Source organism: Bradyrhizobium sp. USDA 241 (assembly GCF_049739505.1).
GTDB classification, from domain to species: domain Bacteria; phylum Pseudomonadota; class Alphaproteobacteria; order Rhizobiales; family Xanthobacteraceae; genus Bradyrhizobium; species Bradyrhizobium liaoningense.
In genome coordinates, this window is record NZ_JBMGPZ010000004.1 from 453,644 (window position 1) to 502,500 (window position 48,857).

Here is a 48,857-nt window from a genome sequence, read left to right on the forward strand (position 1 = left end):
GCATGCAGACGGGATAGCGGGGATCGAAGGTTTGCCCGTGCGACGGCGCGACAGAGAGCACGACACCGACGGCCATGGTCAGGCCGAGCCAACCACGCGAGGCGAATATCCGAGGAGACCGCATCGCAGACCGCTAATGCTGTTTCTTGTGGCGCCGGCGCGGCGGCGGGGGTTCGTCGAAGGCGTAATACGGGTTGAGATCGCAGCTCGCCGAGCGGCCCGACGCGGTCGCGCGGCACTGCGGCAGCGAAGTGAAGGAGCAGTCGAAGTAATCGCCGCCGCCACCGCCGAAGCCGCCGCCAGGCGTATAGACGTGCATGCACACCGGATAGCGCGGATCATAGGTCTGGGCGCTGGCATCTGCCGCGACGAACAGCGTGGCAATCGCGGTGAGGGTCAAGATCGGCAAGCGCATGGACACATCCTCGAGTCAGTGGCCGCCGGCGGATCGGGGGCCGGCGGCTCCATATGGCACAACATCACGACGGACGCGACTGTTCCTGCAGATGGATGACGGCAAGGTGAGTAGGGTGGGGCTGCGGCGCTAGGCGCCGAGCCCCTGCAGCACGAGCCGATTCAGCCTTGCCGCGAACGCCGCCGGGTCGTCCGGCAATTCGCCGTCCAGGATCTGCGCCTGTTCGAGCAGCAGCAGGCTGAGATCGTCGACGACCTTCGAGCCGGCTTGCGCCTTGGTGACCGCGGTGACCAGCGGATGGCGCAAATTGATCTCGAGGATCGGCTTGGTCTTCATGCCGCGGTTTTGCTGCGACAGGATACGCTCCAGTTCGCGGCTTGGCCCCTGGCTGTCGGCGACGAGGCAGGAGGCCGAGCTGGTGAGCCGGGTCGAGGCCTTGACGTCGCTGACGCGCTCTCCGAGCGCGGCCTTGATCACGGCGATGGTGGCCGCTTCGTCCGCGGCCGGCTCGTCCTTCTTCGCCCCGTCCGCCTCGTCGACGCGCGGAATCAGGTCGAGATTGAGATCGCCCTGGCTCAGCGACTTCAGCGGCTTGCCGTCGAACTCCGACGGCATCGAGGTCCAGAAGGCATCGACCGGATCGGACAGCAGCAGCACCTCGATGCCGCGCGCGGTCGCAGCTTCCAGCCGCGGGTTGGATTTCAGCCGCTCGATGCTGTCGCCGACGAGATAATAGATCTCGGTCTGGTTCGGCTTGAAATCGGCGATGACCTGCTTCAGCGAACGCTTCTCGCCCGACGTGGTGGTGAAGCGCGACAGCGAAAGCAGCTTTTCGCGCCGCTCGAAATCCTCGTAGATGCCTTCCTTCAGCACCGCGCCGAAGGCGTCCCAGATCTTGGCAAAATTCTCCGGGTCCTTGTCGGCAAGACTTTCGAGCTCGGATACAACCCGGGTCGCCACGGCTTTGCGGATCTGCGCGAGCTGCGGATTGTTCTGAAGCATCTCGCGCGAAATGTTGAGCGGGAGATCCTCGCTGTCGACGACGCCGCGGATGAAGCGCAGATAGCCCGGCAACAGATCGGCATCGTCGGTGATGAAGACGCGCCGGACATAGAGCTTCACACGCCCCTTGCGGTTAGGCTCGAACAGGTCGAACGGCTTGGTCGAGGGCGCGAACAGCAGAACGGCGTAGGAGTAGCGGCCCTCGGCGCGGTAGTGCAGCGTCATCGCGGGGTCGTCGAAGGCGGAGGCGATCTGCTGATAGGCCTTCTTGTAGTCGTCCGCCGTCAGCTCGGATTTCGCGCGCTGCCATAGCGCGCTGGCCGAATTGATCTGGCGCGGCTCGCCTTCTTCGGGCACCAGCTCGATCGGGAACAGGATGTTGTCGGAATAGGCGGTGACGATGCGCTCGATCTCGTAGGTCTCGAGATATTTCTTGGCGTCGTCCTTCAGGTGCAGGACGATCTCGGTACCGCGCGTCACGCGCGCCGCGTCCTCGTCGCTGGCACGGGCAATCTCGAAGCCGGACCCGCCCGAGGAGGTCCAGGTCCAGACATCGCTCTCGCCGGCACGGCGGCTGATCACGACGATCTTCTCGGCGACCATGAAGGCGGAATAGAAACCGACGCCGAACTGGCCGATCAGGCCGAGGCCGTCCTTGGCCTCCTTCAGCTTGGACACGAATGCCTTGGTACCGGAGCGGGCGATGGTGCCGAGATGATCGATCAGCTCCTGCCGCTCCATGCCGATGCCGTTGTCGGCGATCGTAAGCGTCTTGGCCGTCTTGTTCGGGATGATGCGGATCTTGAGCGCGTCGCCCTCGCCCAGCAGGGCGGGACTTGCGATGGCCTCGTAGCGCAGCTTGTCGCAGGCATCGGAGGCATTGGAAATGAGTTCGCGGAGGAAGATATCGGTTTCCGAATAAACGGAATGCACCATCAGGTGCAGCAGTTCGGAAACTTCGGCCTGGAAAGGCTGCGTATGCACAGCCGTATCTGACGTCGTCATGCGCTTACCCGGTCAAAACAAAGGGAGGAACCCGGATATAGCGCGAGGCAACGGCGGATCAAGAGGATGTGAAGCATCCTCCCGGAAGGCTCCCGTCACGGGAGGCGCGGATCAGGTCACGCAACGGCCGGGCTGGAGCAGCTTCGCGACCTCGGTCAGGGAGCTGACCATCGGCTCACAGGCGATCGTCGGCCGGGTTCGAACCTTCTGCTGGTTCTGGAGCAGCACCGGCGGCTTGGCGTTGCCGGTCTCGACCACCGCCGGGACCCGCAGCAGCACCGACGTATCGGCGAGGTCGTTCAGCCGCATCGACACCGTGCGGGTCGGAGCCGGCGCCGGCTTGACCTCAGCGAGCCGGTCCGCCTTTGCGGTGCGATTGACGTTGTGGCTCGGGGCGAAGTTCGCGCTGCGGCTGGAGGTGTCGGCGACCGCCTGCCAGCGACCAGCCAAGTCATGGCCGGAGGCCAATTGCACAGCACCGAGCGTCGCGACGGTCGCAATGGCGCCTAAAAATACCTTTTGAATCTGTGACATGGCTGTCGATCCCTCGCCCCATGGCGATCACGGGAACAACGCCGCCACAGGATCGGCGGTTCTCGGCCGTTACGATCACTTAACCGTGTGCGAAAAATGCCGCAGGTCGGCGAAATATTTCGCAAGCCGTGGAACGACTCCGACGGTCAGGAGTCGTCTCAGCAGCCGGCTATTCCCCCCTGCCCCATAAGCCGGCGACGTAGGGCGCGACTGTGGTGATGCCGGTCGCGCCTTACTTTTGTCTGGCGTCTACTTCGCCTTCGCCGCGAGCCATTCCCGCCCTTCGCCATAGAGCTTCTCGACTTCCGGACCCGTGAGGCCGGGCATGTCGCGCTTGACCTTGTAGCCGATCAGCTCCTGCATGTAGGCGAGGTGGCGATAGCCTTCGGGCAGCGCGGCGAGCGCCTCCTGGTCGAGGCGCAGCGTCGCAGCGGGATCGACCGGATCGATCCGGTCCTACTCGTAGATCGGCTGGCGGCGGACGATGCCCCATTTACCCTGCCGCTTCTCCAGGAAATCGTAGAAGCGTCCGGTGCAGACGACGTCGCAGAGCACATCGTGCACGAGGGCGCGCTGCGAGATCGTCATCTTGGTCTGGGCGATGGCCCGCGCGTCCGCCAAATCGATGCTGGTGCCGCCGAGGAAATGCAGGATGCGCACGCCCTTCGCGAATCCCTCCTGGCTGACCCGCATGAAATCCCGCGCCGGCCCCTGAAACCAGGTGGCGGACATCCAGCCCTCGTCATGCCAGACCGTGGCAAAGCGCTCCCAGTCGCCGGCGTCGCGCCACACCGCCCAGTTCTCGACGAGGTCGCGGATGGCGAGGCGATCGAGCAGCGGCTGGTCCATGGGGACATCTCCGATTGGTGCGGCCGCAGGCGCAGCCTCTGCATGAGGTATGGGCGGTGAATTCCACGGCCGTCAAGCATGCGCAACAGACATGAAAAATCCGGCGTGCCTTGCGGCACGCCGGATCGGATCATTTCGCCAATTGGCGGGCTACCAGGGCGTCACTACGCCGCCGGCGCCTTCGGCGCGCGATTGCGCGAATTGCGCTGGAAGAACAGGGCCTGGCTCGCCACCGCCGATACCATCGCCGGCTGGAATGGTTTTGAGATCAGGAACGCCGGCTCGGGGCGCTCGCCGGTGAGGAAGCGCTCGGGGTATGCCGTGATGAACACCACGGGCACCTCGAAGGTGCGCAGCAGTTCGTTGACCGCATCCAGGCCCGACGAGCCGTCGGCGAGCTGGATGTCGGCGAGGATCAGGCCGGGCCGCTTGTTCTTGGCCAGCGCCACTGCATCGGCATGGGTGCGCGCGACGCCGACGACGTTGTGGCCGAGATTCTTCACCAGGCTCTCGAGGTCCATGGCGATGAAGGTCTCGTCCTCGATGATCAGCACGTCGGTCGCAATCTCGGCCGCCATCTCGCGTCCGGCGGCGTCTGCAAGGCGCCGCGTTTCCGCGACGTCGGTGCCGAGAACGAAGGCGACTTCCTCTTCCGAGAAGCCCTCGAGCGAAAGCAGCAGGAAGGCCTGGCGCGGCAGCGGCGTGATGTTCGACAGCCGCCGCTCCGGCGGCATCGGCAGGGTCGTCACCTCGGCATCCTCGTTGACCGAGACCGAATTCCAGATCTGCGTGAACAGCCGGAACAGGCCGGCCCGAGGCCCATGGCTCTCATCGAGCACCGACGGATCCCCCAGCATGGCTTCCAACATGGCTGCGACATAGGCGTCACCGGAGGCCTGGCTGCCGGTCAGGGCGCGCGCGTACCGGCGCAACAACGGCAAGTGTTCAGCAACAAGCTGTGAACGGGACATCCCCACTCCATTCGTCTTCGGGCCAACCTTGAGGTCAGGAGACACGCGGGGGGCCCGGGTTCCCCTGCTGGACTGATTACGCATCAGCTCAAGAAAAGTTCCGTAGAGCTGGGAACTTTTCCGCGGACCTGGAATTGTGCCTATCCAGGGAACGGCTCCCGGTTGAGAAAACCTCTCGAATTTGCAGTCACTTAACTCGGGGAAACGTGGAACAGGCCATGAAAGATCTCAAGTCTCAAGCCAGCAGAAGCGCGACCCCCGGCAAGGGAGGACTCACTCCGGAGATTCAATCCCGGATCGGGCATCAATTGCGGGCCATGTACGACGATGTCATGCGGCAGGGGGTTCCGGATCGGTTCGCAGAACTGATCAAGAAGCTTGATGCGCCGGGAGCTCCCTACGTGGAAAATGAGGGTGGATCCAACGACAACAACAATGGGAGGGATTAATGCCTCTCACGGACTCCCTTCGTAACGACATCCTGGCGGCCGTGCCGAGTCTGCGCGCCTTCGCCATCTCGCTCAGCGGCAATGCGGACCGCGCCGACGATCTGGTTCAGGAGACGCTGTTGCGCGCGCTCGCCAACATCGACTCGTTCCAGCCCGGCTCCAACCTGCCGGCCTGGCTGTTCACGATTCTGCGCAACCTGTTCCGCTCCGACTATCGCAAGCGGCGGCGCGAGGTCGAGGATGCCGAGGGCAACTACGCCAAGACGCTGAAGACTCAGCCTTCGCAGAACGCGCATCTCGAATTCGAGGAGTTCCGCACGGCGCTCGACAAGCTTCCGCAGGATCAGCGTGAAGCGTTGATCCTGGTCGGTGCGTCCGGCTTCTCCTATGAGGACGCGGCCTCGATCTGCGGCTGCGCAGTCGGCACGATCAAGAGCCGCGTGAACCGCGCCCGCTCGAAGCTCGCCGCGCTGCTCTATGTCGACGGCGCCGAGGATTTCGGGCCGGACGAGACGGTGCGGGCCGTGATCGGCGGCAGCGGCGGCTGATAGCCGACGCCCATCGGACTCGGACGAGACGAAGACGGCCGTTTCCACGGCCGTCTTTGCGCGCGTCCTATGCGGGTGGCGCCGGGTTCACGGCGCTCGATCACTCGTCAACAAAGGTCACGGTATCGGCCACGCTCGCACGCGAGGTGCGGTAGCTGTTGACCTTGTGCGCGTGGTCCGCATAGCCGAACGAGATGCCGCAGACCACGCGGCGGTCGTCGGGCAGATTGAAATGCCGGCGGATCAGCCCGGAATGCCGCGCGAGCGCCGCCTGCGGTATCGTGCCGAGCCCGAGCGCCTGCGCGGCCAGCATGAAATTGCTGACATAGGCGCCGCAATCGATCGCACCGTAGATGCCGAGCGGCTCGTTGGTGTGAATGATCGCGACATGTGGCGCGCCGAAGAAGTTGTAGTTCTCGAGCGCCTGCCTGGCATAGGCCATCTTGTCGCCACGGGCGATGCCGAGCGTGTTGTAGAGCTGGAAGCCGCTTTCGCGGCGGCGCTCCAGATAGACCCCGACATATTCGCGCGGCGGCGTGAAATCGTAATCATCGCCAAGGCCCTTTGAGGCCTCCGCGTAGATCGCCTTGCGAAAGCGCTCCTTGGCCTCGCCGCTGGCGATGATGACCTGCCAGGGCTGGCTGTTGCACCAGGACGCCGTGCGTTGCGCGGTGGTCAGCACATGCTCGATGGTCGCGCGATCGACGTCCTTCAGAAGAAACGCGCGGACGGAGTAGCGCTCGTTGAGGAGCTCTTCGAGCACGCCGATGCGGTCTTGGGTCTGGCTCACTTTTGCATCCATGAATTGGCTCGCGCTCTTCTCGTAGGGTGGGCAAAGACGCGCAAGCGTCGTGCCCACCGACAGACTTGCCCCGAAGCATCTGCATATGGTGGGCACGCTTCGCTTTGCCCACCCTACGAGATACCGCGAGACGTGAGATTATCGCCCCTTGGTCGGGATCATGTTATACGGCACGTCCTTGTCGACGCGAATGTCGCCGGGCAATCCCAGCACGCGCTCGGCGATGATGTTGCGCAGGATCTCGTCGGTGCCGCCGGCGATGCGCATCGAGGGTGAGGACAGCAGCATCTGCTGGAACTGGCCCTGCACCGTCTCCTCATCGTTGCCGGTGAGAACACCGGCCGCGCCCTGGAGGTCCATGGCGCAGGTCGCGATGTCCTGAAGCATCATGCCCGACACGAGCTTGCCGATCGAATTCTCCGGGCCCGGCCGCTCACCCTTCGACAGCGCCGAGATCGTGCGGTAGCTGGTGTATTTCAGTCCGTTCGACTTCGCCGCCCAGCTCGCGAGCTTCGAGCGCACGGCGGGATCGTCGATGGCGAGTCCGTCCTCCAGCATCAGGCTGGAGCAGAACTCGAACATCTCAGGCACGCCGGTCGCAAGCCGCGCGCCGATCGACATGCGCTCGTTCATCAGCGTGGTCAGCGACACGCTCCAGCCCTCGCCGACGGCCCCCAGCCGCTGGCTGTCGGGGATCACGACGTCGGTGAAATAGACTTCGTTGAACTCCTGCATGCCATTCGCCTGCTTGATCGGCCGCACCTCGACGCCGGGACTCTTCATGTCCAGGAAGAACATGGTGAGGCCTTTGTGCTTGGGCACGTTCGGATCGGTGCGCGCGATCAGGAGTCCGTAATCGGAGTAATGCGCGCCCGAGGTCCAGATCTTCTGGCCGTTGACGACCCAGCTATCGCCCTTCTTCTCGGCGCGCGTGCGCAAGCCCGCAACGTCCGAGCCGGCCGATGGCTCGGAGAACAGCTGGCACCAGATCTCCTCGCCCGAGGCAAGCTTGGGCAAGTAGCGGCGCTTGGCGTCTTCGCTGCCGAAAGCCATCACGGTCGGACCGCACATGCCTTCGCCGATCTGGAACGGCTGCGTCAGCTTGCCGTAGACGCCCTCCTCCTGCTGCCAGATCACCCGCTCGATCGGCGTCGCACCACGGCCGCCATATTCCTTCGGCCAGTGCAGGCAGGCCCAATTGCCTTCGAACTTCTTCTTCTGCCAGGCCTTGCCGACATCCACGATGTCGTGGTGAGCGAGCCGGATACGGCCGAGCGAGGATTTTGACAGCTCGGCATGCAGCTCCTTCGGCGCATTGGCCTCGATCCATTTGCGCGCGGTCTCGCGGAATGCGGCTTCCTGTGGCGTGTCGTCGAAATTCATGGCGCCTCCCTTTCTTGTCATTCCGGGGCGCGCAACGCGCGAACCCGGAATCTAGAGCTTGCATATTCGCTTCGAGATTCCGGGTTCGGCTCCTCGAGCCGCCCCGGAATGACGGCTAATTTCTTCCCTTCGTCGGGATCTTGTTGAATGGCACGTCCTTGTCGACCCGGATGTCGCCGGGCAGACCCAGCACCCGCTCGGCGATGATGTTGCGCATGATCTCGTCGGTGCCGCCTTCGACGCGGGTGCCGGGCGCACGCAGCAGCATGGCCTGGAAACGACCGGCCAGCTCGGCATCCTCGCCGCTGACCACGCCGCTCGCACCCTGCAGATCCAGCGCGTAGGTCGCAACGTCCTGGATCATCGAGCCGGCGACCAGCTTGCCGATGGAGTTTTCCGGCCCCGGCCGCTCGCCCTTGGACAGCGCCGAGATCGCGCGCATGCTGGTGTACTTCAGCCCGCTCGCCTTCACCGCCCAGTTCGCCAGCTTCGAGCGCACCGCGCGATCCTCGATTGCCGGACCGTCGTCGAGCATCAGGCTGGAGCAGTACTCGAACAATTCAGGGAAACCGGTCGAGACCGCCGCACCGATCGCGCTGCGCTCGTTCATCAGCGTGGTCAGCGAGACATTCCAGCCGTCACCGACCTCACCGAGACGCTGATGGTCGGGAATGCGGACATTGGTGAAATAGACCTCGTTGAAATCGGAGGCCCCGCTCGCCTGCTTGATCGGCCTGACCTCGACGCCAGGGCTTTTCATGTCCAGGAAGAACATGGTGAGGCCCTTGTGCTTGGGCACGGTCGGATCGGTACGGGTGAGCAAAATGCCGTAGTCGGAATAATGCGCGCCCGACGTCCAGATCTTCTGGCCGTTGATGACCCAGTCACCGCCATCCTTCTCGGCGCGCGTGCGCAGGCCGGCGACATCAGAGCCGCCGGCGGGCTCGGAGAACAGCTGGCACCAGACCTTCTCGCCCGAGGCGAGCGGCGGCAGATATTTGCGCTTATGCTCCTCGCGCGCGAACGCCATCATGGTCGGCCCGCACATGCCGTGGCCGATGATGAACATGCGGGACAGCTGGCCGAACGGCCCTTCTTCCTGCTGCCAGATCACCCGCTCGATCGGCGAGGCGCCACGGCCGCCATACTCCTTCGGCCAGTGCAAGCAGGCCCAGCCGGCATCGGCCTTCTTCTTCTGCCAGGCCTTTGCGACCTGCAGGATGTCGGCGTTCTTGAGCTGTGTGCGGCCAAGCGAGGACTTGCGCAGCTCGTCCTCGTACTGCTTCGGCGCGTTAGCGCTGATCCAGGCGCGCGCTGTGGCGCGGAATTCGGCTTCCTGCGGGGTGTCGTCGAAGTTCATGGCTTTTTCTCTCTGTCATTCCGGGGCGCGCGCAGCGCGAACCCGGAATCTCGACGCTATTCACTCATCTCCGGATTCCGGGTTCGGCGCTATCGCGCCGCCCCGGAATGACGACAACATCAGGCCGCGTTCTTCTTGCGCATGCGGTCGATCAACTGATCTTCCCAATAGGTGAGGCTGCCGAGCCCGAGCGCCATCGCGTTGGCGCGGCGGTAGTACATGTGGCAGTCGAACTCCCAGGTGAAACCCATGCCGCCGTGAACCTGGATGTTGTTCTTGGCGCAGTGCTGGAACGCCTGCGTCGCGCTGATGCGCGCGGCGGCCGCGGCCTCCGGCAGTTCGGCTGCGTTGGTCGAGAGCGCCCAGGCGCCGTAATAGCTGTTGGAGCGCGCCAGCGTCGCCGAGACGTACATGTCGGCGAGCATGTGCTTGACCGCCTGGAAGGAGCCGATCTGGCGACCGAAGGCGATGCGGTCGAGCGCGTAGTCCCGGCCCATCTCCAGCGCGCGATCGGCACCACCGACCTGCTCGAACGCGCACAGCACCGCGGCACGATCGAGCACCTGGGTCAGGATGCTCCAGCCTTCGCCCGCAGCACCGAGCGGCTCTGCCTTGCACTCCCTGAAGGTGATCTCGGCCTGTCCACGCGTCGGATCGAGATTGGTGAGGCTTTTCACCTCGACGCCGCCAGCCTTGAGGTCGACCAGGAACAGCGAGATGTCATTCTCGCGTCCGCTCGATCCCGTGCGCGCGGCAACCACCGCGAAATCGGCGATTGCCCCGTCGGCTACCGGCTTCTTGACGCCGTTGAGCGCGCCGTTCGCGGCGATGAGCTTGACGTTTTTCGGCGACGGATTGCCCTTGCCCTCGAACAGCGCGAGCGTGCCGATCGCCTCCCCCGAAGCAATCGCCGGCAGCCATTTCTTCTTTTGCGCATCGCTGCCGGCGATCAGCAGCGCTTCAGCAGCGAGGTACACGGTCGAGGAGAACGGCACCGGCGCGTTGGCCCGGCCCATTTCCTCCGCGATCACGCAGAGTTCGAGATGGCCGGCGCCCGCACCACCGAACTCCTCGGGAATCGCGACGCCGAGGAAGCCCATCTCGGCAAGCCCCTTCCAGAGCTCCTTGTCATACGGCGCCTTGCCGTCGAGCACGACACGCACCGCCTTCGGCGGGCATTTTTCCGCGAGGAACTTGCGCGCCTGGTCGCGGAGCTGCTTCTGGTCGTCGGAGAAATCGAAGTTCATGGCGGCTTACCTTTTATTGATTCGTTGTCATTTACTGCCGTCATTCCGGGGCGCGCGTAGCGCGAGCCCGGAATCCATAACCACGAGCCGGGGTTATGGATTCCGGGCCTGGCCCTTCGGGCCATCCCGGAATGACGAGGTGAGAGAGTTGCGCATTCATCGCAGCACGATCACATCCTGATCCGGCCGATCGGCATAGAGCCGCTCCACCAGCGCGGCGCGGCGCTCGAGCCCGGCGCGCTGGTTGATGTAGCCCTTGTCGGTGAGCTCGTTGCCGTCGATCGAGGGCGGCTCGACCATCAGCATCGCGCGCGCAATCATGCGGCTGCTGGCGCCCTCGCATTCCCGGTTGTGAGCTTCCAGGCCGCGCCAGAAGCAGGCGATCACCTCGGGATGCCTCACGGCATCGGCAAAGCTGAGATCGGGATTGCCGACGAGCTGGCGGCAGGCATGCAAATTGGGCCAGGCCAGCAAACCGATGAACGCGCGATCCTGCCCCGCGACCAACGCATCGTGCACCACGGGGGTCGCCGCGGCGATCGCGTCGGTGCGGAGCGAGCCGACATGCACGAAAGTGCCGGTGGTGAGCTTGAAGTCCTCCACCACCCGGCCGGCGAAGATGATGCCTTGTACCGGGTCGGTGTCGTCGACGAAGATGCCGGCATCGCCGATGCAGTAGAATCCTTCCTCGTCGAACATCCTCTTCGTGAGATCCGACTGGCCGAAATAGCCGGGCGTGACGTTGACGCCGCGCAGGCGCAATTCGTATTTCGAGCCGCACGGCACCATCTTCAATTCGACGCCGGGGAACGGCAGGCCGATCAGGCCGACGCGCTCGGTGTCCCAGTAGGTGCCGGTCGAGGTCGGCGCGGTCTCGGTCGAGCCCCAGCCGGTGTAGAACACGATGCGCTCGCCGGTGGTCTTCACCGCAAGCGCCTGCATGCGATCGTAGAGATCGTCCGGCAACCGCGCGCCGCCATAGGCCATGATCGAGAGATTCTTGAAGAAGGAGCGGCAGAGCGTATCATCCTTCTCCATGGCGGCTGCGAGCGCGGCGTAGCCGGCCGGCACGTTGGCGTAATAGGTCGGCGAGATCTCGCGCAAATTGCGCAGCGTCTCGTCGAACTGGCCCGGCATCGGCCGGCCGTCGTCGATATAGAGCGTGCCGCCGTCGACCAGGATCGGGTGAAACGCCGCATTGCCGCCCATGGTGTGGTTCCAGGGCATCCAGTCCAGCATGGTCGAGATCGGCCCGCTCGGGTCGCGCGGACGAACCTGCGTCATCATCGCCGCATTGGCGCACATCATCTCCTGCGTGTTGATGACGGCCTTGGGCATGCCGGTCGAACCCGACGTGAACAGCAGCTTGCCGACGGTCTGGGGGGTGATCTCTGCAATCGACGCTTCGACATCCGCCGTCACTGGCGTTGCCGCGAGCTCGGCAAAGCTGACGCTCTCGATGCCGTCGCAGGGTCGCGCGACGTGAACCACGGTGACGCCGGTAAGGTCGAGTGCCTTCAGTGCTTTTTCGAATGTCGGGCCGTCCTGTACCATGACGACGGCCGGCTTGATCAGGTCGAAGAGGTATTTCAGCTTGACGTGATCGTGGCTCATCAGCGAGTACGCCGGCGAAACCGGCGCAGCGGGCGAGCGCGCCTGCATCGCGGCCTGCGTCATCAGCGCCTGCTCGATCGAATTGCCGGAGAGGATCGTGACCGGATGTCCCTCGAGCTTGAGATTGAGCAAGCCTTGCGTCAGCGCATCCACGATGCGCTTGGCTTCGCCATAAGACACCCTACGCCATTCACGGTTCGGACCGCTCCGCTGCGCCAGCCAGGTGCGCTCGGGTGCTTCCTTTGCCCATTTCGCCAGCGAGGCCGGGATATGCTTCTCGTAAGGCTGCAGCGGAATGCGCGACTTCAGCACCACCGTGCCGTCGCCGCGGCGCTCCACGTCGATGTCGCGCTCGAGCCACTGGACCTTGCGAAAGGCGGGCTTCGTCATCACCGCCGCCGCGCTTCCACTCATTTTTGCGTCTCCCGGAATTATTGTCCTTTGCGGATCTTCGTCGTTCAGCGCTTGATATAGACAGGCTTTCGCTTCTCGAGGAAGGCCCTGATGCCTTCCGAAAACTCTTCCGAGCGGCTGCACAGGACCTGGTTACGATCCTCCATCGCGATCGCAGCTTCCAGCGATCCGGCATCGACGCTCATGTTGAGACATTCCTTGGACAGGCGCAGGCCCACTGGCGAGGCCGTCATCATCGCCTCGACATAGGGCGCAGCCGCGTCATCCAGACCGTCCTCCTCGACGATTTCCGAGACGAGCCCGACCGCGAGCGCTCGCTCGGCGCCGATGAAGCGTCCGGTGAGGATCAGTTCGGACGCCACGGAGACGCCGACCAGCCGCGGCAGAAAATAGCTGGTGCCGATGTCGCAGCCGCCGAGGCCGAGCTTGATGAAGGCGCAGTTCATCCGCGTCGACCGCGTCGCGATGCGGATGTCGGAGGCCAGTGCCAGCGCAAAGCCGCCGCCGGCCGCCGCGCCCTGCACCAGCGCCAGGATCGGCTGCGGGCAGCGCCGCATCAGCATCACGATGTCGGCGATGCGCCGCTGAGAATCCAGCGACTCTGTGACGCCGGGCGGCTCCTGCTGCCCGGCGCGGCGCGCCATCGCGTGCTTGAGATCGAGACCTGCGCAGAAGTTCTTGCCGGCGCCCTTCAACACCACCACGCGGGTCTCGCGGTTGCGCTGGAGACCCTGAAAATAGGAGTTGAGCGCATCGATCAGCGCCGGATCGAGCGCGTTGAGGTGTTCGGGACGATTGAGCGTCACCCGGTCGACGCCGTCGTCATGCTCGATCAGCAGCGGTTGGGACATGGGAGCGTCCTTCTACGGGTGGAGCGCCGGTCTCCACCCTCCCCTGGAGGGGGAGGGTCGATCGCGCGCAGCGCGAGCGGGGTGGGGTGACGGTCTCTCCGCCCCGAACACTGCCCAGGTGGAGAGATCACCCCACCCCGGCGCTTCGCGCCGACCCTCCCCCTCCAGGGGAGGGTAAGAAGAGAGCCTCTGCTACCGCGGCGCCATGCGGATGGCGCCGTCGAGGCGGATGGTCTCGCCGTTCAGCATCGGATTCTCGACGATGTGCACCGCGAGCATGCCGTATTCATTGGCATCGCCGAGACGCGAGGGATGCGGCACCTGGGCGCCGAGGCTCTTGCGGGCCTCTTCGTTCAAGCCCATCAGCAGCGGCGTGAAGAACAGGCCGGGCGCGATGGTGTTGACGCGGATCTTCTGGCTGGCGAGATCGCGCGCGGCCGGAAGGGTGAGGCCGACGACGCCACCCTTCGAGGCCGAATAGGCGATCTGGCCGATCTGGCCTTCGTAAGCCGCCACCGAAGCGGTGTTGATGATGACGCCGCGCTCTTCGCCGATGGGCTCCGCAGTGACAAGACGTTCCGCGAACAGCCGCAGGCAGTTGAAGGTGCCGATCAGGTTGACGTTGATGATGCGCGCGAACTTTTCGAGCGGGTAGACGCCGTCGCGGCCGACGATACGCTGCGAGCCGCCGATGCCGGCGCAGTTCATCAGCACGCGGGCGACGCCGTGCGCAGCTTCCGCCTTGGCGATTGCGGCCTTGATCTGCTCCTCGCTGGTGACGTCGGCATGCAGCGCGACGCCCTTCACTTCGGCAGCGACCTTCTCGGCGTTTTCCTTGCTCTGGTCGATCACGCCGATCTTGGCGCCCTTGGCAGCCATGGCGCGCGCGGTCGCGGCACCAAGACCCGAACCACCGCCGGTGATGAGAACGGCTACGTCTTTCAACTGCATCGCTTGTACCTTTCCTTGGACGTTTCTTCTCTGGACTTGGGAGTTCGGCCGATTATCCGGCCGCGGCAGCTTCCTCTACTTGCGTGAGGATGCCGCCGCAGATCAGCGTTTCCATGTGCTTGATGTATTGCCGGCAGACATCATCGGTGACCGGGCCGACGCCGGTCGCGCGGGACATCGCATGCCGGCCGAAGAACAAATGATCGCAGGCGCCGATCAGGCTGGTGTAGAACAGCACCGGATCGGTCTGGCGGAATTCGCCGCGGCTGACGCCTTCGGCGAGCAGGCGGCGGTGGAAATCCAGCAGCGGCGCGACGAAGAATTTCGAGACCTCATCGGCGGAGCCCGCGCTGGTCTCGTGCAGCAGATAGTGAATCAGCCGGTTCATGTAGGGGAACCGGTGATAGGCGCGGATGATGCCGGCGATATGCAGCTTCAGCTTCGCCGTCGACGTGATCGGCTGCGCCAGCAGATATTCGAGATTCGACATCTCGGTCGCCGCATCCCGTGCGAGCAGCGCCAACAGCAGGCCGTCCTTGTTGCCGAAGTGATATTTGACCAGGGCGGCGTTGGCGCCGGACTTCTGCGCGATATCGGAGAGCGAGATCTCGATCGAGGAGCGTTCGATCATCAGCTCGCTCGCGGCCACCAGCAATTTCTCTGCCGTGGAATTTTTCCCGCCGGGGAGCCTGTTCGATACGCTGGTAGCCACGGAGATCCCTGTTTTCGCCGCTTGAAGCGGGCGCAGATAAGCCCAAGCAGCGCCTCATCACAAGAGTTAATTGATCGATTGACTAAACGATCTCCCGTCCCTTAAATCCGACCCCGACAACCAACCCAGTCAAAAATTCAGGGAGAGACCGAAATGGCCGAGGCTTACATCGTCGCCGCTGCGCGTACCGCTGGCGGGCGAAAGGGGGGCCGCCTCGCCGGCTGGCATCCGGCCGATCTCGCCGCCAAGGTGCTGGACGAACTGGTCGACCCCACCAAGGTCGATCCCGCCCTGGTCGAGGACGTGATCATGGGCTGCGTGATGCAGGTCGGCGAGCAGTCCAACAACGTCGCGCGCAACGCGGTCATGGCTTCGAAGCTCCCTGAAAGCGTGCCGGGCACCTCGATCGACCGCCAGTGCGGCTCCTCGCAGCAGGCGCTGCACTTCGCCGCGCAAGCCGTGATGTCGGGTGCGATGGACGTCGTGATCGCGGCCGGCGTGGAATCGATGACGCGGGTTCCAATGGGCCTGTCCTCGCAGCTTCCGGCCAAGAACGGTTTTGGCAATTACAAGAGCCCGGGCATCGAGAAGAAGTATCCGAACATCGTGTTCAGCCAGTTCACCGGCGCTGAGATGATGGCGGAGAAGTACGGCCTCTCCAAGGATGAGCTCGACGAGTACTCCTACAACAGCCACCGGCGCGCGATCGCGGCGACGCAGGCCGGTCACTTCAAGAAGGAGATCGTGCCGCTCGATATCACCCGCGCCGACGGCAGCAAGGACACCCACCACATCGACGAAGGCATCCGCTTCGACGTCAGCCTCGACGGCATCAAAGGCGTCAAGCTGATCGCCGAGAATGGCAGGCTCTCCGCCGCCAGCGCCAGCCAGATCTGCGACGGCGCCTCCGGCGTCATGGTGGTGAACGAGCGTGGCCTCAAGCAACTCGGCGTCAAGCCGCTGGCGCGCGTCCACCACATGACCATGACGGGCGGCGATCCCGTCATCATGCTGGACGCGCCGCTGCACGCCACCAAGCGCGCGCTGGAGAAGGCCGGCATGAAGATCGGCGACATCGACCTGTTCGAGGTCAACGAGGCCTTCGCTTCGGTGCCGACCGCGTGGCTGAAGACCACCGGTGCCGATCCGGAGCGCCTCAACGTCAATGGCGGCGCGATCGCGCTCGGCCATCCGCTCGGCGGCTCCGGCACCAAGCTGATGACCACGCTGGTCCACGCCCTGCACCAGCGCGGCAAGCGCTATGGCCTGCAGACCATGTGCGAAGGCGGCGGCATGGCCAACGTGACGATCGTCGAACGACTGTAAAAAAACAAAAGCGAGAAGTGAGTGGCGAGTAGCGAATGGTGAGTAGGCGAAGAACGGTTTGCCCTTCTTCCCTATTCGCCACTCGCTACTCGCCATTCGCGTTTTGAGGAAACGCCATGACCCACCCCTCCATCCACGCCGCACCACGCCCGACAAGATCGCCTACCAGATGGCCGGCACCGGCAAGGCGATCACCTATCGCGAGCTCGACGAGCTCTCGAACCAGGGCGCACATCTCTTCCGATCGCTCGGGCTAAAGGCCGGCGACCACATCGCTCTTCTGATGGAGAACCGCCTCGCGTTCATGGAGATCTGCTGGGCCGCACAGCGCAGCGGGCTCTATTACACTGCGATCAGCCGCTATCTGAAGCAGGACGAGATCGACTACATCATCAAGGATTGCGGCGCCAAGATCGTCATCACCACGCCGAAATGCGCCGACCAGATCAAGAGCCTGATCAAGGGCACGGCAGGCGAGCCAATCTTCTACATGATGGACGAGCCGCTGCCCGACTTCCGCTCCTACGACAAGGAAGCCGCTGCGCAGCCGACCACGCCGATCGCGGACGAGGTCGCCGGCTACGACATGCTGTACTCGTCGGGAACCACCGGGCGGCCCAAGGGCATCAAGAAGGCCTTCGAGGGCAACAGGATCGACGTGCCAAACGCCTTCCTGCGCGTGCTCTGCGCCGACATGTGCGGCATGAACGCCGAGAGCACCTATCTCTCGCCGGCGCCGCTCTATCACGCAGCGCCCCTGCGCTTCAACATGATGGCGATCGTGCTCGGCGGCACCTCCATCATCATGGAGCACTTCGATGCCGAGGAATTCCTGAAGCTCGTCGAGAAATACAAGGTGACGCAGTCGCAGCTGGTGCCGACCATGTTCGTGCGCATGCTGAAGCTGCCGGAGGAGGTGCGGACGAAGTACGACGTTTCGACGCTGAAGGGCGCGATCCACGCCGCCGCGCCCTGCCCGGTCGACGTGAAAGCCAAGATGATCGAATGGTGGGGCCCGATCCTGATCGAGTATTATGCGGGCTCGGAAGGCAACGGCGTCACGGTCTGCAACTCGCAGCAATGGCTGGAGCATCGCGGCAGCGTTGGCCGCGCCGTGGTCGGCAAGATCAAGATTCTGGACGAGAACGACGAGGAACAACCGACAGGCGAAATCGGCACGGTCTACTTCGCCGATGCGCCCGCCTTCACCTATCACAACGACCCCGAGAAGACGAAGAAGGCCTACAACGCCAAGGGCTGGTCGACGCTCGGCGATGTCGGCTATCTCGACAAGGACGGCTTCCTCTATCTCACCGACCGCAAGTCCTACATGATCATCTCGGGCGGGGTGAACATCTACCCGCAGGAGACCGAGGACGTGCTGATCACGCATCCTGAGGTCGCCGACGTCGCCGTGTTCGGCGTGCCGAACGAGGAGATGGGCGAAGAGGTGAAGGCGGTGGTGCAGCCGCACGACATGGCTCGCGCCGGCAAGGCGCTGGAGGCGGATTTGATTGCCTACTGCAAGAGCCGCCTCTCCGCCATCAAGTGCCCCCGCTCGATCGACTTCGAAGCCGAGCTGCCGCGCACGCCGACCGGCAAGCTGGTGAAGCGGCATCTGCGCGATCGGTATTGGCCGAAGACGGCGGCGAAGATTTGAGGCGTTCTTACCCTCCCCTGGAGGGGGAGGGTGAAGCGGAGATCAATCAAACAAACTCGGCGTGTGGTTCACCAGCGCGCCTTCGATCTCGAGCATCTTCAGCTTGGTCACCACGCCGCCGTTCGCCGAGAAGCCGCCGGGCTTGTTGCCGGCCGCCAGCACGCGATGGCACGGCACCACGATCGGGCACGGGTTGCGGCCAAGCGCCTGGCCGACGTCGCGCGACAGCTGGACGCCGCCGAGCTGCTTGGCGATGTCGCCATAGGTGACGGTCTTGCCCGGCGGGACGGTGCGGGCGATGTCGTAGACGCCGCGGTTGAATTCGGGCACGCCGTCGAGGTCGAGCGGAATGTCGATGAGATCATCCGGCTCGCCCGCGAGCAGTTTCGTGATGCGGTCGATCGCCTGCTGCACCTCGGCAGTCGGCTCAGCTTCGCTGGCATCGGCATGGCGCTGCTGGATGCGGGTGCGGATCTTCTGCTCGCCACCCATCGGCAATTGCGTGCCGTTGATGCCGCGCGGGCCCCAGGCGATGGCGCACAGGCCGATCCGGGTGTCGAACAGGGCAAAATGCTGGTCGGTCATGGCTTGGTTCCTGGCTGCGTTCCTTGTCGCATGCCCCCAATGTGATCTCGGCCCGAATCTAGGCTTGGAAATAGTTGCGATCCACCCGGTTTCCGGGAATCTTGCACAGGAGTTCCACCCCCTCGCGAGCCCGGAATGCAAAGCCTGCACGTCAACGGATACGACATGCCCTATCTCGACGTGGGCGAAGACAGAGGCCGTCCGCCGCTGGTCTGCGTGCACGGCTCGCTGAACGACTTCCGCGTCTGGGGCTGCGTGCTCGGCCCGCTGACGCAGCGACATCGGGTGATCGCCGTCAGCCTGCGGCACTTCTTCCCCGAGCGCTGGGACGGGCTTGGTGACACCTATTCGATCGCCCAGCATGTCAATGACGTCATCACTTTCATCGACGAGCTCGATCTCGGACCGGTCGATCTGATGGGACATTCCCGTGGCGGGCACATCTGCTTCCGCGTGGCACAGCGGCGGCCGGATCTGCTCCGGCGGCTGATCCTGGCCGAGCCCGGCGGCGAGCTCGATGCAAGCCTCGATCCGGATTACGTCGGCGGCCCCGCTCCGCTGCTGGCGCGCTTCACCGCCTCGGCCGAGAAGATCGCAGCCGGCGATGTCGATGGCGGCCTCGCCGTCTTCGTCGATACGCTGGAGGGGCCTGGCACCTGGCCGCGATTGCCGGCGATGGTGAAGCAGAATCTGCGCGACAACGCCATGACGCTGATCGGCCAGGTCCGCGACAACCGCCCGCCGTTCTCGAAGGCGGATGCGGAGTCCATCAAGATGCCGACCCTGTTCATCCTGGGGGCGCGGACCAAGGGCCTGCTGCCGAAAGTGCTGCACGCGCTGGCCGCGCATGTGCCCTATTCCAAGACGACGATCATCCCGAACGCGACCCACCCGATGTTCGAGCAGGCGCCGCAGAAATATTCCGAAGTGGTGCTGGATTTCCTGGCGAGCTGACACATGCAGACAATTCGCGTCAACGACTACGACATGGCCTATCTGGAAGTCGGAAGCGGCCGCCCGCTGGTCTGCGTGCATGGCACGCTCGGGGACTTCCGCACCTGGTATTCGGTGCTGGGCCCGTTATCGAAGAATCATCGCGTGATCTCGGTGAGCCTGGGGCATTTCTTCCCCGAGCATTGGGATGCGGTCGGCGACGACTACAAGATGGCGCAGCATGTTGCCGACGTGATCGCTTTCATCGAGCAGGTCGAGCCTGCGCCGGTCGATCTGATGGGCCATTCGCGCGGCGGGCATATCGCGTTTCGCGTGGCGCAGGCCCGGCCCGATCTGCTGCGAAAACTGGTGCTGGCGGAGCCCGGCGGCGATCTCGACGCATCCCTGCCGGTGCCGGAAGGCACACCCGCGCATCCGCCGCTGGCGGCCCGCACCGTGCGGTCGGTCGAGATGATCCGCGCCGGCGACATCGAGGGCGCGCTGCGGAATTTCTACGAAGGCATCGAGGGCGACGGCTCCTGGCGGCGCGTGCCCGCCGCAGCGAAACAGCAACTTCGCGACAACGCGCTGACCTTCCTCGGCCAGATCAACGAGCAGCGCCGGCGCTACACGCTCAGCGATGCGCAGGCGATCAGGACGCCGACGCTGCTGATCGGCGGCGGCGCCACCACCGGCAGCTTGTCGGTGATGTGGCGCGTGCTGGCCGACCACATCGCAGGCAGCAAGACGGCGGTGATCGAGAATGCCGGCCACTGGATGTTCGAGCAGGCGCCGCTGGAGTTTGGTGAAGTCGTGAGCAGGTTCCTGGCGGAGTAGAGGTGGGTGCCTGCCTCAACCTTCGAAAACAACCCCATGCACAGTAGACGGACCTAGTGATATCAACGGCTTAGCGGGGGCAGAAAAGCCGCCTTGAGCGGGACCTCGACGGTTCGCCTTGACGCCCTAGCCATCGCAGCATACCTTTCGATACGGAATTCCGTATTCCGTACGAGGAGCTCCCGGCGTGATCCCTCTCGACCCGCTCCCGAACCTGATCGACCAGGTCTATGCGCGGATCCTGGAAGCGATCTCCGACCGCACATTGCGTCCCGGCCAGCGCATCCGTCAGAACGAGCTGGCCGACAGGCTCGGCGTGTCGCGCCAGCCGGTCTCGCATGCGCTGCATCTGTTGCACCGCCAGGGCTTGGTCGCGGAAAGCGGCCGCCGGGGATTTGAAGTCACCCAGCTCGATCCCGCGCGCATCCGCCAGCTCTACGAGGTACGCGGCGCCATCGACGCGCTGGCGGCCCGACTCGCCGCGGCGCGCGCAGGCACTGACGCGGCCGGACGCGCACGGCTCGACGCGGCGCTTGCCGCCGGACGCCGCAGCGACCGCAACACGACGCTGGCCGATCTCATCGCGCTCGATGTCGACTTCCACCGCGCGATCTATCAGCTCGCCGGCAATCCCGTGATCGAGGAAACGATCGCACCGCAATGGCCGCATATGCGGCGCTCGATGGCGACGGTGCTGTCCGAGCTCGATTATCGCGACAGCGCCTGGGCCGAACATGCCGACATCGCCGCACGCATTCTCGCCGGCGACGCGAACGGAGCCGAGCGCGCGGCGCTGACGCATGCGCAGACGGCGGGACGGATGACCGAGGAAAGATTGAGGGCGACGGACGAGGCGGCGGCGTAGCGGCAGGCGCCGTCATGCCCGGCCTTGTGCCGGGCATCCACGTTCTTTCTTGACGAGCCGCAAAGACGTGGATGGCCGGGTCAAGCCCGGCCATGACGAGAAAGAGAACAAATCAAAACAGGAGGACGACCCATGAAATTGTCACAGGAGCAATTGGAGTTCTTCAACCGCGAGGGCTGGCTGTTCCTGCCCGAGTTGTTCAGCCAGGAGGAGGTCGATCTGCTCGCGCGCGAGGCGGTCGGCATCTACGACGCCAACCGGCCGGAGGTCTGGCGCGAGAAGAGCGGCGCGCCGCGCACGGCCTTTGCCGCACACCTCTACAACGAGGCCTTCGGACTCCTCGGCGCGCATCCGCGCATGATCGAGCCGGTCGAGCAGGTGTTCGGCGAGCCGGTCTACATGCACCAGTTCAAGATCAACGCGAAATCGGCCTTCACGGGCGACGTCTGGCAGTGGCACCAGGATTATGGCACCTGGAAGCGCGACGACGGGATGCCGGAGCCGCGTGCGATGAACATCGCGATCTTCCTCGACGAGGTGATGCCGATCAACGGCCCCCTGATGCTGGTGCCGCGCAGCCAAAATGCAGGCGACCTGGCGGCCTCGCATGATCTCGCCACCACCTCCTATCCGCTGTGGACGCTGGACGAGGACACCGTGACCCGCCTCGTCAAGCAGGGCGGCATTGTCGCACCGACCGGCAAGCCCGGCGGCATGCTGATGTTCCACGGCAATCTCGTGCATGGATCTGCCGGCAACATCACGCCCTACCCGCGCAAGATCGTGTACCTGACGCTGAACGCGGTCTCGAACCACATCCGCACACCGACCCGGCCGGACTACATCGCGCATCGCGACTTTGCGCCGATCAAGACCGTGGACGACGACGCGCTGCTGCGGCTTGCCCGTGCACCGCGCCAGGCGGCGGAGTAGGATGCTCTCGTGCCCCGGACGCAGCGCAGCACGTCAGTGATGCGCTGCTGAGCCGGGGCCCATACCGCACGGATGGTTTTTCTTTGGATCCCGGCTCTGCGGAGCAGCGTTACACGCTGCACCGCGTCCGGGAGACGATCATGATCGGGTGTCCCCATGAACCTCTCCCGCCTCCTCCAGGCCCGCGCCAGCGCCGGCAAGCCGGTCCGAGTCGCGCTGATCGGCGCGGGCAAATTCGGCTCGATGTTCTTGGCGCAGGTGCCGCACACGCCTGGGCTGGAGGTGCCCATCATCGTCGACATCGACCGTGACCGCGCGCGCGAGGCCTGCCGCATGGTCGGCTGGAGCGCCGAGCGGATCGCCGCAACCATGTTCACCGATGACGGCGCGCGCGCCATTGCCGGCGGCGCGATGGACGTGGTGGTGGAGGCGACCGGAAATCCCGCGGTCGGCATCAAGCATGCGCGCGCCGCGATCGCGGCCGGCAAGCACATCGTGATGGTGAATGTCGAGGCCGATGTTCTGGCGGGCCCCCTGCTCGCCGAGGAGGCGCGCAAGGCCGGCGTGGTCTATTCGCTGGCCTATGGCGACCAGCCGGCGCTGACCGCGGAGATGGTGGATTGGGCGCGGGCCACCGGCTTCCGCGTCGTCGCCGCCGGCAAAGGCACGAAATATCTGCCGGCCTATCACGACGTGACGCCCGACGGCGTCTGGCAGCATTACGGCCTGACTGCGGGCGAGGCGCAATCGGCCGGCATGAATCCGCAGATGTTCAATTCCTTTCTCGACGGCACCAAATCGGCGATCGAGATGGCCGCGATTGCGAACGCCTGCGGCCTCGACGTGCCCACGGACGGCCTGCTGTTTCCGCCCTGCGGCGTCGACGACCTGCCGCACATCATGCGGCCGCGCTCGCGCGGCGGCGTGCTCGAGCGGTCCGGCGTCGTCGAGGTCGTCTCCTCGCTCGAGCGCGACGGCCGGCCGGTGTTTCGCGATCTGCGCTGGGGCGTCTATGTCGTGCTGGAGGCGCCGAACGATTATGCCGCCGACTGCTTCAGGCAATATGGCCTGAAGACCGACGCCAGCGGACGCTTCGCCGCGATGTACAAGCCCTATCATCTGATCGGGCTCGAGCTGAACATCTCGGTGCTGTCGGCCGCGCTGCGGGGCGAACCGACCGGGCAGGCCATCGGCTTCCGCGGCGACGTCGCCGCGGTGGCCAAGCGCAATCTGCGCGCCGGGGAGATGCTCGACGGCGAAGGGGGCTATACGGTGTGGGGCAAGCTGGTACCGGCGGCTGCGAGCCTGAGGGCTGGCGCCCTGCCCATCGGACTCGCACATCGCGTGAAGCTGAAACATGACGTCGCCCATGGCGCGGTGGTGCGCTGGAGCGATGTCGAATTCGAGCCGGGCAATGAAACGGTGAAGACGCGCAAGGCCATGGAAGCCGCATTCGCAGCGCAGCATTGACCGGCTTGGCGGCGGCACGACCAAAGTGCGCTTGATTTGCGGTTCCCCTTTGGTCATGCTGACTGCGATCCGGGAATACTGAATTTCGGACAATAAGGAAACGTCGGCCACCGGCGAAGACGAAAGCGGCGCCAAGACCGCGATCCCTCGTCGAGGACACGACATCACAGGAGGGAAACGCATGGAACGTCGTAAATTCCTGACGGCGGGCGGATTGGGCCTGGCCGCAAGTGCCGTTGCTTCGCCGGCTATCGCGCAGTCGATGCCCGAGGTGAAATGGCGGCTGGCGGCGAGCTGGCCGAAGTCGCTCGATACGCTCTATGGCGGCTGCGAATATTTCTGCAAACGCATCGCCGAGATCACCGACAACCGCTTTCAGATCCAGCCCTTTGCTGCCGGTGAGATCGTGCCGGGCCTGCAGGTGCTCGACGCGGTCTCGAACGGCACCGTCGAGATGGGCAACACTGCGCTCTATTACTATTGGGGCAAGAACCCCGCGTTCACCTTCGGCACGTCGCTGCCGTTCGGTCTCAACACGCGCCAGCACATCTCCTGGCTGTTGTGGAACGGCGGTCAGGACATGCTCAACGGTCTCTTGAAGGAGCACAATGCGATCGGCGTTCCCACAGGCTCGACCGGCGCGCAGATGGGCGGCTGGTTTCGCAAGGAGATCAAGACCGTCGATGATCTCAAGGGCCTGAAATTCCGCGTCGGCGGCTTCGCCGGCACCATCGTCTCGAAGCTCGGCGGCGTGCCGCAGCAGATCGCGGCGGGCGACATCTATCCGGCGCTGGAGAAGGGGACGATCGACGCGGCGGAGTGGGTCGGGCCCTATGACGACGAGAAGCTCGGCTTCGTGAAGGTGGCGAAGTACTATTACTATCCGGGCTGGTGGGAAGGCACCGGCCAGGGCCACAACATCATGAATCTGGAGAAATGGAACGCGCTGCCGAAGCACTATCAGGCAGCGATCTCGACGGCATCGCTCGATACCTTCACCTGGGTGACCGGCAAGTACGACTCGGTCCACCCGCCCTCAAGCGGCTGCTCGCGGCCGGCGCGATCCTCAAGCCCTTCCCGCAGGAGGTGCTCGAAGCCTGCTACGGCGCAGCCAACGAGATCTACGCCGATCTCGCCAAGAGCAACCCGCATTTCGGCAAGATGTATGCGAGCCTCACCGCTTTCCGCAGCGAGTCGCTGGCCTGGATGCAGGTGGCCGAGCTCAGCTTCGACACATTCATGATGCGGATGCGGACAAGGACGTAGCCGCATCGCGCTGCAAGCGACGAAACGACGAAAGCCCCGGAGATGTCTCCGGGGCTTTTGCGTTGGGTGCGGATATCATCGCCGGCCTGGTCAAGCCGGGGAATGACGGCATTCCATGGTCAATTTTCCTCGTCACCGAGCGCGGCGACCAGCTTGTCGTAGTACTTGCCGACGAGATCGATGTTGCCCTTGTTCTCGATTTGCGGGGCCGGCGTCTTCAGCGCCTCGTTGAGCTCGTCGAGGGCTTCTTTCTTGTCTTTGGCCGGCATCTTCTTGTCGGCCTGGATCTCTGCGATCTGCGCCTTGATGACCGCTTCGGGGCCGACATACTTCTTGGTCGCGGGATCGAAGCCGCCGATCACGAGGCTGATATTGTCCACGACGTTGTTGTAATCGTCATAGCTGGCAAAGCCATGCTTCTTGGCAACCTCCTCGAGCTGCGCGATCACCTTCTGGTCGGGCGCGGCGTTCTCCGGAAGCTTCTCCGTGATCGCATCCATGTCATTCTGCGCAGCGAGCACGCCGTCGAGCTGCTTGTCGGTCAGCGCGATCTGCTTCAACGCGGGCGCCTGCTGCTGCGCCGGCGCGGTCGGCTGAGTGGGCGCAGCCTGCTGCTTGGCCTGGGCGAAAGCAGCGCCGGAGGAGGCGAACGAAGCTGCAGACAGAAGGCACGCAACGCTCAGCGCGGTGAGGGCGGGACGAAGCAATGCTGGCATGGTAGGTCTCCTCCGAAGGGGATGGCTGGTTTTGGCGGCCGAAAGCTAGGGATCACGAAATGAACTGCGCATGAACTCCGCGCATTCCTGCTAGCGGCAGATCATGGCTGAATGATCACAACTCGGTGGGAGCCCGATCCCCGTGGGTCGGTCAAAATCCCCCGGGTATGGTCACTTGAAACTCCCCCACCTGATGATCGCCGTCAGCGCCGCTGAACAGCAGTAGCCGGTCAGGCAGGACGTTTATGTTCGACCCCTTTAGCCAGCAAGGGGCCGGGGAGTTGAACGTCTTGAAGCGACATCTGCAAAGCACCGTACTTACATTACTTGATCGCAACACCAGCCAGCGCGAGATTCACCGGCTGACGGGTGTCGATCGCAAGACGATCCGGCGTTATCAGGCGCTGCGGGCCGGTGCGGAGGCAAATTCCCCCGGGGAAGTGACCACCGGCTCGGTGAGCGCGGACGGCCAAATTCCTCCACCCCGACCACCGGCTTTTGGGACATCGGAAGCGACGGTCACCAGCAGCCTGGCCCGTTCGGCTTGCGAAGCGCATCGGACGTGGATCGAAGAACAGGTCCGGCTGAAGCGGAACGCGCAGGCGATTTACCAGGACCTGGTTGATCAATTTGGCTTTCCGTCCAGCTACCAGAGTGTCAAGCGGTTTGTGCGCCGGTTGCGGCACGCTGATCCTGAGCAGTTTGATCGTCTTGAGTTCCTCCCCGGCGAGGAAGCTCAGGTCGACTATGGCGAGGGCGCGCCGACGGTTGATCCGAAGAGCGGGCGGTACCGTCGTCCCCGCCTGTTCGTGATGACGCTACGCTACTCGCGGCGCAGCTTCCGGCGGGTAGTCTGGAAGTCCAGCCAACAAGTCTGGGCGCAGCTCCACGAAGAGGCGTTCCGGTATTTTGGCGGGGTCCCCAGCTATGTCGTGCTCGACAACCTGAAGGAAGGCGTCCTCAAGCCGGATTTGTACGAGCCCCAGCTCAACCCGATTTACAGCGCGATGCTGGCTCATTACGCCGTGGTCGCCGATCCCGCGCGCGTGGCCGATCCAAATCGGAAAGGATGCGTCGAGAATGCGATTCAACATACCCAGGGCACTGCGCTGGCCGGACGGCGCTTCGAGACGCTGGAGGCGCAAAACGAGTTCTTGAGGCACTGGGAGGAGAACTGGGCTTCCAAACGCATCCACGGCAGCACGCGCCGTCAGGTCGAGGCGATGTTCCAGGAAGAGAAGCCGCACCTGCGGCCGCTGCCTGTCGCTCCCTTCCGCATCTTCACCGAAGTCGTCCGGACTGTCTGCGACGACACCACCGTACGCGTCGACAACAGCTATTACGCCGCGCGGCCCGCGCCGATCGGCAGCCAGGTCGTCGTGCGCATCTACACCACCACGATCGAGATCCGTGATCGCCACACCCGTGCGCTGCTGCGTGTTCATTCCCGGATGGCGCACCCCGGTTCTGTCGTCCTGCCGACCAGCGAACGGCCGTTCAACCCGTCGCGGCAAACCGCCGTGCTGCTGGCGAGCGCCGAGCGCATCGGACCGCAGACCAGGGCCTTGTGCCAGCAGGTGTTCGACACCGAAGGGCGCCCCGGACAGCGCGCGATGTGGGGCATTGTCGGGCTGGGCCGGAAGTATCCGGCGCGGCTGGTCGAGCAGGCCTGCGCGCACGCCATCGACAACCGCATCTACCGCTACAAGCACGTGCGTGCGACCGTCGAGCGGTTGTTCGAACAGGCGATCGAGCAGGTTGGAGTGACGCCACAGCCGGCATCGCCGCTCACCCAGGATCATCCGCTGATCCGTACCCCCGCGGAATACGGCGACCTCTTCAGCCGCGCTGTGCGGCGCGACGCCGACGACAATGGTCGGCAGGCCGAGGCTCACGACGATCACGCCACGGCAATCCGCGCTCGTGTCGCCTGCGCAACCCCGGCCAACTCCGGCGCCACGAGCGCTCCCGCTGCACCTTCTCACCTTAAACTGGAGACCTAGTACCCGGAATCAGAGCTGAGTGATACGGCGGCCTTTGAAACGGCGTTGACGGACCTTTTTCTTGGTCCAGACGAAGGGCTCGGCTCTGTCGTTGTATGCGTTGACGTAGGCATCGATGTGTTCCTGAAGCTGCTTGAGGCTCGTGAAGGAGGTGCCGCTGAGCGACTGCCCCTGCAAGATGGAAAACCATACTTCGACCTGATTGAGCCATGACGCACTTGTCGGCGTGAAATGAAATTGCACGTTGGGGTGGGCCTTGAGCCAGTCCTCGTTCTTTTTATGGGTGTTGAGGTTGTCGAGGATGACGTGAAGCTTGCGGTTCGGAAAAGTCGCGGTGACGCTGTTCATGAAATCGAGAAACTCGACGCGGCGCCGGCGTTTTGAATGGGTCGCGATGATCTTTCCGGTGGCGACTTCGAGCGCCGCAAACAATGTTGTGGTGCCATGCCGCTTGTAATCGTGGCTTTGGCCGGTTAAGGCGCGGCCATTGGGCAACTTCAGATAACCCTGCGCTCGCTCCAAAGCCTGGATCGAGGGCTTCTCGTCCACGCACAGCACAATGGCCTTCGCCGGCGGCGCGACATAGAGGCCGACAACATCGGCGGCTTTGGCCGTAAAGTTCGGGTCGTTGCTCTCGCACCAGGACTTGCGAGCCACCAGGTCAATCTTGTGGCTGCGCAGGAACGGGAGTGTCAGAAGTTTTGTGTAAGAGCGTCTCTGTGAGGGGTTTGCGGGGTCAGCGGACTGACCCCATGGGGTCAGTCCGCTGAGCCTGCAAAGCGCTCGCCGAACTGGATGGCAAACTGGCCCATTGCGGCCGTCCATGCAACCGGTCGTCGCCAATGGATGCCGGCATTTCTGATGGCGAGGTAAAGCAGCTTCATCGCCGCCTCGTCGTTGGGGAAGCTGCCGCGTGTTTTGATGATCTTGCGCAGCGAACGGTTCAGCGCCTCGACCGCGTTGGTGGTATAGATCATTTTGCGTATCTCCGGCGCGAAGGCGAAGAACGGAATGACGTGCTCCCACGCCCGGCGCCAGGCCGCCCCGATCGCGGGATAGCGCTTGCCCCACTCGGCTTCGAAGTCCTCGAGCCTGAGCAGAGCGGCGTCGGCATTCTCGGCATGATAGATCGCCTTGATCGAGGGAAGGATCGCCTTGCGATCCTTCCAGGACACGAAGGATAGGCTGTTGCGGATCAAATGCACGATGCAGGTCTGGACCATCGCCTTGGGAAAGACGCTGTTGATCGCCTCGGGAAAGCCCTTCAGACCGTCGACGACGGCGATCAGGATGTCGGCGACGCCGCGGTTCCTCAGATCGTTCATGACCTTGAGCCAGAATTTGGCGCCTTCGGTTTGCTCGATCCAAAGCCCGAGCACGTCTTTCTCGCCCGATGCAGTGATGCCCAGCACGACGTAGACTGCCTTGTTCTTGACCATCCCCTCATCGCGAATCTTGACCCTGAGTGCGTCGAAGAAGACCACCGGATAGATCGCTTCCAGCGGCCGGCTCTGCCATTCGCGGACCTCGTCGAGAATCGCGTCGGTGACCTTGCTGATCAGATCGGGGGACACCTCGGTGCCGTAGAGCTCGGCCAGATGGCCCTGGATCTCCCGTACCGTCATGCCCCGCCCGTAGAGACTGATGATCTTCTCGTCGAAGCCGTCGAAGCGGGTCTGGCCCTTCGCGACGATCACCGGTTCGAACGTGCCGGCGCGGTCGCGCGGCACCTCGATCTCGATCTCGCCGTCGTCCGTCAACAGCGCTTTGCTGCTTGTGCCGTTGCGGCTGTTGCCCGACCCGCGGCCCGCCGGGTCGCCCTTCTCATAGCCAAGGTGGTGGGTCAGCTCCGCACCCAGTGCGCGCTCCAGAAGCGCCTTCTTCAGTCGTCTGAAAAGCCCGTCTTCGCCGGCTAAGTCTTCTGGCTTGAGGCTGCCCCCGGCAAGAAGCTGGTCCAAAATCTCAGGTGAAAAATCCGTAGCCATGTGAGTCTCCTGTCAAAGGTAAACTCACAGAAACCATCTTACACCGAGTTACTGACACCCTCGCAGGAACCGCCAGACATATTGGACATCGACATCGCCCAGCGCCTCGGCCAGCAGGGGGCCGGTCCAGCGCGCAAACCCTTGCGGTGGCGGCTTATCCAGCAGCTTCAGAATCCGCTTGTCGGTCGTCTTCGTATAGATCGGCTGCTTGCCAGGCCGCGGCTTGTCTTGCAGCCCTTCAAGGCCATGGTCGGCATAGCGATGCCGCCAAAGGCTGACAATCCGCGGCTGGACCCCAACTTCCTTGGCGATCGACCGGGTGCTGCGCCCATCCGCCGCCAACAGAACTATCCGCGCCCGCTTCAAATCGCGCTGCAACGTCACCGGTGAGCGACAGCACGCCTCAAGCACCTTGCGATCTTTCCTCGAAAGGTGGACTTCTCTTGCTTCGGGTATCATCCCGACCTTGAATCACGACTCACGTTCCAAGAAAAGTGGGTACTAGCCACATGATGACCATGCCGGAAATTGAGCGTTGCCTACGACAGCTGCGCCTGTCGGGTGTCCGCGACACGCTGCAGACGCGCGTGCTCCAGGCGCAGGGCGCCAACCAGCCCTTCCTCGAGACCTTCTCCCTTATCCTGCAGGATGAACTGGACCGTCGTCAGTCCCGTCTTATCGAGCGGCGATACCAGCAATCCGGGCTCGACGAAAAGCTGACGCTCGCCGAGTTCGACTGGTCCTTCAATCCCAAACTGCCACGTCAGACCTGCTTCCAGCTCCACACCCTGGCGTTCATTGCCGCTGGCGAGAACGCTCTGCTTGTTGGCAAACCTGGCACCGGGAAGTCGCACATCGCCAAGGCGATTGCCTATCAGGCGATCCTGCAAAGCCACAAGGTCCAGTATCTTGAGACCGACGACAGAGCTGGCCCCGGTTGTTTGGACAGCGCCCCGCTGGATTTAAGTGGATTCCTGCCGGGTTATGCTGAACGCGGGGCTTTACGGTTTTGTCGTTGCGTCGGGAGGGCGTAGCCCGACCAGAGCGACGACAAAACCGTCGGCGACGGTCATGCGGCCATCACCATAGCTTGCGTGCCGAAGTAAGCCTCGTCGGGCGTGCGCCCGTCAAGGCTCGAGTGAGGGCGTCCCTGATTGTAGAAGGCCAGATACTTGGCAATTGACGCTCGCGCCTCGGACACGCTGTCGTAGGCGCGGAGATATACTTCTTCGTATTTGACCGTGCGCCAGAGCCGCTCGACAAACACGTTGTCGCGCCAGGCGCCCTTGCCGTCCATGCTGATGGCGATCTTCGCGTCCAGCAGCACATCGGTGAACTCGAGGAGCTATGCGGGATTTTGGGTGACGAGGCGATCAGGCGGCGTGGTTTTCCGGCACTTGGATGACCTCGATGCCGTTTTCGAATCTGACACCTGCGCTGACCTTCGGCAACTGATTTGTGCCTTTCAGCCGCCGCCAGGTCTTTGATGCGGCGCAGAGCAGCTTGAACACCATCAACTTGGCAGTCGTTGACGATAACGAACCTTTCGTGCGCACCGTTCTGCGCGTTTCGCGGGATCGTGAGCGCGGATTTCAGGGGATCGTGAGCAGAGATTTCAGACGATCGTGAGCAACGATTTCGCGGGATCGTGAGCAAGGCTTTCGGAGCCTTGCAGCGCTTCGGCCGACAACTCAACCGGCTTAGGGATGACCTCGTGGTTAACGAGGAAGTCCAATGCCTACCCAGAGATTGTCGATGCGCCGGATCAAGGAAGTCCTTCGGTTAAAACATTTTCAAGGCCTGCCAGAGCGGGCCATCGCGCGGAGCGTGGGCGTCAGCAACGGCGTTGTGCACAGCTACCTGAGCCGCGCCCGCTCTGCTGGGTTGAGCTGGCCGCTTCCGGAGGGAATGACCGATGAAGACCTGGAGCTTTTGCTTTTCCCGGCCCCACGACCAGCGTCTCAGAGCCCGCAGCGGCCGGTGCCCGACTGGAGCTACATCGATAAAGAGCTCCGCCGGCGCAACGTAACCCGTCGCCTGCTCTGGGAGGAGTATCGCGCCGTTAATCCCGACGGTTTCGGGTACACGTGGTTCTGCACTACCTACGAGGCCTGGAAGGGGCGGGTCCGACCTTCGATGCGGCAGATTCATCTGGGCGGCGAGAAGGTGTTCGTGGATTTCGCCGGCGACACCATCGACATCGTCGATCCCCTGACCGGGGAAGTGCAGCCGATGAAGCTGTTCGTCGCGGCGATGGGCGCTTCGAACCACACCTACGCCGAGGCCTGCCCCAGCGAGAGCTTGGCCGACTGGATCCGGGCCCACGTCAACTTGTTCACGTTTTTGAGCGGAACGCCGACGTTCGTGGTCTGCGACAACCTCAAAGCCGCCGTCAGCAACCCCGACCGCTACGATCCCGGCCTCAATCGCACTTATGCCGAGATGGCGAGCCATTAGAGCTATGCGGGAAACTGGGTGATGACGGAATGAGATAGGCGGCGTATCGAGGCGGGTGTCGAGCCTGCCAGAACCTCAAGGAGAGCGATACGCCATGAACGAGCATAGCAACATTGTCCCACTGCGTCAGCCCGATGAGATCGACGATCCACTGACGAATATTTTGCGATCTGGAGCTCGGCAGCTGCTTGCGCAGGCTGTCGAGATGGAAGCCGAGGCGTTTCTCGCCGCGATGAAGGGCTTGAAGCTTCCCGATGGCCGCGACCGCCTCGTGCGACACGGCCATGGTCCAGTGCGGACGATCCAGACGGGGATCGGCGCCGTCGAAGTCGCCCGGGTAAAGATTCGCGATCGCGCGGTGACCAGCGATGGCGAGCGGATCCGCTTCACCTCGGCGATCCTGCCGTTGTGGGCACGGCGCACGAAGAGCTTGGATGCACTTTTGCCGGTTCTGTACCTGCGAGGCATCTCGACGGGCGACTTCCAGGAGGCGCTGGCGGCGCTCTTGGGCAAGGATGCGCCGAATCTTTCTCCGGCGGTGGTTTCCAGACTGACGACGGAGTGGCAGCTCGAGTACGAGCGTTGGCAGAAGCGCGATCTGTCGGCGCGCCGGTACGTATACGTGTGGGCGGACGGCGTCTTCCTGCAGGCTCGCATGGAAGACCACAGCGAATGCATGCTGGTGCTGATCGGCGCGACGCCGGAAGGCAAGAAGGAACTCATCGGCTTCCAGGTCGGCGTGCGCGAGAGCACGCAGAGCTGGCACGAACTGCTCGTCGAGGCGAAAACCCGAGGGCTGAAGATCGCCCCGGAAATCGCCGTCGGTGACGGCGCGCTCGGCTTCTGGAAGGCGCTCGACGAGGTCTTTCCCGCCACGCGACATCAGCGGTGCTGGGTGCACAAAACCGCGAATATCTTGAACAAAGTCGCAGTGTCGGTACAGGCCAGCATGAAGAAGGATCTGCGCGAGGTCTATTTGGCGTCCAACCGAGCTTCGGCCGAAGTGGCGATCGATGTCTTTGCCGAGAAATACGGAGCGAAGTACGACAAGGCGGTCGAGTGCCTGACGAAAGATCGCGACGCAATGCTTGCGTTCTACGAATTCCCCGCCGAGCATTGGGACCACTTGCGGACGACGAATCCCATCGAAAGCGTGTTCGCGACGGTCCGGCACAGAACGGTGCGCACGAAAGGTTCGTTATCGTCAACGACTGCCAAGTTGATGGTGTTCAAGCTGCTCTGCGCCGCATCAAAGACCTGGCGGCGGCTGAAAGGCACAAATCAGTTGCCGAAGGTCAGCGCAGGTGTCAGATTCGAAAACGGCATCGAGGTCATCCAAGTGCCGGAAAACCACGCCGCCTGATCGCCTCGTCACCCAAAATCCCGCATAGCTCGAGCCATTACGGCACGGCCATTCTCGCCGCACGGCCGCGGCGCCCAAAAGACAAGGCGAAGGTCGAGGTCGCGGTGCAAATCGCCCAGCGCTGGATTCTGGCCCGGCTGCGCAATCAGCGCTTCTTTTCCCGGGCCGAGCTCAACGCCGCCATCAAGACACTCGTCGACGAACTCAATGCTCGTCAAATGCGTGGCTTCGGCTCAAGCCGCGCCGAACTGTTTGCCGAACTCGACAAACCCAAGCTAACCCCGCTGCCAGATCAGCCTTATGCCTTCGCACGCTGGAAGCGCTGCCGCCTCGCTCCCGATTATCATGTCGAGGTCGACGGCCATTGGTACTCCGCGCCGTATCGTCTGATTGGCGAGCTGGTCGATGCCCGTATCGACGATCGGACGGTCGAGATCTTCCACAAGGGCCAGCGGATCGCCAGCCATGCCCGCGCGCCCAACCGACGCGGACACACCACCATCGCCGACCACATGCCCAGCGCCCATCGCCGCTACGGCAAATGGACCCCCGCCGCGGTGATCGCCGCCGGCGAGCGGATCGGTCCTTCGACAGCAGCGTTTTTCCAGGCCGTGATCGACGCCCGCCCCCATCCAGAACAAGGCTTTCGAACCTGCCTTGGCATTCTGGCGCTCGTCAAAAGCTACGGCGCCGAACGCCTCGACGCAGCCTGCCGGAGGGGCATCCTCATCAAGGCGCGCTCCGTCGCCTCGATTAGATCGATCCTCCAGAACGGCCTCGATCGCACGTTCTTCGACGAATCTTTCGAGCACCAGCCCCTGCGCCACGGCAACATCCGCGGACGCGACTACTTCCACTGAAGCAAGGAGAGACCCGGCATGCTTAACCACCCAACCCACGAACGGCTGATCGAGCTTGGCCTGACCGGAATGGCCAAGGCCTTCGAGGAGCAGCGCCGATCGCCCGATCTCGAAGCCCTGCCGTTCGAAGATCGCATCGGCCTGTTGGTCGACCGCGAAGCCGCCGAACGCGACACCAGGCGGCTCACCACGCGCCTCAAGATCGCCGCACTGCGCCAGACTGCTTGCGTCGAGGACGTCGATCTGCGCACCCCGCGGGGCATCGACCGCGCCGTTTTCGCCAAACTCGTCGAAGGTCGCTGGATCGATCGCCACGAGAATTTGCTCGTCACCGGGGCAACCGGCCTGGGCAAAAGTTGGTTAGCCTGCGCGCTCGGCCACAAGGCCTGCCGCGACAACCGATCAGTCCTCTATCATCGCGTTCCAAGGCTGTTCGAGGCGCTCGCGCTCGCGCGCGGAGACGGACGCTACGCCCGGCTCCTCAAAAGCCTCGGCCGCGCTCAGCTTCTGATTTTGGATGATTGGGGACTATCGGTGCTCACCGCCGCGGAACGCCGCGATCTGCTCGAAATCCTCGAGGACCGCCATGGCCGCGCATCCACCATCGTCACAAGTCAGCTCCCCGTGGACACCTGGCATGGAGCCATTGGGGACCCCACGGTCGCCGACGCCATTCTCGATCGCCTCGTCCACAACGCCCACCGCCTCCAGCTCACCGGAGAAAGCATGCGAAAACGCAGCGCCAAAACCATCACCCTTGACGGCCAACCAGAACACTGACTCTATCTCCCATCGGCCGTAGCGGGCTGCTCACGATCGTCTGAATTCAGTGCTCACGATCGCGCGAAATCGATGCTCACGATCCGTGAAATCCGCAACGTTCTGTGCCGGACCGTCGCGAACACGCTTTCGATGGGATTCGTCGTCCGCAAGTGGTCCCAATGCTCGGCGGGGAATTCGTAGAACGCAAGCATTGCGTCGCGATCTTTCGTCAGGCACTCGACCGCCTTGTCGTACTTCGCTCCGTATTTCTCGGCAAAGACATCGATCGCCACTTCGGCCGAAGCTCGGTTGGACGCCAAATAGACCTCGCGCAGATCCTTCTTCATGCTGGCCTGTACCGACACTGCGACTTTGTTCAAGATATTCGCGGTTTTGTGCACCCAGCACCGCTGATGTCGCGTGGCGGGAAAGACCTCGTCGAGCGCCTTCCAGAAGCCGAGCGCGCCGTCACCGACGGCGATTTCCGGGGCGATCTTCAGCCCTCGGGTTTTCGCCTCGACGAGCAGTTCGTGCCAGCTCTGCGTGCTCTCGCGCACGCCGACCTGGAAGCCGATGAGTTCCTTCTTGCCTTCCGGCGTCGCGCCGATCAGCACCAGCATGCATTCGCTGTGGTCTTCCATGCGAGCCTGCAGGAAGACGCCGTCCGCCCACACGTATACGTACCGGCGCGCCGACAGATCGCGCTTCTGCCAACGCTCGTACTCGAGCTGCCACTCCGTCGTCAGTCTGGAAACCACCGCCGGAGAAAGATTCGGCGCATCCTTGCCCAAGAGCGCCGCCAGCGCCTCCTGGAAGTCGCCCGTCGAGATGCCTCGCAGGTACAGAACCGGCAAAAGTGCATCCAAGCTCTTCGTGCGCCGTGCCCACAACGGCAGGATCGCCGAGGTGAAGCGGATCCGCTCGCCATCGCTGGTCACCGCGCGATCGCGAATCTTTACCCGGGCGACTTCGACGGCGCCGATCCCCGTCTGGATCGTCCGCACTGGACCATGGCCGTGTCGCACGAGGCGGTCGCGGCCATCGGGAAGCTTCAAGCCCTTCATCGCGGCGAGAAACGCCTCGGCTTCCATCTCGACAGCCTGCGCAAGCAGCTGCCGAGCTCCAGATCGCAAAATATTCGTCAGTGGATCGTCGATCTCATCGGGCTGACGCAGTGGGACAATGTTGCTATGCTCGTTCATGGCGTATCGCTCTCCTTGAGGTTCTGGCAGGCTCGACACCCGCCTCGATACGCCGCCTATCTCATTCCGTCATCACCCAGTTTCCCGCATAGCTCGAACTCGAGGCTGGTGAACTGGCTGCCCTGATCCGTGTTGAAAATCTCGGGCCTGCCGTGCTTCGCCAACGCCTCCTGGACCGCTTCGACGCAGAAGGCCGCCTCCATTGTGATCGAGACGCGATGGGCCAGGACCCGTCGGCTGAACACATCGACGACCGCCGCGAGATAGACGAAGCCACGCCGCATCGGAATGTAGGTGATGTCCATTGCCCACGCATGGTCGGGCCGCTCGATCTTCAATCCGCGCAACAGGTACGGGTAGATCTTGTGACCCGGAGCCGGCTTGCTCGTGTTCGGGCGACGATAGACCGCCTCGATCCCCATGCGCTTCATCAGCGTCGCGATGTGGCGGCGACCGGCGTATACGCCCTCCCGCCGCAGCAACGATCGCAGCATACGCGCTCCCGCGAAGGGATAATCGAGATGCAGCTCATCGAGCCGACGCATCAAGGCAAGGTCCTCGGCCGAAACTGGCCGAGGTTCATAGTAGACCGTGCTGCGAGCCAGCTTCAGGACCTTCGCCTGGCGCACGATAGAAAGATCATGATCGCGGTCGATCATCGCTTTGCGCTCAGCAGGCCCGCCTTGGTGAGCGCGCCGGACAAAAAATCGTTTTCCAACGCCAGCTCGCCGATCTTGGCATGTAACGCCTTCAAATCGACCGGCGTCTCGGCCGATGTCTTGTCATGCCCAAACACGCCGGCGGCGCCTTCCAGGAGCTGGTTTTTCCAGATCGTGATCTGGTTCGGATGAACATCAAACAGTTGCGCCAGCTCCGCCAGTGTCTTGTCGCCTTTGACCGCAGCCAAAGCAACCTTCGCCTTGAATGCCGGAGAATGCGGATTCCGATTTATTCCGGCCGGGTATTCCGACTTGAAGCCGGCCATCGTTCCGATTTGAAGCCGGCCACGATTCCGAAATGAAACCGGCCGGCATTCCGATTTGAAGTCGGCCGGGTTTTTGGAAGTCGGCGTTTTCGTTTGGATCAGTCCCTCAGGCATCAAGTCCCGCGTTGATCAACGTGGGGAAGCGGATGCCGGCCAAGAGAGAACTGACCATGCGACAGATACGACAGATGCTGCGGCTTGCCCGTGATGGGGTGAGCGCCCGGGAGATTGGGCGCACGCTCGGCGTGGCGCGCAGCACCATCCAGGACAACCTCAAGCGTGCCTCGACTGCCGGGCTGGCGTGGCCTTTGGCGGGCGATCTGACCGACGCCGTTCTTGAACAACGTCTGTTTGCCCATGCCGGCGTCAGGCGCGGCTTTCGCCGGCGCCGGGAGCCGGATTGGGCCTCGCTGGCCTGTGAGCTGAAGCGGCCTGGCGTCAATCTGATGGTGCTGTGGGAGGAGTACCGGGCGGTCCACCCGGAAGGTTATGGCTACAGCCGGTTCTGCGATTTATTCCGAGAATTCGACCGGCGGCTGTCTCCGACGATGCGGCAGGACCATCCGGCCGGCGACAAGGTCTTTGTCGATTACTCCGGCAAGAAGATCATGATCGTTGATCGCGAAACCGGGGTTGTACGCGATGCGGAGATCTTCGTCGCCGTGCTTGGCGCCTCGAATTACACCTACGCCGAGGCGACCTGGACGCAGACACTTCCGGACTGGATCGAGGCCCATGTCCGGATGTTCCGGTTCTTTGGCGGGGTGCCGCGCCTCGTCGTCCCTGACAATCTGAAGTCCGGCGTGCACCGGGCTTCGTTCTACGACCCTGAAATCAATCGCAGCTACGGGATGATGGCGTCCCATTACGGCGTTGGCGTCCTTCCGGCACGGCCAAGAAAGCCGCGGGATACCCCGCGGGTCACTTCAAATTCCTCCGGGTGTGGTCAGTCAAATTCCTCCACCCGCGAGGCAGGACAAGGGACTGTTAGTTTGAGTTTGTTTCCCGGGCAAGAGCTTCAGCGGCTTCTTTGAGCCGATAGCTGCGTCCGTCGAACTCAAGCAGATGGCAATGATGCATAAGGCGATCGAGGATCGTCGTGCTCATAGTGTTGTCCCCAAGGTATGCCCCCCAATCCTGCACGACGCGATTGGAGGTGACGATGACGCTGCGGCGCAGTTTGTAACGCTGATGGATCAGGGTCTGCAGCAAAGTGCCGGCGTCGTCGGGGATGGCGCGTGCGAGGAATAGATCGTCCAGCACGAGGAGATCGCAGTCGATGATGGTTCGCAGCCGGACCTCGCGTTGTGCCGGAGAGTTCAGGGCGTAGCGGTGGAAGAAGTCGTCGGTCTCAAGATACTGGACCTTGTGGCTTTGCAGGATCGCCTGATAGGCAATCGCCTTGGCGATGTGCGACTTCCCGGTGCCAGGTTTGCCAACAAGCAGAGCGTTCTCGCCAGCGGCAATGAACGCCAGGGTGTGGAGCTGGAAGCAGGTCTGACGGAGCTATGGCTGATTTTGGGTGACGCGGCCTGATCAGGCGGCGTGGCTTTCAGTGTTCGGAATGACTTCGATTCCGTCGATGAACTTTACACCGGCGATGACTTTCGGCAACTGGTTCGTGCTCTTCAATCGCCGCCAGGTCTTCGATGCGGCGTCGATGAGCTTGAACACCATCAGCTTCGCAGTTTGTTGCGACAGCGATCCCTTGGTCCGCACCGTTCGGTGGCGCACCGTGGCGAAGACGCTCTCGATCGGGTTCGAGCTGCGTAGGTGGATCCAGTGCTCAGCAGGGAAGTCGAAGAAGGCGAGCAGCGCATGGCGATCCTTGATCAGGCACTCCACCGCACGTCCGTATTTGACGTGGTATTTCTCGACGAAGACGTCGATCGCGGTTTCAGCTTCGGCCCGGTGTGGGGCCAGATAGATGTTCCGCAGGTCGTTCTTCATGGGGCCCTGCACGGATTTGGCGACCTTGTCGAGTACGTTGCTCACTTTATGGCACCAGCATCGTTGGTGCCGCGTGCCGGGAAAGGCCTCGTCCAGTGCCTTCCAGAAGCCGAGGGCGCCGTCGCCGATGGCGAGTTGCGGGGCAATCCGTAACCCGCGTTGCCGCAGGTCGATCAGGAGTTCGCGCCAGCTCTGCGCGCTCTCGCGCACGCCGACCTGGAAGCCGATCAGCTCCTTCTTGCCTTCCGGCGTGGTGCCAATCAGCACCAGCATGCATTCGCTGTGATCTTCCATGCGGGCCTGCAGGTACACGCCATCGGCCCAGATGTAGACATAGCGACGCGCCGACAGATCGCGTCTCTGCCAGCGTTCGTACTCGACCTGCCAATCGGCCTTCAGGCCGGCGATCACCGAAGGCGACAGGTTCGGCGCATCCTTGCCGAGCAGCGCCGAGAGCGCCTCCTGGAAGTCGCCGGTCGAGATGCCGCGCAAATAGAGGACCGGGATCAAGGCATCCAGGCTCTTCGTCCGCCGCGCCCATAGCGGCAGGATTGCCGAACTGAAGCGGAGGCGGTCGCCTGGCCCGCTCGCTCCGCGGTCGCGGACCTTGGGACGAGCGACCTCCACCGGACCGATGCCGGTCGCAATCTCGCGCACCGGACCGTGCCCATGTCGGACCAGGCGCGCTCGACCGTCGGGCAGCGTCAGATTGGCCGTGCTGGCCAGAAACGCGCCAACCTCGATCTCGATCGCCCTGGCAAGCAGGTCCCGCGCGCCGGCACGAACGATATCGGTCAGTGGATCATCAACCGCGGACGGCTGACGGAAAGCAAGAACATTGGTAGTCTCGGTCATGGCGTATCGCTCTCCTCGAGAGGTTCTGGCAGGCTCGTCACCCGCCTCGATACGCCGCCTTCCTCACACCGTCATCACCCAGATTCCGCCATAGCTCGGTCTGACGTGGCAGTTTGGGATTGAAGGACCAGTCGAACTCGGCGAGCGTCAGCTTTTCGTCGAGCCCGGATTGCTGGTATCGCCGCTCGATAAGACGGGACTGACGACGGTCCAGTTCATCCTGCAGGATAAGGGAGAAGGTCTCGAGGAAGGGCTGGTTGGCGCCCTGCGCCTGGAGCACGCGCGTCTGCAGCGTGTCGCGGACACCCGACAGGCGCAGCTGTCGTAGGCAACGCTCAATTTCCGGCATGGTCATCATGTGGCTAGGTCTCCAGTTTAAGGTGAGAAGGTGCAGCGGGAGCGCTCGTGGCGCCGGAGTTGGCCGGGGTTGCGCAGGCGACACGAGCGCGGATTGCCGTGGCGTGATCGTCGTGAGCCTCGGCCTGCCGACCATTGTCGTCGGCGTCGCGCCGCACAGCGCGGCTGAAGAGGTCGCCGTATTCCGCGGGGGTACGGATCAGCGGATGATCCTGGGTGAGCGGCGATGCCGGCTGTGGCGTCACTCCAACCTGCTCGATCGCCTGTTCGAACAACCGCTCGACGGTCGCACGCACGTGCTTGTAGCGGTAGATGCGGTTGTCGATGGCGTGCGCGCAGGCCTGCTCGACCAGCCGCGCCGGATACTTCCGGCCCAGCCCGACAATGCCCCACATCGCGCGCTGTCCGGGGCGCCCTTCGGTGTCGAACACCTGCTGGCACAAGGCCCTGGTCTGCGGTCCGATGCGCTCGGCGCTCGCCAGCAGCACGGCGGTTTGCCGCGACGGGTTGAACGGCCGTTCGCTGGTCGGCAGGACGACAGAACCGGGGTGCGCCATCCGGGAATGAACACGCAGCAGCGCACGGGTGTGGCGATCACGGATCTCGATCGTGGTGGTGTAGATGCGCACGACGACCTGGCTGCCGATCGGCGCGGGCCGCGCGGCGTAATAGCTGTTGTCGACGCGTACGGTGGTGTCGTCGCAGACAGTCCGGACGACTTCGGTGAAGATGCGGAAGGGAGCGACAGGCAGCGGCCGCAGGTGCGGCTTCTCTTCCTGGAACATCGCCTCGACCTGACGGCGCGTGCTGCCGTGGATGCGTTTGGAAGCCCAGTTCTCCTCCCAGTGCCTCAAGAACTCGTTTTGCGCCTCCAGCGTCTCGAAGCGCCGTCCGGCCAGCGCAGTGCCCTGGGTATGTTGAATCGCATTCTCGACGCATCCTTTCCGATTTGGATCGGCCACGCGCGCGGGATCGGCGACCACGGCGTAATGAGCCAGCATCGCGCTGTAAATCGGGTTGAGCTGGGGCTCGTACAAATCCGGCTTGAGGACGCCTTCCTTCAGGTTGTCGAGCACGACATAGCTGGGGACCCCGCCAAAATACCGGAACGCCTCTTCGTGGAGCTGCGCCCAGACTTGTTGGCTGGACTTCCAGACTACCCGCCGGAAGCTGCGCCGCGAGTAGCGTAGCGTCATCACGAACAGGCGGGGACGACGGTACCGCCCGCTCTTCGGATCAACCGTCGGCGCGCCCTCGCCATAGTCGACCTGAGCTTCCTCGCCGGGGAGGAACTCAAGACGATCAAACTGCTCAGGATCAGCGTGCCGCAACCGGCGCACAAACCGCTTGACACTCTGGTAGCTGGACGGAAAGCCAAATTGATCAACCAGGTCCTGGTAAATCGCCTGCGCGTTCCGCTTCAGCCGGACCTGTTCTTCGATCCACGTCCGATGCGCTTCGCAAGCCGAACGGGCCAGGCTGCTGGTGACCGTCGCTTCCGATGTCCCAAAAGCCGGTGGTCGGGGTGGAGGAATTTGGCCGTCCGCGCTCACCGAGCCGGTGGTCACTTCCCCGGGGGAATTTGCCTCCGCACCGGCCCGCAGCGCCTGATAACGCCGGATCGTCTTGCGATCGACACCCGTCAGCCGGTGAATCTCGCGCTGGCTGGTGTTGCGATCAAGTAATGTAAGTACGGTGCTTTGCAGATGTCGCTTCAAGACGTTCAACTCCCCGGCCCCTTGCTGGCTAAAGGGGTCGAACATAAACGTCCTGCCTGACCGGCTACTGCTGTTCAGCGGCGCTGACGGCGATCATCAGGTGGGGGAGTTTCAAGTGACCATACCCGGGGGATTTTGACCGACCCACGGGGTTTGGCGGGGTGCCGCGCCTCGTCGTCCCTGACAATCTGAAGTCCGGCGTGCACCGGGCTTCGTTCTACGACCCTGAAATCAATCGCAGCTACGGGATGATGGCGTCCCATTACGGCGTTGGCGTCCTTCCGGCACGGCCAAGAAAGCCGCGGGATAAGGCAAAAGTGGAGGCCGGGGTTCGGTTTGCCCAGACCTATATCCTCGGGCGGCTTCGTCGCCAGACCTTCTTCTCGTTGGCCGAGGCGAACGCAGCCATTGCCGCTGCGCTGGAGCGGATCAACGCGCACATCATGCGCCGGCTCGGTGTCAGTCGCCGTCAATTGTTCGAGACGGTCGAGATGTCGGTCCTGGCGTCGTTGCCGGACGCCGATTATCAGTTTGCGGAATGGCGCGTGGCCCGCGTCTCGCTCGATTATCATGTCGAGATCGACGGCTTCTTCTACTCAGTTCCACACGGCCTGATCCGGGAGCAGGTCGACGTCCGCGCCACCACCCGGACCATCGAGCTGTTCCATCGGGGTTCGCGTGTTGCGGCTCACCAGCGCCGCTACGGCGGCCGCCGGCACGGCACCGATCCCGACCACATGCCCAGCGCGCATCGGCGTTACGCCGAGTGGACTCCCGAGCGGTTCCGTCGCTGGGGACGATCGATCGGGCTAAACACTGAGGGTCTCGTCCTCGCCATTCTGGCCAATCGGCCTCATCCCGAACAAGGATTCCGGACCTGTCTGGGTGTGCTTCGGCTGTTCAAGGATCTCGATCCGGAACGCGCCGAGTTGATCGCGGCCCGCGCGGTTGCGGTCCGCGCGCTGACCTACAAGAGCATCGCCTCGATCATCGCCAACAAGCTCGACCGCAGCGCTCGCCCCACCGATGACGTCGTCGTCGACCATCCCAATCTGCGCGGCCCCGGCTACTTCCATTGAAAGGAAAATCCAGCATGCTGACCCATCCCACGCTCGACCTGCTGCAAAATCTCGGTCTCCACGGCATGGCCAAAGGCTTCAAGGAGCTTGATGCCCAGCCCGAAGCACGCAGCCTCGAACATGCCGAATGGCTGGCCCTGCTCCTGGAACAGGAGAAAACGCAGCGACAGCAAAAGCGGTTTGAGAGCAGAGCTCGCGCCGCCAAGCTACGTCATGCCGCTTGCGTCGAGGATGTCGACTACCGTGCCATCCGCGGGCTCGACCGCACGCTCTTTCTAAAACTCGCCGCCGGCGACTGGATCCGAGCGAGGCATAATCTCCTCGTCACTGGGCCATGCGGCGTCGGCAAGAGTTGGCTTGCTTGCGCCCTCGGCCACAAGGCCTGCCGGGACGACTTCGCCGTTGCCTACCATCGCGTCCCGCGTCTGTTCGCCGCTCTCGCACTGGGACGCGCCGACGGACGCTATACCAGGATGCTGCGGGCGATCGCACGACTTGATCTGCTGATCCTGGACGACTGGGGACCAGAACCTCTCGACGCCGACCAGCGCCGTGATTTGCTCGAAATCGTCGAGGATCGATACGAAGCCCGTTCGATCATCGTCACCAGCCAGCTGCCCGTCGATCGCTGGTACGAAATCATCGGAAACCCCACCATCGCCGACGCGATCCTCGATCGCCTCGTCCACAATGCCTACCGCATCGAACTCAAAGGAGAGAGCCTCAGGAAGCAGAAGCAACCCGCTCAAGATCAACCGGTCTCTTGACCTTCCCAGCCCTCGACGACATCATGAAATTGACCCATGCGAACGACGCCACGGGTGGCCGGCTTCAGATCGGAATACCCGGCCGGCTTCGAATAATTTGCGGGGCCAGCTCTCTTTTCGGGAGCTATGCGGGATTTTGGGTGACGAGGCGATCAGGCGGCGTGGTTTTCCGGCACTTGGATGACCTCGATGCCGTTTTCGAATCTGACACCTGCGCTGACCTTCGGCAACTGATTTGTGCCTTTCAGCCGCCGCCAGGTCTTTGATGCGGCGCAGAGCAGCTTGAACACCATCAACTTGGCAGTCGTTGACGATAACGAACCTTTCGTGCGCACCGTTCTGTGCCGGACCGTCGCGAACACGCTTTCGATGGGATTCGTCGTCCGCAAGTGGTCCCAATGCTCGGCGGGGAATTCGTAGAACGCAAGCATTGCATCGCGATCTTTCGTCAGGCACTCGACCGCCTTGTCGTACTTCGCTCCGTATTTCTCGGCAAAGACATCGATCGCCACTTCGGCCGAAGCTCGGTTGGACGCCAAATAGACCTCGCGCAGATCCTTCTTCATGCTGGCCTGTACCGACACTGCGACTTTGTTCAAGATATTCGCGGTTTTGTGCACCCGGGGCGATCTTCAGCCCTCGGGTTTTCGCCTCGACGAGCAGTTCGTGCCAGCTCTGCGTGCTCTCGCGCACGCCGACCTGGAAGCCGATGAGTTCCTTCTTGCCTTCCGGCGTCGCGCCGATCAGCACCAGCATGCATTCGCTGTGGTCTTCCATGCGAGCCTGCAGGAAGACGCCGTCCGCCCACACGTATACGTACCGGCGCGCCGACAGATCGCGCTTCTGCCAACGCTCGTACTCGAGCTGCCACTCCGTCGTCAGTCTGGAAACCACCGCCGGAGAAAGATTCGGCGCATCCTTGCCCAAGAGCGCCGCCAGCGCCTCCTGGAAGTCGCCCGTCGAGATGCCTCGCAGGTACAGAACCGGCAAAAGTGCATCCAAGCTCTTCGTGCGCCGTGCCCACAACGGCAGGATCGCCGAGGTGAAGCGGATCCGCTCGCCATCGCTGGTCACCGCGCGATCGCGAATCTTTACCCGGGCGACTTCGACGGCGCCGATCCCCGTCTGGATCGTCCGCACTGGACCATGGCCGTGTCGCACGAGGCGGTCGCGGCCATCGGGAAGCTTCAAGCCCTTCATCGCGGCGAGAAACGCCTCGGCTTCCATCTCGACAGCCTGCGCAAGCAGCTGCCGAGCTCCAGATCGCAAAATATTCGTCAGTGGATCGTCGATCTCATCGGGCTGACGCAGTGGGACAATGTTGCTATGCTCGTTCATGGCGTATCGCTCTCCTTGAGGTTCTGGCAGGCTCGACACCCGCCTCGATACGCCGCCTATCTCATTCCGTCATCACCCAGTTTCCCGCATAGCTCTCTTTTCGGAAAACCGCTGCGCACTTTCCGGATCATGCTTCAGTGCACCTGCTGCGATGAGTGGCACGAAGAAATGCCAGGCTATTCGGCCGAAGCGCCGCTGTATCTCCATTCCATCCCGGCCGTGGAGCGTGACCGCCGCTGCGCGTTGGACGCGGACACCTGCATCGTCGATGAGGAGTTTTACTTCGCGCGCGGCTGCCTGGAGATTCGTAAACGGTACGAGAGGCCCACGGAGCCACGGACTTGGTGCGGACGGCCTACGCACCGCGCTTGAAGCGTATAGGCATCCAGAACTGCCGGAGGGCCTCGACGGTTGCTGGAATGTTGCGCCAGGCGTTTTGGATGATGGGCTGCGTTCCCAGCGTGCGCCGGGCCGGGGGTAGCAAGGGTCGACCGGCGTCGTCGATGCAATGGACCAAGATCGGCCGCAGCATAAGGTGTTCGGTTCCATTCGGGGGGAGAAGCCGCGACCAGACGAGAAGCCGAAGCTTCATGACGGCGTAGAAGCCCATGCACCAGGGCTGCGGGTCGACTTCGCCGTCCGGTGATCGCACGAACAGCGGCTCGAAGCTCTCCGGTCTCGTCGACAGCGTCTCGCTGATAGCGTTGTGGCGCATCAGCGTGGCGGCGATTGCCGAGAACTCCTCGGTGTCGTGATTGAAGGCGTCGGGATCTACGCCGAGGAGCGGGCACACCCATTCCTCGGACGCCATCGAGACCGGCCCGGCGACGACCGCGGCCACCGCGCCATCGAGCATGGAGAGCGACGTCGCCCGCGGATGCCGAAGCGTCGGCGACCTGGCGCGCTTGCTGATCCATTGCCCGAGCCGTTCGAACGACATGGCATAGAGAGCTGGCCCCGCAAATTCGGACAGTAGCTTGAGTGGATTTTCTGCCTGACAGCGGCGAGGATTCTTGCTGCGAATCAGGAGCGAAGATGACGAAGAAGAGCCGCCGGACGCATTCTCCGGCATTCAAGGCGAAGGTTGCTTTGGCTGCGGTCAAAGGCGACAAGACACTGGCGGAGCTGGCGCAACTGTTTGATGTTCATCCGAACCAGATCACGATCTGGAAAAACCAGCTCCTGGAAGGCGCCGCCGGCGTGTTTGGGCATGACAAGACATCGGCCGAGACGCCGGTCGATTTGAAGGCGTTACATGCCAAGATCGGCGAGCTGGCGTTGGAAAACGATTTTTTGTCCGGCGCGCTCACCAAGGCGGGCCTGCTGAGCGCAAAGCGATGATCGACCGCGATCATGATCTTTCTATCGTGCGCCAGGCGAAGGTCCTGAAGCTGGCTCGCAGCACGGTCTACTATGAACCTCGGCCAGTTTCGGCCGAGGACCTTGCCTTGATGCGTCGGCTCGATGAGCTGCATCTCGATTATCCCTTCGCGGGAGCGCGTATGCTGCGATCGTTGCTGCGGCGGGAGGGCGTATACGCCGGTCGCCGCCACATCGCGACGCTGATGAAGCGCATGGGGATCGAGGCGGTCTATCGTCGCCCGAACACGAGCAAGCCGGCTCCGGGTCACAAGATCTACCCGTACCTGTTGCGCGGATTGAAGATCGAGCGGCCCGACCATGCGTGGGCAATGGACATCACCTACATTCCGATGCGGCGTGGCTTCGTCTATCTCGCGGCGGTCGTCGATGTGTTCAGCCGACGGGTCCTGGCCCATCGCGTCTCGATCACAATGGAGGCGGCCTTCTGCGTCGAAGCGGTCCAGGAGGCGTTGGCGAAGCACGGCAGGCCCGAGATTTTCAACACGGATCAGGGCAGCCAGTTCACCAGCCTCGAGTTCACCGATGTGCTGCTGGACGCGAAGATCGCCATCAGCATGGACGGCAAGGGCGCCTGGCGCGACAACGTGTTTGTCGAGCGGCTCTGGCGCACGGTCAAATACGAAGAAGTATATCTCCGCGCCTACGACAGCGTGTCCGAGGCGCGAGCGTCAATTGCCAAGTATCTGGCCTTCTACAATCAGGGACGCCCTCACTCGAGCCTTGACGGGCGCACGCCCGACGAGGCTTACTTCGGCACGCAAGCTATGGTGATGGCCGCATGGCCGTCGCCGACGGTTTTGTCGTCGCTCTGGTCGGGCTACGCCCTCCCGACGCAACGACAAAACCGTAAAGCCCCGCGTTCAGCATAACCCGGCAGGAATCCACTTAAATCCAGCGGGGCGCTGTCCAAACAACCGGGGCCAGCTCTACTCGCGCGTGGATTTGACAACGCGAGGGACGCTCGTTCCATGCATCAAGACAGACATCAAGACGGGCATGATGCCGCCTCCTATCAGCGGATCGAGGTGATCACAGGGGAGAGGCGACGGCGCAGTTGGAGCGATGCGGAGAAGGCGCGGATCGTGGCCGAGAGTGCCGATCCGGAGACGAGCATTTCCGAGGTGGCTCGACGCAACGGGGTGAACCGGGGACTGCTCAGTGTGTGGCGGCGCCAGGCGCGGCTCGCGTCGAGCGAAGCGCCGCAGTTCGTGCAAGTCAGGCTCCAGGCCGCCGTCGAGGCGCAGCCGAACGCGATCGATAAGGCGCATGTTCTGACGGATCCGGCCGAGCGGATCGAGGTGATGATCGCGGGCGCGACGGTGCGCGTGCCCGTCGGCGTCGACGCCGCGACGCTGGAGCGCGTGCTGGCGGCGGTGAGATCGACGCGATGATCTCTTTCGGTCCAATGGTCCGTGTGTTCGTCGCGACGCAGCCGATTGACTTTCGTAAAGGCGTTCATGGCCTTGTCGCGCTGGTAGCGGAGGGATTAGGCGGCAAGCCCTACAGCGGTGACGTTTATGTCTTCCGATCGAAGCGATCGGATCGTTTGAAGCTACTGGTTTTTGACGGCTCGGGAATGGTTCTAGCGACGAAGTGGCTGGAGAATGGGGGCTTTGCCTGGCCACCTGTTCGCGAGGGTACGATGCCGGTGACGGGGGCGCAACTGGCGATGCTGATTGAAGGTCTTGCGGAGTGGTCGCGTGTGGTCCCGAAGGTGACGAAGCGGCCGACGAAGGTTGCCTGAAGCGTCTTGTTTTGCTGGCGATTGCGAGTGCGTTCGTGTAGCTCTGCGATATGGCGCTTCGCCCCGAAGATCTCCCCTCTGACCCTGCGGCTCTTGCCGAGATGGTGCTGGCTTTCGAAGGCGAGAACGATGATCTGCGCGCAGAGATCGCCACGTTGAAGAGCCTGATCTTCGGCGCACGATCGGAGCGCGCGGCGATCGTCTGCGCCGAACAGATCGCGTTTGATCTGGAACGGACCGCCGGCTCACAGCTCCCGGCCAATGACGACAAACCGGACGCGCCGCGGCCGGAGCGGCGCAAAGCGAAGCGCAACATCGGCGCGCTGCCGGCGCATCTGCCTCGGGTCGAGC

37 protein-coding genes and 16 pseudogenes (2 of these 53 running past the window's edge) are annotated in these 48,857 nt (G+C 63.4%); 24 read left to right on the top strand and 29 right to left on the bottom strand.

Translation table 11 applies throughout. From position 1 onward, the window contains the following. The 6 genes and pseudogenes from ABIF91_RS11855 to ABIF91_RS11880 all read right to left on the bottom strand — a co-directional run. Positions 1–124, bottom strand: the 5' end (the start) of a protein-coding gene (locus tag ABIF91_RS11855) for a DUF3551 domain-containing protein (RefSeq protein WP_080659926.1). It extends 179 nt beyond the left edge of the window; only the first 124 of its 303 coding nucleotides appear in the window; its start codon is at positions 122–124; its stop codon lies off the left edge, out of view. A 9-nt stretch (positions 125–133) separates the two neighbouring features. Further along, the gene (locus ABIF91_RS11860) at positions 134–415 is read right to left on the bottom strand and encodes a DUF3551 domain-containing protein (protein ID WP_028179302.1); all 282 of its coding nucleotides are present in this window, start codon (positions 413–415) and stop codon (positions 134–136) included. Between the two features lie 129 nt (positions 416–544). Continuing rightward, complete coding sequence (htpG, locus tag ABIF91_RS11865; protein ID WP_028179301.1) at positions 545–2,422, bottom strand: molecular chaperone HtpG; 1,878 nt, start codon at positions 2,420–2,422, stop codon at positions 545–547. A 111-nt stretch (positions 2,423–2,533) separates the two neighbouring features. Next, complete coding sequence (locus ABIF91_RS11870) at positions 2,534–2,956, bottom strand: hypothetical protein (RefSeq protein ID WP_028179300.1); 423 nt, start codon at positions 2,954–2,956, stop codon at positions 2,534–2,536. Positions 2,957–3,205: 249 nt separating this feature from the next. Next, a pseudogene (locus ABIF91_RS11875) lies at positions 3,206–3,805 on the bottom strand (nuclear transport factor 2 family protein). A 164-nt stretch (positions 3,806–3,969) separates the two neighbouring features. Next, positions 3,970–4,776, bottom strand: coding sequence for a response regulator (locus ABIF91_RS11880; protein ID WP_028179299.1), 807 nt, complete (start codon positions 4,774–4,776; stop codon positions 3,970–3,972). A gap of 218 nt (positions 4,777–4,994) precedes the next feature. Here ABIF91_RS11880 and ABIF91_RS11885 point away from each other — a divergent pair, with 218 nt between their 5' ends. Next, positions 4,995–5,225, top strand: a complete 231-nt coding sequence (locus ABIF91_RS11885) for a NepR family anti-sigma factor (RefSeq protein ID WP_424579168.1) — start codon at positions 4,995–4,997, stop codon at positions 5,223–5,225. Continuing rightward, positions 5,225–5,773 (top strand): sigma-70 family RNA polymerase sigma factor, encoded by a 549-nt coding sequence (locus ABIF91_RS11890; protein ID WP_018316216.1) that lies wholly within the window; start codon positions 5,225–5,227, stop codon positions 5,771–5,773. The genes ABIF91_RS11885 and ABIF91_RS11890 overlap by 1 nt, the downstream gene beginning before the upstream one ends. A gap of 100 nt (positions 5,774–5,873) precedes the next feature. Here ABIF91_RS11890 and ABIF91_RS11895 read toward each other — a convergent pair whose 3' ends face one another. The 8 genes from ABIF91_RS11895 to ABIF91_RS11930 form a co-directional block, all read right to left on the bottom strand. Further along, positions 5,874–6,575, bottom strand: a complete 702-nt coding sequence (locus ABIF91_RS11895; protein ID WP_028179297.1) for a nitroreductase — start codon at positions 6,573–6,575, stop codon at positions 5,874–5,876. A 138-nt stretch (positions 6,576–6,713) separates the two neighbouring features. Further along, positions 6,714–7,958 (bottom strand): acyl-CoA dehydrogenase, encoded by a 1,245-nt coding sequence (locus ABIF91_RS11900; protein ID WP_028179296.1) that lies wholly within the window; start codon positions 7,956–7,958, stop codon positions 6,714–6,716. Between the two features lie 115 nt (positions 7,959–8,073). Then, positions 8,074–9,318, bottom strand: a complete 1,245-nt coding sequence (locus ABIF91_RS11905) for an acyl-CoA dehydrogenase (protein WP_035671667.1) — start codon at positions 9,316–9,318, stop codon at positions 8,074–8,076. 119 nt (positions 9,319–9,437) lie between these two features. Next, positions 9,438–10,565, bottom strand: a complete 1,128-nt coding sequence (locus ABIF91_RS11910) for an acyl-CoA dehydrogenase family protein (protein WP_028179294.1) — start codon at positions 10,563–10,565, stop codon at positions 9,438–9,440. A gap of 156 nt (positions 10,566–10,721) precedes the next feature. Beyond that, complete coding sequence (locus tag ABIF91_RS11915; protein WP_028179293.1) at positions 10,722–12,593, bottom strand: AMP-binding protein; 1,872 nt, start codon at positions 12,591–12,593, stop codon at positions 10,722–10,724. A gap of 44 nt (positions 12,594–12,637) precedes the next feature. Next, on the bottom strand, positions 12,638–13,444 hold the full coding sequence (locus ABIF91_RS11920; RefSeq protein ID WP_028179292.1) for an enoyl-CoA hydratase/isomerase family protein: 807 nt from the start codon (positions 13,442–13,444) through the stop codon (positions 12,638–12,640). 192 nt (positions 13,445–13,636) lie between these two features. Next, complete coding sequence (locus ABIF91_RS11925; protein ID WP_024337318.1) at positions 13,637–14,395, bottom strand: SDR family NAD(P)-dependent oxidoreductase; 759 nt, start codon at positions 14,393–14,395, stop codon at positions 13,637–13,639. Positions 14,396–14,447: 52 nt separating this feature from the next. Then, a complete protein-coding gene (locus ABIF91_RS11930) occupies positions 14,448–15,050 on the bottom strand; it encodes a TetR family transcriptional regulator (protein WP_028179291.1) in 603 nt (200 codons plus the stop codon). Positions 15,051–15,260: 210 nt separating this feature from the next. Between ABIF91_RS11930 and ABIF91_RS11935 the strand changes: the two genes are divergently transcribed. Both ABIF91_RS11935 and ABIF91_RS11940 read left to right on the top strand, forming a co-directional pair. After that, complete coding sequence (locus tag ABIF91_RS11935) at positions 15,261–16,433, top strand: acetyl-CoA C-acetyltransferase (protein WP_028179290.1); 1,173 nt, start codon at positions 15,261–15,263, stop codon at positions 16,431–16,433. 116 nt (positions 16,434–16,549) lie between these two features. Then, positions 16,550–18,093, top strand: a pseudogene (locus tag ABIF91_RS11940) (acyl-CoA synthetase). Positions 18,094–18,135: 42 nt separating this feature from the next. Here the strand turns inward: ABIF91_RS11940 and ABIF91_RS11945 are convergent. After that, positions 18,136–18,678 carry a methylated-DNA--[protein]-cysteine S-methyltransferase gene (locus ABIF91_RS11945; protein ID WP_028179289.1) on the bottom strand — a complete coding sequence of 181 codons (543 nt, stop codon included), beginning with the start codon at positions 18,676–18,678 and terminating at the stop codon, positions 18,136–18,138. Positions 18,679–18,813: 135 nt separating this feature from the next. Here ABIF91_RS11945 and ABIF91_RS11950 point away from each other — a divergent pair, with 135 nt between their 5' ends. From ABIF91_RS11950 to ABIF91_RS11975, 6 genes and pseudogenes are all read left to right on the top strand, one after another. After that, positions 18,814–19,632, top strand: a complete 819-nt coding sequence (locus ABIF91_RS11950; RefSeq protein ID WP_028179288.1) for an alpha/beta fold hydrolase — start codon at positions 18,814–18,816, stop codon at positions 19,630–19,632. A gap of 3 nt (positions 19,633–19,635) precedes the next feature. Beyond that, positions 19,636–20,448, top strand: a complete 813-nt coding sequence (locus ABIF91_RS11955) for an alpha/beta fold hydrolase (protein WP_028179287.1) — start codon at positions 19,636–19,638, stop codon at positions 20,446–20,448. A 187-nt stretch (positions 20,449–20,635) separates the two neighbouring features. Further along, positions 20,636–21,313: a GntR family transcriptional regulator gene (locus ABIF91_RS11960; RefSeq protein WP_028179286.1), complete on the top strand. Its 678-nt coding sequence runs from the start codon at positions 20,636–20,638 to the stop codon at positions 21,311–21,313. 132 nt (positions 21,314–21,445) lie between these two features. Next, on the top strand, positions 21,446–22,246 hold the full coding sequence (locus ABIF91_RS11965; RefSeq protein WP_028179285.1) for a phytanoyl-CoA dioxygenase family protein: 801 nt from the start codon (positions 21,446–21,448) through the stop codon (positions 22,244–22,246). A 156-nt stretch (positions 22,247–22,402) separates the two neighbouring features. Next, positions 22,403–23,716 carry an NAD(P)H-dependent oxidoreductase gene (locus ABIF91_RS11970; RefSeq protein ID WP_284280913.1) on the top strand — a complete coding sequence of 438 codons (1,314 nt, stop codon included), beginning with the start codon at positions 22,403–22,405 and terminating at the stop codon, positions 23,714–23,716. 181 nt (positions 23,717–23,897) lie between these two features. Further along, a pseudogene (locus ABIF91_RS11975) lies at positions 23,898–24,982 on the top strand (TRAP transporter substrate-binding protein). A 119-nt stretch (positions 24,983–25,101) separates the two neighbouring features. Here the strand turns inward: ABIF91_RS11975 and ABIF91_RS11980 are convergent. Then, entirely contained in the window at positions 25,102–25,698 is a 597-nt protein-coding gene (locus tag ABIF91_RS11980) for a hypothetical protein (protein WP_028179282.1), read from the bottom strand. A gap of 245 nt (positions 25,699–25,943) precedes the next feature. Here ABIF91_RS11980 and istA (ABIF91_RS11985) point away from each other — a divergent pair, with 245 nt between their 5' ends. Then, on the top strand, positions 25,944–27,701 hold the full coding sequence (gene istA, locus ABIF91_RS11985) for an IS21-like element IS1631 family transposase (protein WP_100214066.1): 1,758 nt from the start codon (positions 25,944–25,946) through the stop codon (positions 27,699–27,701). A 9-nt stretch (positions 27,702–27,710) separates the two neighbouring features. Here istA (ABIF91_RS11985) and ABIF91_RS11990 read toward each other — a convergent pair. From ABIF91_RS11990 to ABIF91_RS12000, 3 genes and pseudogenes are all read right to left on the bottom strand, one after another. Beyond that, positions 27,711–28,385: pseudogene (locus tag ABIF91_RS11990) on the bottom strand (IS630-like element ISRj1 family transposase); the annotation flags it as partial. Between the two features lie 74 nt (positions 28,386–28,459). Beyond that, on the bottom strand, positions 28,460–29,686 hold the full coding sequence (locus ABIF91_RS11995) for an IS256 family transposase (protein WP_038960272.1): 1,227 nt from the start codon (positions 29,684–29,686) through the stop codon (positions 28,460–28,462). Positions 29,687–29,746: 60 nt separating this feature from the next. Then, positions 29,747–30,145: pseudogene (locus tag ABIF91_RS12000) on the bottom strand (helix-turn-helix domain-containing protein); the annotation flags it as partial. A gap of 50 nt (positions 30,146–30,195) precedes the next feature. Here ABIF91_RS12000 and ABIF91_RS12005 point away from each other — a divergent pair. Continuing rightward, positions 30,196–30,636 (top strand): annotated as a pseudogene (locus tag ABIF91_RS12005) (ATP-binding protein); the annotation flags it as partial. A 119-nt stretch (positions 30,637–30,755) separates the two neighbouring features. On the opposite strand, the pseudogene ABIF91_RS12010 reads toward ABIF91_RS12005, so the two are convergent. Both ABIF91_RS12010 and ABIF91_RS12015 read right to left on the bottom strand, forming a co-directional pair. Continuing rightward, positions 30,756–31,025, bottom strand: a pseudogene (locus ABIF91_RS12010) (integrase core domain-containing protein); the annotation flags it as partial. 34 nt (positions 31,026–31,059) lie between these two features. Next, positions 31,060–31,248: pseudogene (locus tag ABIF91_RS12015) on the bottom strand (IS256 family transposase); the annotation flags it as partial. 172 nt (positions 31,249–31,420) lie between these two features. Here ABIF91_RS12015 and istA (ABIF91_RS12020) point away from each other — a divergent pair. From istA (ABIF91_RS12020) to istB (ABIF91_RS12035), 4 genes and pseudogenes are all read left to right on the top strand, one after another. Further along, a pseudogene (istA, locus tag ABIF91_RS12020) lies at positions 31,421–32,140 on the top strand (IS21-like element ISFK1 family transposase); the annotation flags it as partial. A 97-nt stretch (positions 32,141–32,237) separates the two neighbouring features. Then, positions 32,238–33,506 carry an IS256 family transposase gene (locus ABIF91_RS12025; RefSeq protein WP_014497957.1) on the top strand — a complete coding sequence of 423 codons (1,269 nt, stop codon included), beginning with the start codon at positions 32,238–32,240 and terminating at the stop codon, positions 33,504–33,506. A gap of 29 nt (positions 33,507–33,535) precedes the next feature. After that, a pseudogene (istA, locus tag ABIF91_RS12030) lies at positions 33,536–34,366 on the top strand (IS21-like element ISFK1 family transposase); the annotation flags it as partial. Positions 34,367–34,384: 18 nt separating this feature from the next. Continuing rightward, positions 34,385–35,146, top strand: coding sequence for an IS21-like element ISFK1 family helper ATPase IstB (istB, locus tag ABIF91_RS12035; protein ID WP_011090937.1), 762 nt, complete (start codon positions 34,385–34,387; stop codon positions 35,144–35,146). A gap of 59 nt (positions 35,147–35,205) precedes the next feature. Here the strand turns inward: istB (ABIF91_RS12035) and ABIF91_RS12040 are convergent. After that, positions 35,206–36,330, bottom strand: a pseudogene (locus tag ABIF91_RS12040) (IS256 family transposase); the annotation flags it as partial. A 95-nt stretch (positions 36,331–36,425) separates the two neighbouring features. Beyond that, positions 36,426–37,315 (bottom strand): annotated as a pseudogene (locus tag ABIF91_RS12045) (IS3 family transposase); the annotation flags it as partial. Between the two features lie 146 nt (positions 37,316–37,461). On the opposite strand from ABIF91_RS12045, the gene istA (ABIF91_RS12050) reads away from it, so the two are divergent. Beyond that, positions 37,462–38,349 (top strand): IS21 family transposase, encoded by an 888-nt coding sequence (istA, locus tag ABIF91_RS12050; RefSeq protein ID WP_424579169.1) that lies wholly within the window; start codon positions 37,462–37,464, stop codon positions 38,347–38,349. On the opposite strand, the pseudogene istB (ABIF91_RS12055) reads toward istA (ABIF91_RS12050), so the two are convergent. From istB (ABIF91_RS12055) to istA (ABIF91_RS12070), 4 genes and pseudogenes are all read right to left on the bottom strand, one after another. Further along, positions 38,303–38,818: pseudogene (gene istB, locus ABIF91_RS12055) on the bottom strand (IS21-like element IS1631 family helper ATPase IstB); the annotation flags it as partial. The gene istA (ABIF91_RS12050) and the pseudogene istB (ABIF91_RS12055) overlap by 47 nt on opposite strands. A 33-nt stretch (positions 38,819–38,851) precedes the next feature. Beyond that, on the bottom strand, positions 38,852–40,120 hold the full coding sequence (locus tag ABIF91_RS12060) for an IS256 family transposase (RefSeq protein WP_038952271.1): 1,269 nt from the start codon (positions 40,118–40,120) through the stop codon (positions 38,852–38,854). Positions 40,121–40,217: 97 nt separating this feature from the next. Further along, positions 40,218–40,478 (bottom strand): annotated as a pseudogene (gene istB, locus ABIF91_RS12065) (IS21-like element IS1631 family helper ATPase IstB); the annotation flags it as partial. A gap of 4 nt (positions 40,479–40,482) precedes the next feature. After that, positions 40,483–42,240: an IS21-like element IS1631 family transposase gene (gene istA / locus ABIF91_RS12070; RefSeq protein ID WP_100214066.1), complete on the bottom strand. Its 1,758-nt coding sequence runs from the start codon at positions 42,238–42,240 to the stop codon at positions 40,483–40,485. Between the two features lie 116 nt (positions 42,241–42,356). On the opposite strand from istA (ABIF91_RS12070), the gene ABIF91_RS12075 reads away from it, so the two are divergent. Next, a complete protein-coding gene (locus ABIF91_RS12075) occupies positions 42,357–43,274 on the top strand; it encodes a Mu transposase domain-containing protein (RefSeq protein ID WP_424579170.1) in 918 nt (305 codons plus the stop codon). Between the two features lie 14 nt (positions 43,275–43,288). After that, positions 43,289–44,041: an IS21-like element helper ATPase IstB gene (gene istB, locus ABIF91_RS12080; protein ID WP_038943657.1), complete on the top strand. Its 753-nt coding sequence runs from the start codon at positions 43,289–43,291 to the stop codon at positions 44,039–44,041. 152 nt (positions 44,042–44,193) lie between these two features. Here the strand turns inward: istB (ABIF91_RS12080) and ABIF91_RS12085 are convergent. Further along, a pseudogene (locus tag ABIF91_RS12085) lies at positions 44,194–45,379 on the bottom strand (transposase). Positions 45,380–45,508: 129 nt separating this feature from the next. Here ABIF91_RS12085 and ABIF91_RS12090 point away from each other — a divergent pair. After that, entirely contained in the window at positions 45,509–45,751 is a 243-nt protein-coding gene (locus ABIF91_RS12090; RefSeq protein WP_424579361.1) for a DUF2199 domain-containing protein, read from the top strand. Here ABIF91_RS12090 and ABIF91_RS12095 read toward each other — a convergent pair. Continuing rightward, the gene (locus ABIF91_RS12095) at positions 45,735–46,319 is read right to left on the bottom strand and encodes a UPF0149 family protein (RefSeq protein ID WP_424579115.1); all 585 of its coding nucleotides are present in this window, start codon (positions 46,317–46,319) and stop codon (positions 45,735–45,737) included. The two genes, ABIF91_RS12090 and ABIF91_RS12095, sit on opposite strands and share 17 nt — an antisense overlap. A 95-nt stretch (positions 46,320–46,414) precedes the next feature. Here ABIF91_RS12095 and ABIF91_RS12100 point away from each other — a divergent pair. From ABIF91_RS12100 to tnpC, 4 genes and pseudogenes are all read left to right on the top strand, one after another. Beyond that, positions 46,415–47,523, top strand: a pseudogene (locus ABIF91_RS12100) (IS3-like element ISRj2 family transposase); the annotation flags it as partial. A 207-nt stretch (positions 47,524–47,730) separates the two neighbouring features. Continuing rightward, a complete protein-coding gene (tnpA, locus tag ABIF91_RS12105) occupies positions 47,731–48,153 on the top strand; it encodes an IS66-like element accessory protein TnpA (protein ID WP_424578819.1) in 423 nt (140 codons plus the stop codon). Next, entirely contained in the window at positions 48,150–48,506 is a 357-nt protein-coding gene (gene tnpB / locus ABIF91_RS12110; protein ID WP_018273742.1) for an IS66 family insertion sequence element accessory protein TnpB, read from the top strand. The genes tnpA and tnpB overlap by 4 nt, the downstream gene beginning before the upstream one ends. Positions 48,507–48,556: 50 nt before the next feature. After that, on the top strand, positions 48,557–48,857 hold the start of the coding sequence (gene tnpC, locus ABIF91_RS12115; RefSeq protein WP_035681142.1) for an IS66 family transposase. The gene runs 1,250 nt beyond the window's last position; only the first 301 of its 1,551 coding nucleotides appear in the window; the start codon lies at positions 48,557–48,559; its stop codon lies off the right edge, out of view.

Bases quoted from the DNA above. Each gene is read 5' to 3' on its own strand.
- ABIF91_RS11980 (WP_028179282.1), bottom strand. From the start codon at position 25,698: ATGCCAGCATTGCTTCGTCCCGCCCTCACCGCGCTGAGCGTTGCGTGC.
- istA (WP_424579169.1), top strand. From the start codon at position 37,462: ATGCCGGCCAAGAGAGAACTGACCATGCGACAGATACGACAGATGCTG.
- htpG (WP_028179301.1), bottom strand. From the start codon at position 2,422: ATGACGACGTCAGATACGGCTGTGCATACGCAGCCTTTCCAGGCCGAA.
- ABIF91_RS11870 (WP_028179300.1), bottom strand. From the start codon at position 2,956: ATGTCACAGATTCAAAAGGTATTTTTAGGCGCCATTGCGACCGTCGCG.
- ABIF91_RS11925 (WP_024337318.1), bottom strand. From the start codon at position 14,395: ATGCAGTTGAAAGACGTAGCCGTTCTCATCACCGGCGGTGGTTCGGGT.
- ABIF91_RS11935 (WP_028179290.1), top strand. From the start codon at position 15,261: ATGGCCGAGGCTTACATCGTCGCCGCTGCGCGTACCGCTGGCGGGCGA.
- ABIF91_RS11955 (WP_028179287.1), top strand. From the start codon at position 19,636: ATGCAGACAATTCGCGTCAACGACTACGACATGGCCTATCTGGAAGTC.
- istA (WP_100214066.1), top strand. From the start codon at position 25,944: ATGTTCGACCCCTTTAGCCAGCAAGGGGCCGGGGAGTTGAACGTCTTG.
- ABIF91_RS11895 (WP_028179297.1), bottom strand. From the start codon at position 6,575: ATGGATGCAAAAGTGAGCCAGACCCAAGACCGCATCGGCGTGCTCGAA.
- istA (WP_100214066.1), bottom strand. From the start codon at position 42,240: ATGTTCGACCCCTTTAGCCAGCAAGGGGCCGGGGAGTTGAACGTCTTG.
- ABIF91_RS11905 (WP_035671667.1), bottom strand. From the start codon at position 9,318: ATGAACTTCGACGACACCCCGCAGGAAGCCGAATTCCGCGCCACAGCG.
- istB (WP_038943657.1), top strand. From the start codon at position 43,289: ATGCTGACCCATCCCACGCTCGACCTGCTGCAAAATCTCGGTCTCCAC.
- ABIF91_RS11910 (WP_028179294.1), bottom strand. From the start codon at position 10,565: ATGAACTTCGATTTCTCCGACGACCAGAAGCAGCTCCGCGACCAGGCG.
- tnpA (WP_424578819.1), top strand. From the start codon at position 47,731: ATGCATCAAGACAGACATCAAGACGGGCATGATGCCGCCTCCTATCAG.
- istB (WP_011090937.1), top strand. From the start codon at position 34,385: ATGCTTAACCACCCAACCCACGAACGGCTGATCGAGCTTGGCCTGACC.
- ABIF91_RS11880 (WP_028179299.1), bottom strand. From the start codon at position 4,776: ATGTCCCGTTCACAGCTTGTTGCTGAACACTTGCCGTTGTTGCGCCGG.
- ABIF91_RS11860 (WP_028179302.1), bottom strand. From the start codon at position 415: ATGCGCTTGCCGATCTTGACCCTCACCGCGATTGCCACGCTGTTCGTC.
- ABIF91_RS12060 (WP_038952271.1), bottom strand. From the start codon at position 40,120: ATGACCGAGACTACCAATGTTCTTGCTTTCCGTCAGCCGTCCGCGGTT.
- ABIF91_RS11920 (WP_028179292.1), bottom strand. From the start codon at position 13,444: ATGTCCCAACCGCTGCTGATCGAGCATGACGACGGCGTCGACCGGGTG.
- tnpB (WP_018273742.1), top strand. From the start codon at position 48,150: ATGATCTCTTTCGGTCCAATGGTCCGTGTGTTCGTCGCGACGCAGCCG.
- ABIF91_RS11970 (WP_284280913.1), top strand. From the start codon at position 22,403: ATGAACCTCTCCCGCCTCCTCCAGGCCCGCGCCAGCGCCGGCAAGCCG.
- ABIF91_RS12025 (WP_014497957.1), top strand. From the start codon at position 32,238: ATGAACGAGCATAGCAACATTGTCCCACTGCGTCAGCCCGATGAGATC.
- ABIF91_RS11965 (WP_028179285.1), top strand. From the start codon at position 21,446: ATGAAATTGTCACAGGAGCAATTGGAGTTCTTCAACCGCGAGGGCTGG.
- ABIF91_RS11885 (WP_424579168.1), top strand. From the start codon at position 4,995: ATGAAAGATCTCAAGTCTCAAGCCAGCAGAAGCGCGACCCCCGGCAAG.
- ABIF91_RS11945 (WP_028179289.1), bottom strand. From the start codon at position 18,678: ATGACCGACCAGCATTTTGCCCTGTTCGACACCCGGATCGGCCTGTGC.
- ABIF91_RS12095 (WP_424579115.1), bottom strand. From the start codon at position 46,319: ATGTCGTTCGAACGGCTCGGGCAATGGATCAGCAAGCGCGCCAGGTCG.
- ABIF91_RS11900 (WP_028179296.1), bottom strand. From the start codon at position 7,958: ATGAATTTCGACGACACGCCACAGGAAGCCGCATTCCGCGAGACCGCG.
- ABIF91_RS11995 (WP_038960272.1), bottom strand. From the start codon at position 29,686: ATGGCTACGGATTTTTCACCTGAGATTTTGGACCAGCTTCTTGCCGGG.
- ABIF91_RS12090 (WP_424579361.1), top strand. From the start codon at position 45,509: ATGCTTCAGTGCACCTGCTGCGATGAGTGGCACGAAGAAATGCCAGGC.
- ABIF91_RS11890 (WP_018316216.1), top strand. From the start codon at position 5,225: ATGCCTCTCACGGACTCCCTTCGTAACGACATCCTGGCGGCCGTGCCG.
- ABIF91_RS11950 (WP_028179288.1), top strand. From the start codon at position 18,814: ATGCAAAGCCTGCACGTCAACGGATACGACATGCCCTATCTCGACGTG.
- ABIF91_RS11915 (WP_028179293.1), bottom strand. From the start codon at position 12,593: ATGAGTGGAAGCGCGGCGGCGGTGATGACGAAGCCCGCCTTTCGCAAG.